Below are 57,671 nucleotides of genomic sequence, written 5' to 3' on the forward strand. Positions count from 1 at the left end.
GAAGGCGATGGTGAGGGAGAACTGCTGGTAGATCTTTCCCGTGGTGCCGGGGAAGAACGACACGGGGATGAACACCGCGACGAGGACCAGCGACGTGGCGATGACCGCCGAGGTCACCTCCTTCATACCGCGGGAGGCCGCCGCCATCCCTACGAGGCCATGCTCCTCGGTCACGCGCGTGATGTTCTCGACCACCACGATCGCGTCGTCGACCACGAGGCCCGTGGCCAAGGTGAGGCCGAACAAGGTGAGCGTGTTGATCGAAAAGCCGAACAACGCGACGAAGACGAAGGTGCCCACCAAGGATACGGGGATGGTGATCGCCGGGATCAAGGTGGCGCGCCACCCGTGCAAGAAGACGAAGATGGTCGCGATGACCAGGGCGATCGCCTCGAACAACGTGATGAGCACCTGGTGGATCGAGGCGCTCACCGGCGCCGTCGAGTCGTAGAAGAGCTCCTGCTCGAGCCCCGGCGGGAACGCCTCGGCGAGCCGCGCGACCTCCTCGTCGACGAGCTTCTTGACGTCGAGCGCATTGGCGCCGGGGAGCTGCGTAATTTCGACACCGACGGTCTTGTGCCCTCTCCAGCTCGTGAGGGTGCCGTAATCTTCGGCCCCGAGCTCTACCCGGCCGACGTCGCGCAGGCGCACCAAGGTGCCGTCGGGGAGCGACTTCACGATGACCTCTTCGAAATCGCGGGGGTCGACCAGGCGCCCGATGGCGCGCACCGAGAATTGATACGTGAGGTCGGCCGGCGCCGGCTGGCTGCCCACCGAGCCCGCCGCCACACGAACATTCTGCTCCCGGAGCGCGGCGACCACCTGGCTCGGGCCGATGGCGCGCGACGCGAGCCTCGAGGGGTCGAGCCACACGCGCATCGAGAAGCGGCGCTCGCCGAAGAGCTCCACGTCGGCCACGCCGGGGACGCGCTTGATGGCCGGCTTCACGTAGATGTCGGCGTAGTTGCTGAGAAACTGCTCGTCGTAGCGATCGTCTTTGCTGAAGAGCGCCACGCCCTCGACATAGGCGGTGCCGCCCTTTCGAATCGCCACGCCGAGGGTGCGCACGTCCGCCGGGAGCAGGCCGAGGGCCTCGTTCACGCGGTTCTGCACGTCGATCGCGGCCAGATCGATGTCGCGGTTCGGTGAAAAGGTAATACTGATTTCGCTGGTGCCGTCGTTGCCGGAGGTGGAGGTGATGTACTCGGCGCCCGGCACGCCATTGATCCGCTGTTCGAGCGGAATGGTGACCGAGGACTCGACCTCGGCCGCGCTCGCGCCGACATAGGTCGATAGGACCTGCACCTGCGGTAGCGCAATTTTGGGGTATTTCGCGATGGGCAGTCCCGGGATGACCACCGAGCCGGAGAGCACGATGAGCATCGCGCAGACCAAGGCCAGGACGACCCGCCGAATGAAGAAATCGACCATCGTGGAGCGCCGGTCACTCTAGGGCGGCGCTCACATTGATGCAATCAAATTGCAATAGATTCTGTGTAGCGAAAGTTGCGCGGCCGCATTACGCGCCATATGAAGCGGCTACGTAGGCGCGCGTGGCTCGTCGCTGGAGACGCTGGTCTCGTCGGCCCGTTTTTCTACGTTTGATTCGTCGCGCGTTCCTGCGCGAGGTGCGGCGCAATGTCGCAGGGAGCAGACGTATTCTGTTGTGGCACGTTCTATATCGATCGTGCCACTTCTTCGACTTCGTTACCCGATGATCACTTGATCTTGAGGATCTCGTGACCCCACCCGCGCGACTCGAAGCGCTTGACGATCGTGGCGTCGGGCAAGACTTCGTAGGTGGTGGTGGACGCGTAGCCCTTGCTGACGAGCAGCACGAAGGTGCGGCCATCGAGCTTGAAGGTGCCGTAGCCGCCGCCGAAATAGTCGATCTCATCGACGGGCGCCGCCGTCCTGTTCGTCAGATCGACCCTCCAGAAGCGCCAATTGTTGCTCTCCGCCGCGTCCTTCTGGCTCATGCCCGCCGGCACGCGCTCGTGATGGAACACCGTCATGAACCCCTTGCCCTTGCCGATGTAGCTGAACGCCGCCGCTTCGCGGCCACCGGTGAGGTCGGAGAAGCGGAGGGAGAAATCGGGATCGATCCGCTCTTCGCCCTTCTTGATGCGCACCGCGCAGTTCTTGGGCGCGTCCGCGTGGTAGTGCGGAGCGACCGCGCTGAAGATCCAGTTGGAGAAGTAGATGTTCCCCGCCTCGTCCTGGGTGGCGAAGTCGAGGCCCGGACACGGGGTCTCGAGGAGCGCGCGGGTGGCGTCGGTCTGGGCGTCGTAGACCGCGATCTGCGTGGTCTTCGAGAACGAGGTGTAATCGTCGTTGGGCCAAAACACTGGCCAGAATACGCGCTGGTCGCGGGTGACGATGCCGCGGGAAGAGGCGGAGTCGACCTTGAGGCCGTCGCGCACCAGGGGCAGCTGGGCATCGTGCGGCTGCTGCGAGACGATTTGCATCGTGCTCGGGTCCCACACCGCGCGGTCGACCGTGTTGTAGGCCATGTACGCGCGCGTCGGGCCGGCCATCGCGTTGGAGAAGAGGGGAGCGCGCGGGGCATAATTGGAGAAGCTCACGCGCCCCTCTTCCTTCCACGAGCCGCGGTTGCCCACCTCGAAGCGGGTCACCACCGGCGAGTCGCCGTCCGACACGAACAGCTTGCCACCCATGGTCGCGGCCCCTGCCACGCCGGAGAACTCGCGCGCCTGCGCGAAATCGACCGACGTGACGTCGAGCGAGTCGAGGAGGCTGACATATGTCGAGGTCCCCTGGTCGCCGAAGACGAAACTCATGAGGGCGTACGTCGGTTTGCTGGGGTCGTGGCCCGCTTGGTCATTCGAGCCATCGCTGCTGGAGCACGCCGCGCAAACGGCGCCCGCCGCGATCCATCCCATTGACAAACGGCCGGCATTCGTGAAATTGCAAATCATTCTCATTTGAAAGCGTTTCATCGCAGGTCTCCCACGCCCATGTCAATCCACCGCTCGTTGCGCCGCGTCTGGGGGATCGCGCTCGCGTGCAGCGCCTTCATCCACGTCGCCCGCGCATGGGCACAGGAGCTTCCCTCGAACCCTGTCCCGGCGGAGAAACTCGCCCCGGCGGAGACACCTGCCCCGGCAGAGAAGCTCGCCCCGGCGGAGAAGCCCGATTCGGCAGGGAAACCCGCCGCCGCCGAGACACCTGCCCCGATGGAGGTGACCGTCAAGGGCACGGCCGGCGAAGGGCGGCGGCGTCAGCAGTCCGCCGAAGCGGTCACCGTGGTGGAGATGCGCCGCGCAAAGCAACAGAGCTCCGATCTCGGTGAGGTCCTGGCGCGCACCCAAGGCGTTTCGGTGCGCAGGAGCGGCGGGCTGGGATCGAGCGCGCGCTTTTCGCTCAACGGCCTTTACGACGATCAGATCCGCTACTTTCTCGATGGTGTCCCGCTCGCCGCGGCCGGATACCCGTTCGGCATCGCCAACGTGCCGGTGAACCTGATCGAGCGGGTCGAGATTTACCGCGGCGTCGTGCCGTTACGCTTTGGCGCCGATGCATTGGGCGGCGCGGTCAACCTGGTCACCGACACGCGCTTCGACTCCCACGCGCGCGCCTCGTATCAGGTGGGCTCCTTTGGCACGCACCGCGTGAGCGTCGATGGCCGCTACCGCCACGAGCCGAGCGGGCTCGTGGCCGGCGGTTCGATCTTCTTCGATGACGCGAAGAACAATTATCGGATCGACGTGGAGGCCACCGACGATCGAGGGCGGTTGCATCCGGTGAACGTCCCGCGCTTCCACGACCGCTATGTGGCGCGGGGCGCCTCGGTGGAGGTCGGCGTGGTCGATCGACCCTGGGCGCGCCGCCTCCTGCTCCGCGCGTACGGCAGCAGCTACGACAAAGAGCTCCAGCACAATGTCGTCATGACGGTGCCCTACGGTGAGGTCGAATACGGCGAATCGGTCTACGGCGCCGTGGCGCGCTACGAGCAGCCCCTCACCTCGCGCCTGGAGCTCAAGGTGCTCGCGAGCTATTCACGCCGCACCATCGATTTCGTCGACAAGTCCGATTGGTCCTACGACTGGTACGGCCGAAAGGTCAGCGGGCCCGGGACCCCGCGGACGGGAACCCCGGGCGAGATCCAAGAAGACGCCGCCTACGATCAGACCCAGCGCGAAGGCGCCGGGCTCGCGCGCGCCGCGCTGGAGTGGACGGTCGCACCCTCGCACGTGCTGCGCATGGCCGTGGCGCCGACATGGACGGCCCGGACAGGCCAAGAGCGCATTCCATCGAACGGCAGCGCGCCCAACCCGGTGAACACGGATCGTGGCCTGTTCACCTTGGTGAGCGGGGTCGAATACGAGGCTAACCTGCTGGGCGAGCGATTGCAGAACATCGCGTTCGTCAAAGATTACGTATTTCGTGTTTCGTCGAGCGGGGCGGGGAGCGTCGCCGTTTCGCGCGACGCCCATAGCCTGGGCGCGGGCGACGCCGTGCGCTTTCGCGTCTCGAAGCCCCTCTACGTCAAGTTGTCCTACGAATACGCCACACGGCTGCCGAGCTCCGACGAGGTGTTCGGCAACGGGGTCCTCGCGCGTCCCAATCTGGCGCTCGAGCCGGAGACGAGCCACAACGCCAACGCGGGCCCGCGGCTCGAGCTGCGTCACACCCCGATCGGCGATATCACCGCGGACGTGAATGTCTTTTATCGCGACAGCGATCGCTTGATCCTTCCTTTGGCCGGTGAGACGTACGTTCAATATCAAAACGTGCATCGCGCTCGTTCCTTCGGCCTCGAGAACGCGCTCACGTGGGCCACCTTCGATCACCGCCTCACCCTCGACGGCACCTTGACCGTTCAAGATGCGCGCAACGCCTCCAGCGAGGGCACGTACGGGCACCTGGACGGCGATCGGCTCCCGAACCGGCCGTGGCTCTTTGCCAGCTGGGGCGCGCGCTTTCGAATTCCGGGTTTGCCTTCGCAGCGCGACGCGCTCGAGCCCTTTTACATGGGGCGCTTCGTCCACGAGTTCTATCGAGGCTGGCCGAGCTTGGGGGCTCGCGAATACAAGCCGCTCGTTCCTTCCCAGATCACGCACAACGTCGGAGTCTCCTATACCGCATACGGTGGTCCGGCCACGGTCACCTCGACGTTGGAAGTGCAAAACGTGACCGACGAACGCGTTTACGACTTCTTCGGCGTACAACGACCGGGCCGCGCCGTCTATTTGAAGGTCAGCGGAGAGATTTGAGCCGGTTCGTGCATCCGTCGGTGACGTGAAACGCTCGCTCCAGTTGCGTTTGGATGTTTGAATGCCATCGTTGGGGCGTAACTTCGCAGGGCAACGATGGAGTTAAAGGCGCCATCTACCAGGACAGGGGGGAGGCGCTCATGTTTGGGCGAGCGAAATACTACGCGGGCGTGTCGGCGCTGCTCGGGGTCGGCTTTGGACCAGGGGCGGCTGCGCGGCACGCGGACGACCTCGGCACCTTCGATGGCGACGTTTGCGGTGCGACCGGGATAAACGACCGCGGCGCTGTCGTCGGCTCGTGCCGGCTGGCCGATGGCGGCTTCGTCACGGCCTATTGGGCACCCGGTGCGGCGCCGGTGCGCTTGCCTCGGCTCGTCGAAGATCGCCCGTGCGCGGTGCTTGGCATCGACAATGGCGGCGCCGCTGTCGGGAATTGCGAGTTTGGAAATGTCGGCGAGGCGGCCGCCGTTCGCTGGAGAGCTACCCCCGAGGAGGCTCCAGAACGTCTCCAGCCGCGCGAACAAGACGTGCAATCGCGCGCTCGCCTGGTCAATCAACGCGGGGTCGTGGCCGGCTCGAGTCGCGACGCCGCAGGAGCACGCCACGCCGTGGTTTGGAAGTGGAGCACCACGGCGCCGACCGATTTACCCGAGTTGGACCAAACGTCGTGCTGGGTTTCCGATATGAGCAACGATGACGATCCCGTGATCGTCGGCACGTGCGAGCTGCGTCACGGCGGTTCGGTCGGTGTTCGCTGGACCCCGGACGGAGCTTCGTATGCCGTCGAACCATTGGCGCTTCCGCCGAGCACGACCCATTGTTGGCCGGCGGACGTCAATGGACAGCACGTCGTAGCGGGCACGTGCCAACTCTTGGACGGGAGCCTCGAGGCGGTACGCTGGCGGGCCAACGGGACGGAAGCCCTCGTCCTCTCTCGGGTCGACGCGCGAACCGTTCATCCGATGCTCACCGTGGTGGATATGAACGAGAGCGGTGTCATCGCCGGCAATTACATCACCAACGCGGGGCTCACGCGCGCCTTCACCTGGTCCCCCGTCGACGATCCCGCGGCGGATCAACGCGCCACCGATCTCGGCTCGCTCGGGGGCTTTTCGACATATGCCTTCGGCATTGCCGACGACGGAGAAATCGTAGGGACGGCCCAGAACGAGCGAGGCCACGACGAAGCGTTTGCGTGGAGTCCTCGAACGAGCGAAATGCAGGGGCTCGGCAACCTCGGTGGCTTCAACAGCATGGTCACGGCCAAGAGTGACGGTGGGCAGGTCGCGGGTGTCAGCGAGACGGACGCGGGCTACTCGCATGCATTTCGCGCGACCGAAGGCGCGCCTCCGCCTCCGCCCGCGGGGTGCAGCCGCGATCACGAAGCCCGTGAGGTCCATGCGGCCCAGTCGGCTCGAGCGATCCCGCACACCACGCGCAAGGCGGACTCGTACACGAGCAAGTACGACAACCTGGACATCGACGAGATCCTGCGCAACAAAAGGCTGCTTAGAAACTACACGAAATGCCTCATGGATAAGGGCGAATGTTCGCCGGAGGGGCCAGCGCTCAAAGACGATCCGGAGTAGCGTTGTTATCGCGCAGGCACGCGCACCCGAGTCGAAGGCCGGCCCCCAACACGGATCCCACCCATTCCCATGTACGAACTTACGGAGTGTGTTGGCTCTTGCCGTTTGTGACCGTTTCGATCGCTTTGTCGAGGAGCTCCAAGCCGAGGTCGATCTCGCCGTCGCTGACCGTCAAAGGCGGCGCGATCCGGAACACGCTCCCCATCGACGGGAGCTTCACGATGTTCATGCTCAACCCGAGCTCCATGCACGCGCGCGTGATGGCCTCGCCGAGCTCCAGGGCCGGCTCCCGGGTTTCACGGTTGGCGACGATCTCCACCCCGAGCAGCAAGCCACGGCCGCGCACATCACCGATGCACGCATGACGCGATTGAAGGCGCCGCAGCCCCTGCGCCAAGCGATCGCCCGCGGTGCGCGCGCGTTCGACGAGCCCATCCCGCTCCACGACCTCCAGGACCTTGAGCCCGACGGCGGCGGGGAGCGGATCGGAGACGTGGGTCGTATAAAAGAGGAAGCCGCGCGCATGGGCCTCGTCCTCGATCGCGGCCGTGGTCACCATCGCGGCGAGCGGCAGGCCCGCGCCCAAGGTCTTGGAGAGGGTCAGCATGTCGGGGGCGACGCCGTCGCGCTCGCACGCGAACAGGAGGCCCGTGCGGCCGACACCCGTCTGCGCCTCGTCGACGATCAGCAACATGCCGCGCTCGGTGCATTTGCGCTTGAGCGCCGCCATGTAACCCGGTGGCAGCTCGAGGATACCTCCGCTGCTGAGGATGGGCTCCGCGATGAATGCGGCGAGCGCGCCCGTCGATTGCCTATCGATCTGGTCGAATCCATCGTCGAGCTCGCGGCGCCAGTCCGCTTGGCCGTCGTGGGTCGTGAAGCGTGGTCGGTAGGCGTTGGGTGCGGGAATGGCCAATGAGCCGGCAGCGGCCGGGCCATAGCCCTTGCGACCGGCGCTGTAGGTGACCGCGGCCGCGTGGCCCGTCATTCCATGCCAGGATTGCGTGAAGGCCACCACCTCGTGCCGGCCCGTCACCAATTTGGCCATGCGAATCGCCGCTTCGTTCGACTCCGCGCCAGTGCTCAGCAAAAGGCAGCGCTCCAAGTCGCCCGGCGCGCGCCGCGCGATCTCCGTGGCCAGCGCCACCACCGGGCGCGAGAGCATGCCGCTGAAGAGATGATCGAGCGTGCGGACATGCTCCGAGACGACGGAGACGATGTCCGGGTGCGCATGCCCCAACAAGGCGCTCATCTGGCCCGACGTAAAGTCGAGAATCGCTCGGCCGTCGGCGTCGTAGACGTAGCTACCTTGGGCGCGCTCGATGATCAGCGGCTGGAAGCTGCCGCCGTAGCGCACCAGGTGACGGCGCGCCCGCGCCCAGAACTGGGGGTCGTCGTTCTTGCTCATGGTCCATCTTTCCCGATCCAAGATGGGTATTTCGTAGGCGGTGATCCGCGGAACGTGAAACGAATTGTTTTGAAACGAGCTATCAAGGATGATCATACCGTGAGCCAATCCCTGGAAATCGACCTGCTCCGCAGCTTCGTAGCCATCGCCGAAACCGGCGTGTTGGGCCAAGCCGCCGCGCGCATCGGGCGCACGCAGTCGGCCCTGAGCATGCAGATGCAGCGCCTCGAGGCCGTCGTCGAGCAGCCGCTGCTCCACCGAACCGGGCGAGGCGTGACCCTCACGGCCGCCGGCGAGCGGCTCCTCGTGCGGGCGCGTGAGCTCCTGCGCAAGCACGATGAAACCTTGGCCGAGCTGCGCGGAGAGCAACTGTCCGGCGTGCTGCGTTTCAGCTGCCCCGACGACTACGCCGTGGTGTTTCTTCCTTATTTGCTGCGTGGCTTCGCCAGCCTGCACCCTCGGGTGCAATTGGAGGTCATGTGCGCGCCGACCCCGCGGCTTCGCGAGCTTCTCACGCGGCATGCGATCGATCTGGCGCTCGTGTCGGTGCCGGGCGATGCGTCCGGCGCCGGCATCATTCGGCACGAGGCGCTCGTCTGGGTCGCCCAGCGCGGCGGCGCCGCCGCGTCGTTGGATCCCCTGCCGTTGGCGCTGGGCGCGCCGGATGCTTTGGACCACCAGCTGCCGAGGCGAGCGCTCGAGGCCGCGGGCCGCGCGTACCGGCTCGCCTATGCGAGCAGCAGCCTCTCGGGCTTGATTGGAATGGCGCGATCGGGGCAGGCGGTCATCGTCTTGACGCGAACCGCCGTTCCCGATGATTTGGAGATCCTCTCCTCGAGCCATGGGCTCCCCGACTTGCCAAATGTCGGGGTGACGCTCGCGTTCGATCGCGACGAGCCCACGGCCTTGACGTCCGCGTTCGCAGCGCACGTTCGGAAGTTCCTTCCCGCAGCTCGACCGAGCCGATGATTCACCGTTTCCATCCGGGCGTGGTCTTTGCGCCAGCTTGACGTGCCAGGTCGCATCGGGGCCCGGACGCGCGAGGCTATGGACGCGCGAGGCCACGGACGCGTGTCACGGGGCGGGCTCTGTACCACTGTCCCAGGCGACGGTACACATTTCTGGTACAGCGCTGGATTCTTAATTTCGTATTTGCCTAAATTTGGGCTCACGCGCGTAGTGTTAAATTTGGCATCGTAATTGATTAACGTTCGATTGCTTCCGCAAGGTCGCATTGGACGGTTTGATGGCGTGCGCGCATTTTGGGATGTTTCGTGTGTGGTCCAAGTCCAAGCGACATCGTGGAGGAATATATGACTTTTCATTAACCGTTGGTGGATGCGAGGTAGGTCATGAAAATAGCGACGAGCTTACTCGTGCTGATGGCGGCCGCTGCCCTCGGATGTGCGAGCGAGATAGAACACGCCCAAAACGAAACCAAAGATAGCGACGTCGTACGTCGTGCCCATGTCACTGCATCGGACGCCGTGCTCGACGGTTCGATCCTCGGACACCTGAGGGCTTTTCAGCAGATTGCCAATCGCCATGGCGGAGTTCGTGCAGCGGGTACAGCCGGCTACGACGAATCGGCCGACTATGTCGCGGGCAAACTCACGGCGGCGGGCTTCGACGTGACGAAGCAGGCATTCCCATTCAGCTTCTCGGGAACGCTCGCCGAGAAGCTGGCGGTCGATGGCGTTTCGGTGCCCATTCGTTCCATGAAGTTCAGCGTGTCGACGCCCGCGGGAGGCATCGACTCGACCCTGTTCGTGCTGACGACACCCGGTTGCACGATTGGCGACTACGCCGGTCAGCTCGTCGCGGGCAAAATCGTGCTCGTCAAACGAGGAGGACGCGAGGGGTGCTTCTTGCGCGATCAGGAGCGAGCCGCGGCCGAGGCCGGCGCGGCCGCCGTCGTCATCTACAATCACGTCCCGGGCAACTTTACGGGCACGCTCCCCGAGGGGTGGGGCAGGATTCCGGCGGGCGGAATCACCACGGCCGATGGGGAATCCCTGCGGCAAAAGCACGGCGCGCCGACGCATTTGGAGATTCGCGAGCTCATCGAGACGCGGACCACCTACAACGTCATCGCGGAGACCAAGACCGGTCGCAAGGACCGCGTCGTCATGGCCGGCGCGCATTTGGATAGCGTCCAACGCGGTCCGGGCATCAACGACAACGGCTCGGGCTCGGCCGTGCTGCTCGAGGACGCGCTGCGTCGGGGCGGATCGCCCGCCGTCACCAACGCTCTTCGGTTTGCGTGGTGGGGCGCGGAAGAATTGGGATTACTCGGCGCGCATGCGTACATCCAATCGCTGACGGCCGAACAGCGTGCGCGCATCGCGATGTACCTGAACTTCGATATGGTCGCTTCGCCGAACGCGGGCTACTTCGTGATGGATGGCGATGATTCGGAGCACACGGGACGCGGACCCGGCCCGGCAGGATCGGCGGAAATCGAAGCCGCATTCCTGACGGAGTTTGCCGCGCTCGGCGTGCCGACCGAGGCATCCGATCTGAACGATAGCTCCGATCAAGGTGAGTTCCTCGAGGTGGGCATTGCTTCGGGCGGATTCGACACGGGGAGCCGGGACGTCAAGACCGAGGCGCAAGCGGCCAAATGGGGCGGAACGGCGGGAATTGCCTTCGACCCTTGCTACCACGAGGCGTGCGACACCAGCGACAACATCAATCGGCACGCCTTGGTTCGCAACGCGCGGGTGATGGAACGCGTGATCACGAAATTTGGAAATGCGATCACGAGCCGCTAACTCGGCAGTCGTCGATCGGCCGCGCAGATTGGCTCGGCGGCGCCCCGAATCGCCGCGGCAAATCGGATAGGATCCCTCGATGTGTGGATCCTCGTCGGCGACGAGGCTCCGCGCGTCCGGGGATTGCGGTCGCGAAGAGGCTCGATGGGGCCGAGGAGAGGAGCGCGACGCCCACGAGCCATTTGCGGAGATGGTCGCGGCGCTCGGGATGCGCCGGGCGTCGCGCGCATCGCAAAGGGTGGCCTGCGCCTTCGCCTTCCAGGCCTTCGTCGGCATCGCCCATTCCGTTCGTATCGGCGGCCAGTATGCGACGGCTTCGTCGAGCGTGATCGCGCGTTGCGCCGAGGTATGGCGTTGAGCCCCTCGTTCTCCATGGGGCCCGCGCGCGCGCACCGATGGGGGAGCCCCGAGGCTGGCGTCGAATGGCGTCGTGGATGGCGCATTCGGTCGAGCGTCGGGGTGGTTGAGTGACTCGTCACGCGATCTCTTCCTCCCATGTACCGGAACCGCGCTGCAGGGTGTACCAATGTACCGGCGCAACCCGCCGATTTGGTACTGCGCTCCTGCTTCTTTTGGCCCGGCCCCGCTCATTTTACGGCAAATGCTGATTTTGTAACGTGGTACGCGGTTTGCTGTTTCGGACCGTCCTTCAGAAAGGGATGTTCATGAAACGAAATATGCCTAAATTGCGTTTGGCGCTCAGTGCGGTGTTGGCTGCGGGCGCGCTGATGGCGGGGTTTGCTGGAAATAAGGTCGCGAAGGCATCCGATACGAAAGAGCTGCTCACGACCGAGGATTTTCTGGCGGAAAACTGTATCCTGAGGCGTCACAAAGAGTACCTCGGGCGCCACATCAATACGTGGGAATGCGAACACGGATTTGGACACGGCCAGATCGCGAATGCCGCATGGGGTGATAGCGTGTGGTTTAGTCAAGATCCGGGGCACGGCGCGACGGTGAAGCGCGGATGGACCTTCGCGAACACCTATGACAAAATTGCAGGTGGATGGGAGCAGGTATGCGGCTTCGTTCCCGGCGCCGGTGACCCGGTGTGCAATTGAGCCCGAATCACCAACGAGAGAGACCTTCCCATGAAATCGAATGAAACGAAGTGGCGTATCGGACTTGGCTCCGTCGCGGCGCTCGCTTTGAGCGCCGTATTCCTCGCGCCAAGGTCTACGCAGGCCGCCGACGCGGAACCCTCCGAGCCCCCCGTCGCGGAACCCTCCGAGCCTCCCGTTGCCCCGATGGGGTGTAACCCGAGCCCGTCGCGTCACTACGTACTCCAGGGTCGAGCCCTCAACGTGTGGTTTTGTAACGGCATGTACCATGGGCAAATCGCGAGCGCACGAGCCGATGACTCGGTGTGGCTCAAGGAGGTGGGGGATGTCGCCTCTGTGCCTTACGGTGCGACGTATGCGAATACACCGGATGTACGGCTCTCGTACCTGCCGGGCATCTGCGGAAGGATCGCCGATACCGGCGTCTCGAAGTGCTGGCCGTAGCCCAATCGTAGCGCTCTCTTAGGTGTGCTCCTCGCGCGGGTCTTGTGTGGCCCCGCGCGAGGTGCTCGTATCGAATTTACATCTTGGATCCCATCATGAGATTTATCGTATCTGGCGCCCTCGCCATCCTGCTATCGAGCGGCGCGGCCACTGCCGCAGCCGCCCCCGCGCCACTTGCCCCGATCTGCCGCGATGGAGTCTGCGACGGCGCCGATGCGGCGGGTGCCGCCGAGCGCGCCGTGAATCCGCATGGCTGGGTGTGGTACCGAAAAATCACGCTTCGCGTGCGCACCGATGCGCGCATGGCCTGGGCGAGCATCGAGAACGGCGCCCCGAGCGACGAGGTGTGGATCGATCGAAGCTGGGACGCGGGGAGCACGTGGGAAGGCCGGCTCGGGGTCATCAAGATTCCGGCCAACGGCCGCGCCGCGCGCACCGGTATGTACCACTTCGACGACCCGGCGCCGGCCCGCACGGGAATGCTTCGCGCGTGCGGCAAGGCGGGCGATCGCCCCGAGATCGCCTGCACCCCGTGGGTGCGCTCGGCCGAATCGCCGCCCGCGCTGCACCGCGCCTCGGTCGATGTGCTGATGGGAGCCTACGACGGCTCCAAGGGGATGTGGGGCCCGGGGGAGCCGGAACAGGGCATTTGGCTCTCCGCGAACGCGCTGACGGCGCTCATCGACTACATGGCTCGCACCGGTGACCGGCGCTACTACGGGAAGATCGCCGAGATCGCCGCGCGACACCCCAGCGGGCTCCCGCGAACGACGATCGAAGACTACTACGACGATTTCGGCTGGTGGGCCCTCGCGTGGGTTCGCGCATACGATCTCACCGGCGAGCCTTCCTACCTCGACAAGGCCGAAAATATCGCGACCTTGATTAAGAATCAGTGGGACACGGTCTGCGGCGGGGGCATCCGCTGGAGACACTCCGACCATATCAAAAATGCCATCACCAATGCGCTCTACATCAAGCTCACGGCGAGCTTGCGCCGGCGCCAGCGCAACGCCAACTGGCTCGTCGAGGCGCAGCGAACGTGGAACTGGTTCCGCAATGGCACCGGGGGCCAAATGCTCGCCGGCACCTCGCCGGGGTTGGTGAAGGACGCCGTCTACGAGAACGGGAGCGGCCAATGCGTGTATTTTCCACCCATCGGCGCCAACACGTACACGTACCTGCAGGGAGCCCTCGCCGGCGGCCTCGCGGAATTGTACGGCGCCAGTGGGGATGTCGCGCTGCTCGATTGGGCGGCGGGCGTCGCGAACGCGGCCACGTCGCGCCTGGTGCTGGGCAGCGGGGTCCTTTACTACGACCCCGAGGAGCGCGACGAGGGGCTCAAGGACGAAGCGAACCGCTACCCCTCCGATGGAACGGCCTTCAAGGGCGTCACCGTTCGCAACCTGCGCGAGCTCTACGACACGAGCGTTCGCCTCGGGCGGCCCACCGGAAATTGGCGCGCGTTCCTTCTCCGGCAAAGCGAATCGTTGATCCAAGATGGACGCTCCGGCTGGACCGAGTTCGGGCTGCATTGGGCGGGACCGCTCCGGCTCGGCCGCTACATCACCTTCGGAACCCAGCAGAGCGCCGTGGATGCCTTCAATGCCGCATATGGGTTATGAGCGGGCGGTCCCCTCGAAGATAGGTCGCGCGCTTTCCGATGGAACCTCGTGAATCGGCGGCGTGGTATCGATGAGCCCTCTGGGGTGAAGACCGTATGAATGTGGGGCGGGCCTCGCGTGCTCGCCCGGCGCAGAGGCCCGACGTCTGCCGCGATCCCGCGGCCCACCGTGACGACATGGTCCACCGCGACGATGGGGCCCACCGCCACCACGTATCGTGCACGCACGCCATCCGACAATCGGACCGCCGGCCCCGAGGCCCCGCGTATTTTTTGCACGAGCCACGGACCTTACGAAACTTTACGAGGGCGGTTCCGCGGAAGGGCGGGTGACACCCGCGTCGATTCCGGCGAAGATACGCGGCCGATGAGGCGTCTCGCGGTTTCGAGCGTTATGGGCGACAAACCACGCCGTTCGTCAAGGTCCATGTCGCACACGACTCGGGATTGCCGGCGCTGGCCGTCGCCTGGCAATCGGCCGAGACGGACGCCGGGTTGGTGCAGCTGGTGCTGCAATAGGTGCGCAGATCATCGCAGCTTCGATCCGGCGGAGGTGTCGGATTGCCGCCGGCGTCGAATCCGGGACCTTCCGGTGGAGGTGCGGTGACCGTGCAGGCTCCCCCCAGCGCGAGCTGGTCTTTGTCGCCGCAGGTGACGGTGGTGCCGCCCACGCACGCCGTTTCGCCGCATGCGAGGGTGCGGCGCTGGCCAGCGTACTCGGCGGTGCACGTGCAATCCGTGTTCGACGATGTGCATGCACCGAGGGTGGCCGGCCCTGCGGACCACGAAATCCACGCGAGCAATGTGAGCCATGCGAATGGCGTCGCGGCGGAGCGCATGCTCGAAACATAATACGGAGAACGAATTCGTGATCTGGCAACGTGGTTTGTTGGCGCTCTTGCTGCTCTGGCCTACGGCGGCCGCGGCCGAAGTCCCCCTCCGGCTCGAGGATGCCGTGCGCCTCGCCCTTCAAAGCAACGAGCGCGCGCAGAAGGCACCGCTCCGCGTCGAGGTGGCCGAGGGACAGCTCGACCGCGCGCGGGATGCGTTTTTTCCCACCCTGACCGCGCAAGGGACGAGCGTGTACCGACCGGACGCGACGGGGCGCAATCCCACCAACAGCGGTACGGTGACATTGACGCAGCCGCTGCTCAATCCAAGTGCGTTTCCACAGTACGCGCAGCAAAAGCACAATCGTGAAGCGGAGAAGTGGGGGGCGGCGCAGGACAAACGGCAGCTGGCCTTCGACACCGCGAAGGCGTTCATTCAGGCGCTCACCACCGAGAATGTCCTCACCTCCGCGCGGCGCAAGCTCGAGAGCGCGCGCATCAACCTCGAAACGTCGCAGGCGCGCGCCGACGCGGGCCTGGCGAGCACCAATGACGTGACCAAAGCGCAACTTCAAGTCTCCACGTCGGAGGGTCAAGTTGCCAATGCGCAAGGCAATGTTCGGCGGGCCTACATTCAGCTTTCGTTTCTCGTGGGGCAAAAGGTCGAGGGGCCGCTGGTTCCGCCCGACAACACCACCAAGGCCGCCGAGCACTTCGAGCAAGCGCGCGCCAACCAAGTAAAAACCGCGCTCAACCGACGCGAGCACGCGGTGGCGGCGGCGCAGGATCGAAGGCCGGACGTGCAGTCGATCCACGAGCGAAACCAGGCGCTGGAGTCCTCGGCCAAGGAGCCGCTCTACCGGCTCATTCCCTCGCTCAGCGCGTCGGGGCAGCTTCGGTTCGTGCCCGATCCGCTCCCGAGCGAGAAGGGCGTGGACGAGCAGGTGGCGCTCAATCTGTCTTGGCAAATCTTCGACGCGGGCTTCCGCTATGCCGATCGAAGGCAGCGTCTGGCGCAGCTGGAGGGCGCGCGCCTCGATGAGAAGCTCTTGCGAAGGTCGGTGCAGAACGACATCGAGCTCGCGCTGAGCGCGCTCCAGGCGGCGCGGGAGAACTTCAACGCGGCCTCGGCTGCGGCCACGGCGGCGCAGAAAAACTCGGAGGAGACGGCCATTCTCTACAAGCAAGGTTTGGCGCGGGCCATCGAGGTCAACGACGCCAACGACAAGCAGTTCGAGACCGAAGTGACCCGCGAATCGGCCAAGCTCGCGATGGAGCAGGCTTACCTGGATCTCCGCAACGCCCTCGGCTTCGGGCCGCTCGACGCGGATCGAGGGATGGAACCATGAGCGCGCGGTCTCTCGTCCATGTGGCGTTGGTGTTCCTTCTCGCTTGTGCGGCGTGCAAGAAAGAGGAGCCCGCCGCGGTGAAGTCCGCCAGTGGAGGGCCCCCGCGTGGGGCGCGCGGCGCGGCGGCGTTCGCGGTGGACGTGATGCCCGTGGAGTCGAAGAAGGTCGACTACATCGTGCAGGCGCCCGGCACCTTGGAGGCCTTCGAGCGGGTCGAGGTGACCGCGCGCGTGGCCGGCACCGTCGACAAGGTGGCCTTCACCGATGGGCAGAACGTCAAGAAGGGCGACACCCTCGTGATCATCGACTCCGAGCGCTACCAGCTCGCGGTGAACAGCGCCAAGGCGGCCTTGGAGAAGGTGCAAGCGTCGCAGCGGGACATCGAGGCCATGGTCGCCCGCCGCCAAGGCGCGAGCGACGCGCACCCGGGGCTCATCCCCGGCGAGGAGCTGGAGACGTACAAAACGAAGACCTTGACCGCCAAGGCCGACACGGCCGTGGCGACGGAGGCGCTCAAGGTCGCGCAGCTCAATTTGCGCGATGCTTATGTGCGCGCGCCCATCGAAGGCACCATCCAAACGCGAACCGTGGAGACGGGCCAGTACGTCAACACCGGCTACCTGATGGCGACCTTGCTTCGTGCCGATCCCTTGCTCTTGCGCTTCTCGGTCGAGCCGGAGCACGCGCCGCGGCTCAAGTCCGGCATGGTGGTCAACTTCACCATCCGCGAGACGCAGAACGAGTACAAGGCGAAGATCTCGCTGGTGGCCGGCGCCGCCGATCCCACCACGCACACGGTGGCGGTCACGGCGCAGGTCGACGCGGACAGCAAGCGCTATTGGCTTCGCCCGGGCTCCTTCTGCGACGTGACCATCGACGTGGGGGCCCGCCGCGATGCCCCCGTGATCCCGCGCGCCGCCACGCGGGCGACCGATCATGGCTACGTGGTGTACGTCATCGAGGGCAACGCGGCGGTCGAGAAGGTGGTGACCCTCGGCATGAACACCAAGGACGGGTGGGTGGAGATCCGCAATGGCCTCGCGGCGGGCGAGCTCTTGGTGGTGCGCGGCGTCGAGTCCATGTCGAACGGGGCGCGCGTGACGGCGAACAAGGTGGACTCGCTCGATGCCTCGGCCAAGGAGGTCCCGCTCGATCTCGACGCCGGGGCGCGCGCGGGAGGCGGAAAAAGGCGGGCGGCGGGGGACGCATCGCCGTGAACATCACCGACGTCTCCATCAAGAACCCGGTGTTCGCGTGGATGCTCATGGCCGCCACGGTGCTCTTCGGCATCGTGGCGATGACCCGCATCGGGGTGAGCCAGTACCCGGACGTCGACAACCCGAACATCACGGTCTCGCTCTCATGGCCCGGCGCCTCGCCGCCGGCGGTGGAGCGCCAGATCGTGGAGCCCATCGAGCAGGCCATCTCGCAGGTGGAGGGGGTGCAGTCGCTCGCCGCGCAGGCGCGCTCGGGCAGCGCGCGCATCACGGCCACGTTCGACATGTCGCGCGACGTCGATCTCGCGCTGCAGGACATTCAGGCGCGGGTGGCGCAGACCCAGCGCTCGCTCCCCAAAGACGTGCAGGCGCCCACCGTCTCCAAGTCGAACCCCGACGACACGGCCATCCTGACCATCGGCGTCTCGGGCCCCTTTTCGCGGCAGATGCTGGCCGATGCGGCGCGCTACCAAGTGCAGGAGCGGCTGCAAACTGTGCCCGGCGTGGGGCAGATCACCTTGAATGGCGTGGTCGATCGCAATGTCCGCATTTGGCTCGACGCCAGCAAGCTCGCGGAGAAGGGCGTGGTGGCGAACGACATCATCAGCGCCATTTCTCGGGAGCACGTCGAGGTGCCGGGCGGGCAGCTCATGAGCGGCGGGCGTGCGCTCGACGTGCGCCTGCTCGGCGAGGCGCTCGATCTGGACACCTTCCGGCGGCTGGTGGTGAAGCGCTCCAAGCCCGCGCCGGTGTACTTGGAGGACGTCGCCAGCGTCGAAGATGGCTTCGCCGACGCCACCAGCGTCGCCCTGCTCGACGGCGTGCCCTTTCAGGCGCTGGGCGTGCTCAAACAGCGCGGCACCAACGCCATCGCCGTGGCCACCGGGGTGCGTCAGCGGGTGGCCGAGATTCAGAGCAGCCTCCCCGAGGGCATGAAGGTCGACATCCTGTTCGACTCGACGACCTTCATCGAGGAGTCGGTCCACGAGATCGAGCTGGAGCTGGTGATGGCGGTGGTGCTGACGGCCTTCGTATGCTGGCTCTTTCTCGGCTCGCTCTCCAGCACGATGAACGTGGTGCTCGCGATCCCCATGTCGCTCTTGGGCACCATCGCGGTGGTGTACTTCTTCGGCTTCACCTTGAACACCTTCACCCTGCTCGGCCTGTCCTTGGCCGTCGGCCTGGTGGTCGACGACGCGGTGATGGTCATGGAGAACATTTTTCGGCACGCCGAGATGGGCAAGGACAAGAAGCAAGCCTCGAGCGACGGCACCAAGGAGATCACCTTCGCGGCGCTGGCGGCGACCCTCGCGGTCATCGCCATCTTTTTGCCGGTGGTCTTCATGAAGGGCGTCATCGGTCGCTTCTTCTTCCAATTCGGCGTGACCCTCTCGGTGGCCGTGATGCTCTCGTACTTCGAGGCCATCACCTTGGCGCCGGCGCGCTGCTCGCAGATGCTCACCACCTCGCGCGAAGGCCGCAGCCGGGTGGGGCGCGCGGCCGACGCGGCGTTCTCGTGGCTGGAGCGCTTCTACGCCCGGATCATCGGGGCTGCGCTCCGGCGGCCGAACACCGTGCTGCTCGCCGCCATCGCCATTTTGGGGGCGTCGCTCGCGTTGGTGAAGCTCGTCCCCACGGAGTTCGTGCCGTCGCAAGACCAGAGCCGGCTCACGGTGCGGGTGCAGACGGAGGGCGGCTCGTCGATCGAAGCGGCGGCGCCGCTCCTGGCGAAGGTGGAGGAGCGCCTGGCGAAGCACCTCGAGATTGAGCACACCATGGTGACCCTGTCGGCTGCCAACGGGCAGTACACGTTGAACTTGGTGCCGCCGGACAAGCGCAAATCGAGCGCGCAACAGCTCATGGCGGTGCTCCGCAAGGAGCTCTCGGGCATCGCGGGGGTGCGCGCATCCATTCAGGATCCATCCCAGCAAAGCTTCGGCGCCGCCAAAGGCTCGCCGGTGGCGTTCACCGTGCGCGGCTCGGACTGGGACCAGCTCGTCGCCGCCTCCACGAAGCTGCAGGGCGATCTGGAGGCGAGCGGCGTCGCCGTGGATTTGAGCTCCGATTACCGGGTCGGCTCGCCGGAGCTCCAGATCATCCCCGACCGGGCGCGGGCCACGGAGCTGGGCATTTCGGTCTCCGAATTGGGGAGCACGGTGAGCGCGTTGGTGGGCGGCAACACGGTGGGCAAGTTCACGACGGGCGGGCGCCGCATCGATATCCGCATGCGGCTCCTCGCGTCGCAGCGCTCTCGGCCCGAGGATCTTTCGCTCATCCAGATGCGCACCGCCACGGGGCAGTTGGTCCCGATGTCCATGGTGGTGACGCAACGGGAGGAGCCGGTGCTGCAGACGATCAGCCACCTCGATCGCGAGCGGGCGATCAGCATCAACGGCAACGTGGGGCCGGGGCGCTCGCAGCAGGAGGCGATGGCCAAGGTGATGGAGCTCGCCAAGGAGCTGCCCATGGGCATTCACGTGGTGGCCACGGGGCAAGCTTCGCAGTTGGAGGAGACGACGAGCGGGCTTTGGTTTGCGCTCGGGATCGGGATCCTCGTGGCGTACATGGTGCTCGCGAGCCAATTCAACTCATTCCTTCACCCCGTCACCGTGCTCACCATTCTTCCGTTGGCGGTGGCCGGTGCGGTGATGGGGCTGGTCGTCTCGGGGAAGTCTCTCAATCTGTTCAGCATGATCGGGCTGCTCCTCTTGATGGGCATCGTCAAAAAGAACGCGATCCTGCTGGTCGAATATGCGAACCACGTGCGCGAGCACGAGCCGCACCTCGGCGCGACCGAGGCCATGAAAAAAGCCGGCCCGCTGCGCCTTCGCCCCATTTTGATGACCACCGTCGCGACGATGATGGCCGCGGTGCCCCCCATCCTCGGGCTCGGTCCGGGCACCGAAACGCGCAGCCCCATGGCGGCGGCCGTCCTCGGCGGGCTCACCGTGTCGACCATTCTGAGCTTGGTCGTCGTCCCCGCGTTCTACGTCGTCACCGACCGCCTGAAGACGCGGCTCGCGGCGCGGCTCTTCACGGCGCGGGCGCCATCGCCGTGATCCTCATCGCCGCCTCGGGCGCGCGCCTCGTGCCTCGAGCTGGCGGCGCGTCTTCTCGATCTCCTCGACGAGCCTTTGCTCCTTCGGAAGTGCCGTTTTGTATTCGGCGGCCAGAATTTTGTTCGTCAGGCCGTCGAGGGCGTACTTCGCCATGGCGTGGTCCTTTTCGGCGCAGAGGATCAGCCCCACGGGCGGGTTCTCGCCCCGCAAGGTCCAGTGCTCACGAGCGTAGTTCAGATACAGATGCATCTGGCCTGCGTCTGCGTGGGTGAACTTGCCGAGCTTGAGGTCGATGATGACGAGGCAGCGAAGGCGGCGGTGGAAGAAGAGCAGATCCACTCTGTACCAGGTGTCGCCGACGCGAAGTCGGCGCTGACGTCCCACGAACGAGAAATCGCCGCCGAGCTCCAGGAGGAACGTCTCGAGGTGCCGGATCAGGGCTTCCTCCGCCTCGGTCTCCGAGTACTCGTCCTTCAGGTCGAGGAACTCGAGCACGTACGGATCCTTGATTGCCTCTTCCGGCGAAACGATATCCTCAGGCTTCGCGATCTGGCCTTTCCGCATCATTGCGGCCTTTTTGCGCGAGAGCGCCGTTCGCTCATAGAACTTGGACCCGATTTGCCGATCGAGCTGGCGGACCGACCAACCGCCGCGGAGCGCTTCGGCCTCGTAGAACTTCCTCGCGAGTGGGTTTTGTACTTGGAGGAGCCGCGTGTAGTGGGACCAGGGCAGCGAGAACGACACCGACGATGGTCCAGATTCGGCAGACAGCGTCTGCCGAATTCTGGGAACCAACTTGGTCGGCCTAGCCGTTTCGGAATCGGCAGACAGTGTCTGCCGATTCGGCCACGCGGTGTAAAATGCACGCATCTGGCGCAGGTTGCGCACGGAGAAACCACGCCCGAAGTGTTCCGTCAGGTCCGCCGATAGACGCTCCAATAGCGCTTCGCCGTAGTCCGCGCGGGCCTTTCCCCTCTGCTCGAGCTCGACGATCCGCCAACCGACGAACCAATAGGTTGCCGTCATGAGGGCGTTGACCGATCGAACGGCGGCACGCCGCGCATCCTCGATGACGCGCGCAACATCGGCCAGCATCACATCGTAGCCGACCAAGGTAAGCTGCTTCGTCCCGCGGGGCATGGCCGATCGATGATATCTCAAGCACCGCGACGGGGCCTCGTCAAGTTTATCGCCCCGTTCTTCCGGTATCCGAAGTGTCATAAAACGATGGCGGAGCTGCTTCGTGCGGATCGGGCGATCCGTATCAGGGTACGTACCGGTGCGGGCTCGCATTCGAAAAATACGACTGGTCGCGCGCGACAATCGATTCGGGGCGGATGCGTACCATCAAATCGAGGTGGTCGATGACGAGGGAGCGGAACGATGGGTTCCAATCCGCCGGATCCGCGCCGAGGTAACGTTGGAGCAGCCGATAGAGCCTTTGATCGTCCAAAGGTTCGATGGATGCGATGCCGCGGATGCCGACGTGTCGGAGTGTGCCCTTTGCGAGATCGAAGTCGACGATGCCGACCGCGCAGCGGGGCTCGTTGCGCAGGCGCTTTGGAAAGGAGTCGCCGTGGTTTCCGATGAGCCACAAAGCGCCTTCTTCCCAGAGAAACCACACCGGGCTCTCGCGCGGCCCCGCCGATGATGCGGTAGCCAGGTGCGCGAACAGCGGCTTGGTGAGAAATTCGTCAATGTCGAAGTCGAGGTCGTCGTTCATGCTGCTTCTTCATGATTCGCATGGCGCAGGCTCAAAAGAGCGGATCGCCGGGCAGCTCCGATGCCTGTTGGATCCAATTGGCCAGGAGCTCCTCGTCGAGCGAATCGTCCTCGTGGATATGAAAGTAGCGCACGTTCGGATGCTTGGACGCCACCGGGGGTCGGGGAAGCAGCGACCGGCCGCGCAGAAAGGTCACTTTGACGTATTGCGCAAAGCAATGGAAGGTGAGGAACCAGCCCTGGCCCTCGATTCCATAGAAGGGCGAGTTCCACCTTACGGCCTTGCGCACGCGGGGCACCGTGCGCACGATGAGCGCGTCGAGGCGGCGCCCGAGGCCGCGCTTCCAGCCGGGCATGGCCGCGATGTAGGCCTGCACGGGCGCATCGCCCTCGTCCTTTGCGATTCGAGGATTGCCGCCCGAGAGGAGCACCGGCTTGGCGCCTGCCGGGGGAGCTTTGGTCTTGGCTCCCTTCTTGGCCGCCGGCGCGCGTGCGCCTTTGGTCACGGCGGGCTTCGCGTTGGCGGTGCGCGATGGGCGCTTGGCCGTTTTGGGCTTGGCTTTGCTGGGCATGCGCAGCTCCTCGGATGGTCACAGTCGCGGGACGGAGCCCGCCCGTCAAGTCGAGCTGCACATCCATTTGCGGCGATGGGATCCTCACGCCGCGTGAAGGTTGCGACAATGCAACACCACCCACCATGCCTTTGGCCCGCGCTGCCGCGACGGTGTCGTGCAGGCGGAGCTCGGGGAGCCGTGCGATGACGGGAACACCGCCGATGGCGATGGTCGTTCCAGCGATTGCAGCCGCAGCCCGTGACCCCGTCAGCCGAGGGGGCCTCGGTGGGAGCGGCCGGCGAGGTTGGCGACCACGAGGACCAGCTCGCCCGCGTCGATGGGCTTTGGAACGTGCATGTTGTAGCCGGCCATCAAGGCCATTTTGCGATCCTCGCTGCGGGCATAGGCCGTGACGGCCACCGCGGGGGTGGAGCCGCCTTGCTCGACGGGGAGGGCGCGCACCCTTCGGATGAGCGACAAGCCGTCTTCGCCGGGCATCCCGATGTCGGAGATGAGCACGTCGGGCTGCAAGGCGCGCAGAAGATCGATGGCTTCTTGGGCCGAAGAGGCCGACGTCACCTCGACCTTCCAGTGACGTAGGAGGGTCGTCATGAGGTCCCGCGCGATGGGATCGTCGTCGACGACGAGCACGTTGAGCCCCGCCAGGTGCGTCGGGTGGCTCGGGCGCTCGGACGGCAAGCGCGGCTTGGAGATCGAGCGACGTCCCGCCTGCTCCGATACCGGCAGGGAGACGATGAACTCCGTGCCCTGTCCCTCGCCTTTGCTGGTGACCGCGATCGTGCCGCCGTGCAGCTCGGTCAGGTGGCGAACGATGGTCAGTCCCAGACCGAGGCCGCCTTGCTTGCGCGCCAAGGTCCCCTCCGCCTGGCGGAATCGCTCGAAGACGTGAGGGAGGAAGCCCTCGTCGATCCCGATGCCCGTGTCCTTGACGCGGATCTTCACCCAGGACGCCTCGCCCCGCAGGGAGACCTCCACCCGCCCCTTGGGCGGCGTGAACTTCACCGCGTTCGTCAGGAGATTCCAGACCACCTGCTGCAGCCGGTCGGCATCGCCTTGGACGGGGCCCGCGTCGGGATCGAGCGACGTCGCGAGGACGATGTCCTTCTTTTCGGCGGCCGGCGCGACGGCGTCCTTGGCCATATCGATGACCGACACCAGGTTGACCGGTGAAAGCTGAAGGCGCAGGTTCCCGGAGACAATCCGGCTCACGTCGAGCAAGTCGTCGACCAGTTGCGTCTGCGCGCGCGTGTTTCGCTCGATGGTCTCGAGCGCGTGCTCCACCTCGGGGGTCGAGAGCTCCCCCGTGCGCAAAAGATGCACCCAGCCGGCGATGGCGTTCAACGGTGTGCGTAGCTCGTGGGAGACCGTGGCCAGGAATTGATCCTTGGTGAGGTTCGCCCGTTCCACCTCGCTGCGCGCTGCGAGCTCGCGATCGAAGAGGATGGCGCGCTCTTGCTCGGCGCGAACCCGGTCGAGACCGAGGGTCACGATGTCCGCCATGGAGGAGAGCGCCTCGAGGGAGTCGGCGTGGAGGTGGCTCGCGGTCAGCACGGCGAGCGCGCCCAAGACATGGTTGTCGATGAGCAGCGGGTAGCCCGCGAACGAGCCGCCGACAGCGAGCTCCGCGTCGGCCGCCTGCACGAGGAAAATGCGCTCTTTGGAGTCGACGATCTTTCGCGCGAGCCCGTCTCGGATGAGATCGATGGGGGCCGCGAAGGCGTCCTTCCCGGCGCGCGCGTACTCCTTGAGGCGATCGTCCTCGCACAAGAAAATCCAGGTGCTGGCGCCGTCGAGCTGGTTGGAGATGGCCTCGACGCATTGCGAGGCCGCGGCGCTCATGCTGCGCGCCCGGGTCAGGGCGACGCCGACTTCGGCGGCCATCGTCAATTGACGCGAGCGGCGCGCCTGCGCCTGATTCAGCCGGCTGGTGCGAACCAAGGTGCTGGTGCGCGCGATCAGCTCGCCCGGATCGTAGGGCTTGCTCAAATAGTCATTGGCGCCGGCGGCCAGCCCCTCGATGACGTCGCCCTTGCGACCGTAGGTCGTCATCAAGAGGATCGGCAGGACAATCTCGTCATAGGTCTCGCGAAGAAATTTGCACACGTCGAGCCCCGAGAGCCCGGGGAGCTGCCAATCGACGACCAAGACATCGGGCGGGCCCGCGTTGGCGATCCGCTCGAGGACGGTCGATCCATCGACGAACACGTCCACCGTGTGGGCCGTGGCGAGGGCGCGGCGGGCCATTTCCGCCTCGAGCGGACTGTCCTCCAGGATCCAGACGGATCCGCGTTCACCATAGAGCGATGAATCGTATGAACGTTCTCCCGTCATCGAGGTGCCGTGGGGACACGCACTCTAGCGACACCCGCGCGAGCGAGCTACTACTACGCGTCGATTCGAGCGGTGTCGCAGCCCAGCCGCTGCGCGCAGCCGCGGGAAGCGTTTGACGAAACGAAGGGGGCGGGCCTAGGTTTGACCGGAGGTTCTCGTGCCCAACGCGCTCATCGTCGATGACAGCAAGGTGATGAGGGACATGATCATCGCTTGCTTGCGGCCGCTCGCCGGCTTGTCGCCCACCGAGGCGACCAGCGGTCTCGATGCGATCGAGCAGCTCTCTTTGCAGCGGTTCGATTTGCTCGTGCTCGATTTGAACATGCCCGACATCGGTGGGCTGGAGGTCATCGAGTTCGTGCGCGCGCAAGACAAATTGCGCGAGCTACCTATTTTGGTGGTGACCACGCGCGACGATCAAAACTCCCGTACGCGGATTCTGTCGGCCGGGGCCTCGCAGTACCTCACGAAGCCGTTCACCCCCGCCGAAATTCTCTCCGCCGTGCAGGGCTTGCTGCCCGACGGCAAGGCGACCGGGTGAGCACCTCGATCGACCTCAAGGAGTTCCGGGGTGCATACCTGGCCGAGGTCGGCGAGCACCTCTCGCTCTCCAACGCGAAGATGCTCGAAATCGAGGATTCGCTCAAACGGGGCCAAGCGAGCTTCCGCGCCATTCGCGAGCTCTTTCGTCTCTTGCACACCATCAAGGGCCTGTCGGCGATGGTCGGCGTCGACACCATCGTTACCCTCGCGCACCGCATGGAGGCCATCCTCCGCCGCGCGGATCAACGAACGATGGAGTTGAGCCTGGACGCCGTCGAGCCTCTTTTCCACGGGCTTCGCGCGATTCAAGAGGTGGTCGTCGCGCTCTCCAAAGGGAGGCCCATCGACCCGCCATCCAATGTGCTGATCGCGCGCCTCGAGGCCGTGGAAGCTCACGGCAAGCCGGCCTCCGAGTCCCCGGGCGGCGAGCGAGTCCTCGATTTGGAGCCCGCCCTCGACGCCAAGCTCGCGCGGTTCGAGCGCGAGCAGCTGATCAACGCCGACCGCGAAGGACGGCGCGTGGTGCGCATCGACTTCGTTCCGTCGCCCAAAAAGGCCGAGCTCGGATTTACCATCAACTCCGTCCGCGAGCGGCTGGGTAGCATCGCGGAGATCGTCAAGGTCGTGCCGGTCGCCGTGCCGGCCACGGAAGATGCGCCGGGAGGGCTCTGCTTCGTCCTGATGCTCGTCACCTTGGCCGAGGACTCCGAGCTGGCGGCCGCGGTGGGCGGGCCCGAGGTCCAAGTCCGCCCGCTCGTCCATGCGCCGCCGCCGCCGGCGCCCGATCCGGCATTCTCGGAGATTCCGGGCGGGTCGGTCGACGATGACGACCTGCACGCGCGCAATGTTCTTCGCGTCGATGTTCAACGCGTGGACGAGGCCATGGAACGGCTCGCGGCGCTCATCGTGTCGCGTTCGCGGCTGACGCGCGTTCTGGACGATGTCGCCCAGGTGGATGGGGCGCTCGGGCGGGAGCTCAAGAGCATCGTGGAGGAGAGCGGGCGGCAGCTTCGCGATCTGCGCGCCTCTATTTTGCGCATTCGAACGGTTCGATTCGCCGAAATTCTGGCCCGCTTGCCGTTGGTGGTGCGCGGGCTTCGCCGCTCGAGCGGTAAAGACGTGACCTTGGCGACGGACGCAGGCGATGCGGAGCTCGACAAATCGGTGGCCGAGCGCCTCTTCCCGGCGCTCATTCATCTGGTGCGCAACGCGATCGATCATGGAATCGAGCTGCCGGATGAACGCGAGCGCAGCGGCAAGCCCCGTCAAGGAACCCTGACCGTGAGCGCTACCGTTTTGGCCAACCGCGAGATCTCCGTGCAGGTGTCCGACGATGGCGCCGGTGTCGATCGCGAGGCGGTCGCGCGCCAGCTCGGTGGCGTGGTCCCCGAGGCCGACGATGGGTTGCTGAACGCCTTGTGCCGGGCGGGACTGTCTACGCGCCGCGTTGCCACGACGGGGAGCGGGCGCGGGATGGGCATGGACATCGTCAAAAAAATCGTGGTCGATCAGCTGGGCGGCACCTTGTCGCTCGCGAACCACCCCGGGAAGGGGGCGATCTTCACGTTGCGCGTGCCGCTCACCGTGGCCATCGTCGACGCGTTCGTGGTCCGACTGAAGGAGGACAAGTTCGTGGTTCCCGTGGTCTCGGTGGAGGATATCGTCGAAGTCATCCCGGGCGCGGCGGTACGGGGTGCCACGCCCTATGGTCTGGTGGCTTTGATGGCATGGCGCGGCACCAGCGTGCCCTTGGTCGAGCTGGCAACGCTCTTCGGCATGACGCCCGTGGCGGATTCCACCGCCGTGCGCCACGGCGTCATCGTCCGTCGCGGCAGCGAGCGCGTGGGGTTCGTGTTGGATCGGGTGCTCTCGCAGCAGGAAGCGGTGATTCGCCCGTTGGTGGATCCGTTGGTCCAGGTCCCCGGTATTTCGGGCTCGACGGATCTCGGAGATGGAAAGTCGACGCTCGTCTTGGACCTGAGCGCGCTCGCACATGCGCTGCTCACGCACGGACGCTATGGGGAGCCGAACTAACATGCCGGACCTCGTGGTTCACCAGCAGGATAAAGAACGAGAAGAGCGGGCGGTCCTGCACGTGCTCTTCAAAGTCTTCGACGCCGAGTACGCGCTGCCGGTCGACACCGTGCTGCAGATGGAGTCCTTTCAAGGCGCTACCCCCGTGCCGGGCGCCCCCGAGTTCGTGACCGGCATCATTCAAATCCGCGGCCGCGTCATTCCGGTGGTCGATTTGCGAATCCGCTTCGGCTTTCCGCCCGCGCCGCTCACCCTCGACAGCCGGGTCGTCCTCGGCCGCCACGGGGAGCGCGCGGTGGCGCTTCTGGTGGACAGCGCGCGCGAGGTGCTGACCATCCCCGCGTCGGTGCTGAAGCCACCGCACAAGCTGCTCGAGGGCGATCGGGGCGGGTTCGTGAGCGCGGTCGCGCAGCTGGGATCGCGCCTCGTCATGGTCCTCGATTTTGCCAAGGTCATAGGAGAGGAGTCGCTCGATGTCGTCTAATGGGCATGGTCACGCGCGGGTCGAGTCGAGCCTCCGCGCGCTTCGCGCGTTGGTCAAAGCGTCGCAGTCCATCGAGGACTCGGTGCACCGCATCGCGCTGGCCGGAGAAGACGTGACCTCGGACGAGGTGGACACCGCCATGGCGTCGCTCGTCTCCGCGGTCGACGTGGTGGTGGAGCGCGCGCGGTCGCTGACGCGCGCTCGAAAGGGCGCGGGCCCGCCCCAGGTCGCGCTGGAGGAGATGGCGTCACGCCTCCACGCTGCGTCGCGCGCGCTGGAGGAGACGCAGAAGGAGACCGAGAACCTGGCGCGCCTGACGGACGCTTCGGCCAGCGCCGCCGACGACGTGGGTCGCGCGAGCAAGGCCACGGGCGCCGCCGCCGACACCCTCGCGGCCGCCGTGGAGCGGGTCCGCAACTCGACCGCTCCGAGCGCGCGCGCCCTCTCGGACATCAGCGCGCGCGGCGAGTCGAACGCGGCCGCGATCGAAGAGATTGGCACCACCATCGAGGAGATGTCCAAGGGCATCGCCCGCCTGGCCTCCGACGCGCAGGGCATCGGCGACCAGATTTCGAGCGTGGCCAGCTCCGTCGGCTCCGTGGAGAAGAACCTCGCCTCCGTGTCGGCGAACGCCGATGAGACCACGGTGGCCATGGATGAAGCCGCGGCCACGACGGAGGAGCTCGCGCGGTCCATTCGCGCGGTGGCGGATCAGGCCAAGAAGCTCGAAACGTCGATGACGGGGGCCCGCACCAATGTGGCGTCGGTGGCGGCCGCGGTGGAAGAGGTCGCCGCCACCGCCGAAAAGAACGCGGCCACCGTGGAGTCTGCGGCGGTTTCCATCGAACAAGTCGCGCGCTCGGCGCAGAGCGCGGCCAAGAACACCGAGGAGATCACCCGCTTGACGGCGGGCAGCGCGACCACGGCCGCGCAGCTGGAGTCGAGCGTGCGCGCCGTCGCGCAGCTGACGGAGGACGCGAAGGCGACCGGTGATGCCGTGTCGGCGGCCGCGCGCGAGGGCGGGATGACGGTGGCCAAGTCGATCGCCGGCCTGGCGAAGATTCGCCAGTCCATCGTCGACTCCGCGGGCGTCATGAAGGCCATGGGCCAGCGCGCCGAGGAGATCGGCGACATCGTGGCCACCATCAATTTGATCGCCGACCGGACGAACCTCCTGTCGTTGAACGCGAGCATCGAGGCGGCGCGGGCCGGGGAGCACGGGCGCGGGTTCGCGGTGGTCGCCGAGGAGATTCGCTCGCTGGCCGATCGCGCTGCGACGGCCAGCGGGGAGATCGCCAAAATCGTCCGCGGGCTCCAGTCCACCGCGCGCGACGCCATCGCCGTGTCCAACGACGCCTCCAAGGTCGCCGAAGACGGCGCCGTTCTCGCCGGGGCGGCGGAGGGCGCGCTGGGCACCATCCTGCAAGGCGTCGAGCAGCTCACCGGCACCGTGCGGACGGTGGCGCGCGCGACGCAGGAGCAGGTGCTCGCCGGCCAAGCGATGAGCCAGGGCATGTCCAAGGTCACGGAGCAGATTCGGGACGTCACCAACGCCACCATCGAGCAGGCGCAGGCCTCGCGGACCCTCGCCCTCGGCGCCTCGCAGATGCGCGAAATGGCCAAGCAGACGACCCAAGCCGCCGCGGAGCAGGCGCGCGCGATGCGCGAAATCGTACGAACCAACGCCGAGATCTCGAGCAACGCCGAGCGCATCGCGCAGGGCGCGCAAGAGCAGGCGGGGGCCGCCTCCCAGCTCGCGAAGACCGTCCTCCAGGTGCGAAAGGTCACGCAGAGCACGACGGCGGCGCTGAGCGAGCAAGCGCGGGAGACCGCCGCGATCGGGCAAAACGCGCGCGCGGTGGCGACATCGACGCAGCGCACCCTCACGGCGCTCTCCGAGCAGGCCAAGGCCGCGGGCGAGGCCGCGCGAACCTTGGACGACATCCGCCGGCAGAGCATCCTCTCGGTGCGGGCGTGGAGCGAGCACGCGAAGGGGACGTCGGAGCTCGACAAAGCGCTGGCCGACGTCGCAGGCTCGCTCGCGTCGCTCGCCCAGTCCGTGAAGGAGCAGCGCGAGACGTCGGACAAGGTGGTGCAGCACGGCGAGCAAGCGCGTCGCGCGGCGTCGTCGCTGCCGCAGCGCCTCGGCGCGCACGCCAAGGCCGCGAGCGAGATCGCGGCGCGTCTCGCGACGAGCGTGTCATCCGCGGAGGGCGGCAACGGCGATGTGGCGGCCGAAGAGCTGGCGAACGCGGTGCAGGAGGTTCGCATGCATGTTCGGGAAATCGACGGCGCGGCGGCGCGGCGCAACCGGCGGCTGCAGACGGTGGTGTCGAGCGTCCGCGAGCTCGCGGGGCAGGCGGCCGAAATGCGCCGCGCCAGCTCCGACGCCGCGGCGGACGTGAGCGCGCTGGACGAGGCGAAGGCGGAGAGCGGTACGCCCGAAGCAGGGGGCGTCGTATGAATGCCTCGTCGCGCAATGGACTGACGCTCTCGCCGGAAGACCGGGTGCGGGTCGAGCGCGTGGAGAGCCTCGTGCGCAAGGGCGCCGAGGCCATTCCGTCGCTCCTCGAGATGCTCGCCGACCCGAGCTGGGTCGTGCGCCGCGCGGTGACCGCCGCGCTGGCGAGGGCAGGGGATCCGGCCATCCCGGGCTTGGTCCGTATTCTTCGCGCACGCGACGCGAACGAAGCGCTGCTCGCGGCCGCGGTGGACGCGCTCGCGTCGTCGGTCGGAAATGTCACCGAGCCGCTCTTGGCCCTCACGGACGAGACGGAGAAGCCCGCGACGATCTGCGACGTGCTCCAAGTCTTGGGCCGGCGAAAGGCCACCGGCGCGACCGCGCGCATCGCCGCCCTCACCACCCACGCCAACGACAACGTCGGCATCTCCGCCATCGAAGCGCTGGGCCGGATCGGAGGCGCCGAGACGGTCGAGCCGCTGGTCGCCGCCGTCGGGCGAAACTCCTTCTTCCGGACCTTCCCCGCGATCGACGCCCTCGGTCGAACGGGCGATCCGCGCGCCATCGCGCCCTTGGTGGCGCTCTTGGGGGATCCTCTTTACGCGGTGGAGGCCATCCGCGCGCTGGGCCGCACGGGCCAGTCGGCGGCGGTCACCCGCTTGGGCGAGCTCGTTCCCCGCAGCAGCGACGCCGTCCTTCGCGCCATCGCCGTCGCGCTGATCGATCTGGTCGAGCTCCACGAGACGCGCTTCGGGATCACCGACGATCTGATGGAGCGCTTGCGCGAGCTGGTATCGGTGGGCGCCAGCGTCAAGATCCGCGGCGCCCTCGTGGGGGCGCTCGCCTCGGAGCGAAATGCCATGGCCCGCGTGCTGGGATGGCTCGGCGACGAAACCGCCATATTGGGCCTCCTGGAGCTGCTCGACGACGACTCGACGCGGGCGACCGCGTCCACGGCGCTGCGGGGGCTCGGATCGAGCGCCACGCCGTATCTCCTCCAGGCGATCCGCGACGGCGACAGCGTGACGCGCGAGCGGCTCCTCCCGCTGGTCGGGCACGGGCGCGTGGGCACCGAGGAGTTCGCGTCGTGCTTGACCGACCGCGAGCCCGAGGTTCGCGCGCTCGCCTGCGAGGCCTTGGCGCGGCTGGGCAATACGTCCGTGGTCCCGCTGATCTTCCGGCTCATCGCGGACTCGAACCCGCGCGTCTCGCAGGCGGCGTCCGCGGCCATTCACTCGCTGGGCAGTCAGGAGACGAAGTCGCTCGCCCTCGATGAAGCGCGCTCGCCGGACGTCCGCGTTCGCCGCGCGGCCCTGCGCATCTTGGGTTACTTCGGATATCCGGAGGGGCTGCCGATCCTCATCGCGGCCATGAACGACGAGGACGAGCGCATTCGCGAGAGCGCCACCTCCGGGCTCCCCTTGATCGACGATCCGCGGGCCCTCGAGGCGCTCATCGCAGGGACGAGCCACCCCACGGCCAAGACGCGCGCCGCCGCCACCCGGGCGCTGGGACAGACCTCCGCCAAGCCCGAGGTCACCGCGTCCTTGACCCAGCGCCTCGAGGACGAGGACGCGTGGGTCCGCTATTACGCGTGCCAGGCCTTGGCGCGGCTCAAGGTCAACGCCGTCACGGAGCGCATCGTTTCGCTCTTGGACGACGAAGCCGGCCAAGTTCGCGTCGCCGCCGTGGAGGCGCTCGCGCAGCTCGGCAACGATCGCGCGATCGCCGCCCTCTCGGAGGCGGCGACGTCGAACGATCCCGACATCCGTCGCGCCGCGCTCACGGGCCTCGGCATCGCGCGCCACCCGCAGGCGCTGCCCCTCATCCGCAGCGCGCTGACCTCGTCCGACTCCGCCACCCGGCTCGTGGCCGTCGCCGCGCTCGCGGAGTTCGACGTGCCCGACGTCGTTCCGCTCCTGGCGAGTGCCGCCATGGATCCCGACGAGCAAGTTCGGAGCTCGGCCATCGGCTTTCTCTCGACCCGCCCCGGGCCCGGCGCCACCCATGCGCTCATCGAGCGGCTCGCCGACGTGGGCACGCGCGAGCGGGTCATCGCCGCCTTGGCCGTCGCGCCCGATCAGCGGACCGAAGGCATCCTCGCCGCGCTGGAGACGGCGGATGAAGAGACATGCCCCCTGCTCGTGAGCGCCCTCGTCCGCATGCGCCGCGCCATCGGCATCGCCGCCGTGGCCGACGTGCTCAACTCGCAAAACGTTCTGGCGCGCCGCGCGGCCGCCGCGGCCATCGCCAGCATCCACACCAAGGAGATGGCACACACGTTGAAACGGGCGTTGTCGGATCCCGATCACGAGGTGCGGCGCATTGCTTTCATGGCCAAACGATAACCGTCCATTCTTGCCGATGAGCCCTCAACTCTTCGCCATCCTGAGCCGGCTCGTCGAGGAGCGCACCGGTATTCACTACGACACGGGCGACCGCGAAATCTTCGTGAGCAAGGCGACGGGGCGCGCCCTCACGGCCGGATTCGAGTCGCTGCTCGATTACTACTATTTCCTTCGCTACGACGCGGGCAGCACCGCGGAGCTGGACGCGCTGATCGATGCGCTGGTCGTCCCCGAGACGTATTTCTTCCGCGAGGCGCACGCCCTGCGCGTGGCGATCGAGACGTGGATTCGGCCGGCCGTACGGCGCGGTCGCGGGGCGCGCATCTGGAGCGCGGCCTGCTCGACCGGCGAAGAGCCCCTGACGCTCGCGATGCTCCTCGACGAGTCCGGTCTTCTGCCGTCGGTCGAGATCGTGGCGTCGGATCTCTCGACGCGCGCGCTGGCCGTCGCCCGCGCGGGAGGGCCCTACGGCGATCGCTCCCTGCGCGCGCTCCCGCCGAACGTGCTCGGGCGATGGCTCGAGCTCGACGGCAGCGGGGCGGTGCATGCGCGGCCCGAGCTGCTGCGCGCCATCGCTTGGCGGAGGATCAACCTCTGCGAGCCGCCGGCCATCGCCAACCTGGGGTCGTTCGACCTCCTGGTGTGCCGGAACGTGCTCATTTATTTCGCGGACGAGAACATCGCGCGCATCGCCGTGTCCCTGAGCTCCGCGCTCCGGCCCGAGGGGCGCCTGCTCCTCGGCGCATCGGAGTCGCTGATGCGCTTCGGCACGTTGCTCGAGTGCGAAGAGCAGCAGGGCGCCTTCTTCTACCGGAGCCGTAAGACATGAGCACCGCGATCTCCGTTCTCATCGTCGAGGACTCGGCCTTCGCGCGAAAAGTGCTTCGCGACGTCTTGAGCGCCGCCGAGGGGATCCGCGTCGTGGGTGTGGCGCACGACGGCCTCGACGCGCTGGAGAAAATCTCGGAGCTGCAGCCCGACGTCGTGACCTTGGATCTGCTCATGCCGGGGCTGGACGGGGTGGGGGTCCTGCTCGCGCTGGCGGAGCGCAACGACGCGCCGCGCGTGGTGGTGGTGACGACGCTCGACGAGCACAGCGAGCTCGGGGTCGCGGCCTTGCAGGCCGGCGCGGTCGACGTGGTCCAAAAGCCGACGGCCATCGCCACCAATCGCCTCTACGGTCTCGCGGACGAATTGGTCGAGAAGGTGCGCGTCGCGGCCGCCGCGAAGGGGACGCGGTGCCCGGTCGCCACATCCCCGTTGGATGCTGCCCCGGCCATCACGGCGGCGGCGACGGACGTGCTGGTCATCGGTGCATCGACCGGCGGGCCGCGCGCCGTGGGGCTCTTGCTCAGCGCGCTGCCAAAACGCTTCCCCGTTCCAATTGCAATTGCTTTGCATATGCCCCAGGGATACACCGAGGCCATGGCCGCGCGGTTCGACGCCGACTCGGCGATCGAGGTGCGCGAGGCGCACAACGGTGTCGAGGTTCGCCCTGGCCAGGCGGTCATCGCGCCGGGCGGCATCCATTTGCGATTGCGGCGCGTGGGCCAATCCTGCGTCACCGAGCTGTCGCCCGAGCCCGTGGTCAGCCTTCACCACCCGTCGGTGGACGTTCTGTTCGAGAGCGCGTCCGCCGGCTGGGGCGCGCGCGCGCTCGGGGTCGTCCTCACCGGGATGGGGGACGACGGCCTCGCGGGCTCGCGGGCCATTCACGGCGCGGGCGGGCGCATCCTCACCGAGGCGGAGTCGTCGTGCGTGGTCTACGGGATGCCGCGCGCGGTGTTCGAGGCGAATCTCGCCCTCGTTTCGGCGCCCATCGAGCGGATGGTGTCGACGATCCTTGCGCGCCTCTAGCGCCGCCGCGCGCGCGCCTTCGGTGCCGCAGCACGATGAGGTACCCCGCCAGGCCGTTGACGAGCATGAGCGCGTTGGTGGCCACGAAGACCCAGTTCCGCACCAACAGGCTGTACACCGTAAACCCGACCGAGGCCGCCATCTGGCCCAGGAAGAGCCATTTCGAAACCCCTTCGCTCGAGCCTTCGTGCCATTGTTTGTAGACCTGCTTGCCAATGGTCAGCACGAGAATGAAGGAGCTCAACCAACCCACCATCTCCGTCAGCATGGCTCGCTCGCTCGCATTTCGGCGCACGCATCGCATGAACCGCGCCACGCGGGCTACGACCTAGCGGGCGCCCAACGAGGTCGGCCCCGGGGGACGAAACGTCGTTGAACGCGGAGCGTCGAAGGCCGGGCGCGAGATCGCTGTGTGCGGGCGGCGAGGCAGAATGCAACGGAGGTGCGCTCCTGAGCGCGCGGATACCGCCTGCCCGCGCCGTCGAGGGGGCCGATACGAAATGCGCGATCCTTCGGATGAAGGAAAAGGACCCGTCGCGTGAATACGTGCACGACCCGCCAGCGCCGCGCGTCTTCGCGGGCGCCTGGCTCCATCCTTCCGGAGATCTCCGTTGCTACGTATTGGAGCCCCACACCTTTTGGGGGTGCTTCTCGCGGTCCTTTTGGCTTGGACGACCTCGGCGCTCGCCCAAGGCGCGCCCCCATTGACGCCTCCCCGTGCGCGGGGCAGCACCGACGTGTCGTATCCGCCCAAGTCCGGCGGCGCCCAAGGCGCGCCTCGCGCGGAGGGCGATGCGTCCGTGGAGCTGGAGCTGATCGTCGAACGAGATGGAACCGTGTCGCACGCCGAGGTGATCGAGGGGCGCGAGCCCTTTGCCGAGCACGCACGGCGGGCGGCGCTCACCTGGACGTTTTTCCCCGCCCGCCGAGGCGACACCGCGGTTCGCGCACGCACCCGCGCGCGCGTCGCGTTTCGTCAGGAGCTCGAGGAGACGTCTTCGCCTCCGGCGGCCTCGTCGCCTCCTCCAGCAGGCGGCCCCGCGACGTCTTCGGCGGGGGGCCCGGCGGCGACCGGGGCGGGGCCCGTGACCTCGAGCGAGCACGTGGAACAAGTGACCGTGCGCGGCATCCGGCGCGAGATCGGGCAGACCACGCTCTCGGCCAAAGACGTGCGGGAGATGCCCGGCGCCTTCGGCGATCCCTTCCGCGCCATCGAAGCGCTGCCGGGCGTGACCCCGGTGATAAGCGGGGCCCCGTACTTCTTCATTCGCGGCGCCCCGCCGAACAACAATGGCTATTTCCTCGATGGCGTTCGGGTGCCGGTGCTCTTTCACGTGGGGCTCGGGCCGGGCGTCATCCACCCCGCGCTCCTCGACCGCGTCGAAATGTACCCGGGGGCAGCGCCCGCGAGCTACGGAGGCTTTGCGGGCGCGATCGTCGCCGGGCGGACCCGGGATCCGGCGACGAGCTTTCATGGAGAGGCCAACGTGCGCTTGGTCGACGCGGGGGCGCTCCTCGAGGCGCCCTTTGCCGGTGGCCGGGGCACGGCGCTGGTGGCGGGGCGCTATGGATACCCCGGTCCGATGGTCGGTGCTTTCTCGGATACGACCCTCGGCTATTGGGATTATCAAACCCGCGTCACCTGGCGCATCGGCGAGCGCGGTACGCTCGGCCTCTTTGCGTTCGGGGCCCATGATTACCTGGCGCACGTCGAGCGATCGGGGAAAACCGAGGAGGACTTCGTATCCGACTTCCACCGCGTCGATCTCCGGTACGATCATGCGCTCACCGATGGCCGCCTGCGCATCGCGGCGACCGTGGGCTACGATTCGCAGGGCGCGTCGCCGAGCTATCTGACCGATACCTCGGGCGCGGTGCGCCTCGAGGTCGAGAAGAAGCTATCGTCCGCGGTGCGCGTTCGCGGCGGCGCCGACCTACGGCTCGACGTGTACCGATTCCGGCAGGGCGAGCCGGCGGGTCCGTACGATACGGTGGTCCCTTCCAATGTGGACCCACCGCCCACCAATGTCTCCGGGGCCGCGTACGCCGACATGATCTGGCGCGTCGCCCCACGGGTCGAGATGGTTCCGGGCGTGCGGGTCGGGATCTTCGCGTCCTCGAGGGACAACGCGGTTGGCGCGACCGACGGCGCGTCCCGGGTGAGCACCACCGAGGCGGCGGTCGACCCGCGTCTTTCGGTGCGCGTGACCCTCGCACCCGCGGTGGCGTGGCTCTCCACCTTCGGCCTCGCGCATCAATATCCGGCGCTGCGGGTCGGGAGCGTCCCCGCGCCCGTGGTCACGGGGGCCGGCTTTCCATTCGGCCAACGGCGCTTGCAGACCGCCGCGCACGCAAGCCAAGGGCTCGAGATCGGTCTGCCGGCGGACCTGGTCTTGACGGCCACGGGCTTTCTCTCGGGTTGGTCCGGGCTCACCGATTTGACTGCAAACTGCATCGAAATGGAGCCTGGTGTGGTGCCTCCGAATCCGTCGGGCGCGCCGCGTCCTCCGCTGCCGGTCAAGTGCCCGAACAACGAGCCCGTCAATGGACGCGCCTATGGAGTCGAGCTGCTTTTGCGCCGTCCGCTGTCGAAACGTTTGAGCGGCTGGCTCTCCTACACGCTGTCGCGTTCTACGCGCGCGGCGCGGTTCGTGACCTTCCAAGGCGAGGATGCCATCGCCACCGTGCCCAGCGAGTTCGATCGCACCCACGTGCTCAACGCCGTTCTCTCCTACGATGTGGGACGCCGATGGCGCTTTGGGACGAGGTTCATGTTCTACTCGGGTGCGCCCTATTCGCCATTGGACGGAAGCGTGCCGGTGCCGCCGTACCATAGCCAACGCGATCCGCCCTTCGTTCGGTTGGATGTGCGGCTCGAAAAACGCTGGCCGCTCGGAAAGACCGGATCCATCGCGTTCGTGTTCGAGGGGCAGAACCTTACCCTGAGCAAAGAGCGGACCGGGTTGGGGACGGACTGCAACGGCGTCTCCGGACCCGAGGGCGGGACGACGGAGTGCACCCGCTCGGAGGTGGGACCCATCACCATCCCGAGCATGGGCGTCGAAGCATTCTTTTGAAAACGACGGATGAAGGGATCGGGGCTCTCGCGCGAAGATGGATGATCGCTCCGCCCATGAACGCGCCGTACCCGTTGCAATTTTTCATCGTGATGGGAGTCTTTGGCGCTCTTGGGGCGCGCCCGGCGGCCGCTCGGGATCGGGTATGCCCGTCGATGGCCATCGAGGCCGACGGTGGCGTGGTTGGTCGCTGGCCCGAGCTGCCCGAGCAGGTTCGCGCGGCCTTCGATGCGCGCGACGACATCGACCGATGTGCCCGCGTGGTGCTCTCATGGCGGGACGGTACGATCGCGGTGGCGGTCGTATTGCCCGATGGGCGGCGCGCGTCGCGATCCGTTTTGCAGCGGGAGGACGTGGTGCCCATGCTGGAGGCGTTGCTTCTCGTGCCGCCATCGTCGCCGCCGGTCGATGGACATGCGCTGCCGGTCGAGCGCTCGTCGCCGCCGGCCGATGGATATGCGCCGCCCGTGGTTGGCCCTTCTCCGCCCGCCCATTCGAGCTCGACGAGCTCCGCCCGCAGCGCGGCGCCCACGCCACCCGTCGAGCAAGCTTCGCCGCGCGCCGCGCGCGTTGAGTCGTCCAGCCGCGTTCGAATCGAGCTCTCCGTCGCCACCGGTGCGCGCGCCGGGGATGGCTACACCAGCGCGGGGTTTGGCGTGCTCTCGTTCCTCGACATCGCGGGGTGGCTCGGAGGCTTTGCGGGCCGGTTGGACGGCTACGGCGTCGCGGGCGGCCCCGACGGCGCCGCGATGGAGCTCGCGCTCTTGCTGGGCCGCCGCTTTCGGTTCGACACCCTCGCGCTCGACGTGATCGGCGGACCCGCCATCGTCCCGCAGACGAACATCGTCGTGAAGCAAGATCGCGATCGGATCCGGGAGGAAGTCCGTTCGGGCCCGGTGCCGCGCTGGCTCGTCGGCACCCGATTGCACTTCGGCGCGCGCTCGGTGATGCGCACCTTCGTCGGCATCGACGGAGAAGTCGGCGGGGCCGGCCTGGTGGGCGCCGACCCCGACGAACGGGGTCAATTGCCGGTTTGGACCGTGGGTTTCGCGTTCGGTGCGACCGTGGGGTCCTTGTGATGCGCCCCCGCGCCAAGTCGCTGGCGTGCGACATCGCGCCGGCCTCCGATCCCGAGCTCCTCGCCCGGATCGCAAAAGGCGAGATGGACGCCCTCGGTGAGCTCTACGATCGGTACCACGAGCCCGTCCGGCGATTCATCGCCCGGGCCACGGGGGACGCGGAGGACGTCGACGATCTGCTGCACGCGACCTTCCTCGCCGCCGCCACGAGCGCCCCACGCTACGACGGTCGCCCCTCGTGCCGCCCGTGGCTCATTGGAATCGCCGTCCAGTTCCTTCGGCGAAGGCGCCAGAGCCTCGGTCGCTTGTTCAAGGTGCTCCTGTCCCTGCGCGGCGCGCGGGCGACCCTGGTGGATCCGCGCTCGACCCTGCAGGCGCGCGGCGATGTCGAGCGGGCGCTCCTTCGGATCAGCGAGGCCAAGCGGATCACCTTTCTCCTGGCCGAGGTCGAAGGTCTGAGCTGCCCCGAGATCGCCGCCGCCCTGGACGTGCCCATCGGCACCGTGTGGACCCGGTTGCACGCGGCCCGTCGCGAGCTGCGCGAGGTGCTCGAAGGGTCATGAAGTCCGCGTCCTGCCCGCGCCAGTTCGAGGTGGAGGCCGTGCGCGATGGTCGCCTCATGGGGCCGGAGCGGGCGAGCTTCGAGGCGCATCGGAGGGGGTGCCCGGTGTGCTCGCGCGAGGCGCAGGCGCTCGACGACTTGGCCGGCGCGTTCCGCGCGAGCAGCCCGAACGCGGGCGCCGACGAGCTTCGTGTGCGGCGGGAGCGAACGCGCTTGCTCGCCGCGTTCGATGGCGCGCTGGTGGCGCCGGAGCCCACGTGGAGGGCGCGGCCTCGTCGACTCGGGCTGGCCGCTGCGTTGGTGCTGGTCGCCGGTCTCCTCGTCTTCTGGCGCATGCGGCATCCGTCGGAGCTCCGACAGGCCGTGCCCGCGCCCGCGCCGGACACCGTGATCCACGCCGACAGCACCGCGCTCTATTCGAAGCGCACGGAGGGCGGCCGCGATGAAATCGTCCTCGAGCGCGGCGCCCTCTGGATTCATGTCTCGCACGCGTCGCCCGAGCGCGCGCTGCGGGTCCTGCTCCCCGACGGCGAATTGGAGGACACGGGTACCATCTTTACCGTATCGGTCGCGGACGGCCACACGACGCGCGTCGCCGTCGAGGAAGGAAGCGTGGTGCTGCGGCTCCGAGGCGCGCCGCCCGCCGTCCTCGGCGCAGGTGGCATCTGGGTGGCGGCGGACGCTCGAGCCACGCCGCCGCCAAGCGCGCCCGCGCCGGTGCCGCCAAGCGCGCCCGCGCCCGCGCCGTCAAGTGCGGGCTCCACCGCGCTCGCCACCTCCGCGTCGGCCGCCCCGCTGGCCCCCCAGGTGCCACGCGGTCCGCGGGTATCGCCGGCTCCCCATGTGCCGAGCGCGCCGCCCTCCGCATCGGCGCCCCGCCCCGATCCATCGGACGATTTTCGCACCGCGATGGCCGCATTCGGTGCCGGAAAGAATCGGGAAGCCGCCTCGCGATTCGCGGCCTTCCTCGAGAAGCATCCGCGCGATCCGCGCGCCGAAGACGCCGCCTACCTGCGCATCTTCGCGCTCCAGCGGACCGGCGATGCGAGCGCGATGAAGGACGCCGCGCGCGCGTACCTGCATCGCTACCCCGCGGGGTTCCGGCGCGCGGAGGTGGAAGAGCTCCTACGCTGACATTCCGGATGAACCGTCTCGCCCGTGGGCGCCCGCCGGCGCGCGCAGGTCGCGAGAGCGCGGCGCAGCTTGCGGCAACCGTGGCGACGGTCTGCCGGAGCCTGGTCGAACCGGTAGAATCAATGGGGGAAGGGAGCGTCCAACGGTCCATGCGCAGCCGCGCCTCATCGATCGCCCTGGCCGTCGTGCTCCTTGGCTGTGCGCACCCCCGAGCCGTGGCACGCCCAGAGGAGGTGCCGCTACGACCCTCGGAGAGCCCGCCGGTTCCAGCGCCCGCCGCGCCACCCATCGCTCCGGCGCCCGCCGCGCCACCCATCGCCAAGGAAACTCCGGCGACGCCGCCGGCATGGCCGTTGGCGATCACACCGTTCTCCCCCACGCGTCTCCGAGCCCGGTGGGCCGTCACCCGTCCGGCCTTGGATGGGGATGCGGATGGCGACGGCGAGCTTCACGTCCGCGCCGCGCCCGGCAGCACCTATATCGTTGCATGCCGTAAGTCCGCGGTGCTCGTCAAACGCATCGACGCGCGCGGCAGGCTCGCCTGGTCGAAACGAATTTCGGGGCCATGTGCAACGATATCCGATGGAAATGTCCGACCGATCGCCGCCACCCCCGACGGGGTCGTGGTGGCACTTCCCGCCATCGGGGATGGTCCCGGCGTGCGCGTCCTCCGTCTCGACACCGAAGGGAAGATCGCATGGGAGCGCTCGATCCGGGGCGCGATGCGCGATCTCGAGACCGCCGCCACCCGCGGACGAATCACGATCTGCTTCGACGACAAATCGTCGATATCGTTCGAGGGCCAAACGATTCCGGCCTCACACGGCAACCGGATCGCGCTCGAATTGGATGACCATGGCACCCACGTGGGAACGTATGTCGCACCGGCCAGCCGGTGCACCTACGATGAGGAGCACCATTTGTGGATGAGCGACTGGGCCTCGGCCGATCGCGTGACGGGGGAGCCCCGGCATATCGTACTTCCGCAAACGAATGTCGACGGCTGGACCCCCTTCGAAGCGGGTTGGGTCGTGCGGAAAAAAGGCAGCTTCGTGTTCATCGACCACGATGGTACGAGCGTATGGCGCGTCGAGTGGCCGACGGACGATCGGGACTGCTTGCTCACCCCCACCCCCATCGCCGCCACGGCGCAGCGTTTGCTCGCGGGCCTCTATCTCTCCTGCCGCCCGGGCGCAAAGACCCACTTCGGCGACGTGGCCATTCGCTCTCCGCGCAGCGACGACATCATCCGCCGCATGATCGTGTTCGATATGGACGCCACCGTCATGCGAACGCGCGCCCAATTCGAGTTGGAACATCCCCCCGAGCAAATGAACCACTCCATGCAATTCGTCCCCAGCGCCGATGGCGTCCTTGCGTATGGCCGTTTTTCCGGACCCCTCGGCCTCGGCTCGACGATCGTGTCGGGTCCGCCGGTCGATGAAGACTACGACCGCCTGCCGAGTTGTGCTGGCGGTCCTGGCTCCAGGAAGACGTATCCACCATGGCCGGTGGTCGTATCGTTTCCCGTCCGATGAGGCATCGGTCCTTCACGGCTCGGGGGTCGAGTGCTCGAGCGCACGTTTTCGCGCTCCGGCACCGCGATGGCGGGACGGGTCCGCGGCCACGGGGATCAAGGCCAAGTGGATCACCTCGTACTTGTGCGCCTTCAGCGAGGGGATGGTGCCCTCGGCGCGCATGCGCTTGATGCTCTGTTCCACCATCCTCAAGGCCATGGTGCGCGTGGGGGCCTTGCATTCGCAGCCCGCCAGCAACGGGCAATGCGCGTGGACGGTACCGTCCTCCTGGTACTCGAGAACGATGGGAAGATTCCGAAGCGAATTCATGGCGTGACCTCCGGGTGCACGTCGGATGTCGCCGCGCTGCTCCTTCGTGTCGACGAAGCGATGCTGCTCTTCATGGGTACGTCCTCCGCGTGAGAAACGGACCCCCCCTGCTCGAACGACCCACCCCGCGGCGCGGTCGCTCGCACCCACGTTGTCGCATGATTCAAGCCAGGAAGACCTACTACATAGAAGGCGCTTCCGCGATTTCAACTTCGGTGCGAAACCTCCACCAAAAGCAGAGCATCGAAGGTCACGCGCATTTTCGTGGCCCCCGAAGGCGCCGAGGCAGAATGCACCGAGAGGTGCGCTTCTGAGCACGCCGAAAGGCCCACCCGCTTCATCCAGGTGAGAGGGTGCGCGGCACGAAACGACGAGGATGTCAGCTGGGGCCGAAGAGGGAGGTCCGAATGGCGCGAGCCAAGACGATGAACGTTCAAGAGCACCTTTCCCGTATGCACTCCCTTCGTCATGACGTGCGCGCGCTGCTCCATCGCGCCGGCGAAAAGGAGCTCATGGAGTGGCAGGATCTCGAGCCCGAAACCCTGGAGCTCGACCTCGGCATGGGCCGCGATCCTCACACCGCCCTCTGCGAGAGCCTCGAACGGCTCATCGAGCGGCTGGCGAAGCTGCACACCGCCATTTCCTAGCGAGCGGCGAGCAGCGAGCAACGAGGTCGGGTGCCCGCGAGCAGGCTCCGCTCGTTTGGGCAACGAACGTTTGCCGATGGCGAGTCGGCGGTCCACGAAGGCCGAGTGTATGTGCGCGCCCACAGCGTAGGTGGGTAGCACGTCGGCCTTCGTGGGCTGGTACGAAGCGTAGCGTCGTGCGCGGGGCGCAGCGTAGGTCAGCGGGCGATCAGGGGAGGCAGCCGGCAAACGGCAAGACGCTGATGCTGCCGCCGCCCGCCACGGCCAGGTCGAGCCGGCCGTCACCGGTGAGGTCGGCCGCGAGGACCGATTCGGGCGAGTAGCCCGCCGCGTAGTGGGCCGGTGCCGCAAAGGTGCCATTTCCCTGGTTGAGCAAGAGGGTCAGGCGACTGCGGGCGTAGCCTTGTTTGTGCCCCACGACGATGAGGTCCCTCGGGCCATCGCCCGACACATCCTCGGCCACGAGCGAGTAGCCGTCGTCGCCACCGGCCTCGTAATCGACCTTGGGAGCAAAGGTGCCGTCGCCCTGGTTGACGAGCACGCTCACCTTCCCCGTGGAGCTCACGGTCGCGATATCCGCTTTGCCGTCGCCGGTGAGATCGGCCGCCACCATGTCGTACGCCGAGAGCGTCACGGGGTAGTCCACCTTGGCCGAGAACGAGCCGTCGCCCCGATTGAGCATCACGCTGACCGAGGAAAAGGTGGCGGCGACGAAATCGAGCTTGCCGTCGCCGTTCACGTCGGCGACCGCGATTTCCTTCTGGTCGTAGTTCCGGGTGATGGCGTCGTCGCGGAGGGGCTGGAAGGTGCCGCCGTCACGGTTGACGAGCACGCTCACCGCACCATCGTAGGGGCCATCGCCGGTTCCTCGCCCGATGACGATGTCGACCTTGCCGTCCTCCGTCACGTCGGCCGCGATCATGTCGTCGACGCCGCGCACGGGATAGTCGTACGGGCCGGCGAAGGTGCTGTTGCCCGTGTTGATCAACACGCTCACATTGCCGGCGGCGGCGAAGGCGAGATCGGACTTGCCGTCGCCCGAAAAGTCGGCCGCGATGAGGACATGGGCGCCGGCCGGCACCTCGTAGAAGGTGGGGGGCCCGAACGTACCGTTGCCTTGGTTCGTCAGCACCCGCAAGGCGCCGTAGCCATAAGGGCCGTCGATGCCGACGAGATCGAGCTTGCCATCGCCGGAGATATCGGCCGCGACGGGAGACCAGGTGCTCCCCTCGATCGGGTACGGGATCGGCGCCACGAATGTGCCGCTGCCCTGGTTGACGAGCAGCGCCACGCCCTCGGTGCCATACTGTCCGACGGCGAGATCGGCCTTGCCATCGCCGGTGAAGTCCGCGCCGGTGATCGACTCGGGGCTGGCTCCCACCTGGTATTGGACATTGGGGGCGAATGTGCCGCTGCCCTGATTGACCAGCACGTTGACATAGCCGTTGGTGGCGACGAGATCGAGCTTACCGTCGCCGGTCACGTCCACCGCCGCGAGGGCGCGAAGGTAGTGGCTCTTGCCCACCAGATAGTTCACACCCGATTCGAAACGGCTGCGACCTTTGTTGACGAATACGCTCACGGTGCCGCTCCCGCCATGGGCCACGGCGAGATCGAGCTTGCCATCGCCGGTCAGGTCGGCGGCCACGAGCGAGCCGGCTTCGCGCTCGCTGTCGTTGTCGATGCGGAAGGTGCCGCGGAGCGAGTCGAACTTGCCAAACCCCTGATTGACGATCACATAGATGGAGTTCTGGACACCGGGGTCCACGGGGTCCGCGACATACGCGATGTCGGGCCAGCTGTCCCCCGTCAACTCCGCCACGACGATCGACGAGGGGGCGCCCACATAGAGGTTCACCGGCGCGGCGAAGGCGCCTTGTCCCTTGTTCATCAGGACGCTCACGGTGCCGCTCTCCCAGTTCGAAACCACCAGATCGGGCTTGCCGTCGCGGTTCAAATCCCCCGCCGCGACGCCGTGAGGTTGATTGCCCGTGGCATAGTCGACCTTCGGCGCGAAGGTGCCGTTGCCCTGGTTGAGCAGCACGCTCGCGTTCTTGCTATTGAGGTTCGCGGTGGCGATATCGAGTTTTCGGTCGCCATTGAAATCCGCCACGGCAATCGCGACCGGGCTCGTGCCCGCCGGGTAGTCGACCGCGGGGGCGAAGTTGCCGCCGCCGAGGCCGAGCCTCACGCTCACGGAGCCATTGGTGCCGAGGAGATCGGGTTTGCCGTCGCCGTTCACATCGGCCGTGGTCACGGCGGTCGCGCTTCCCGCAATCATGGGTACGCCGGGGAAGCCGAGCTTTCCCGCGCATGCGGCGGCGTCGGTGGCGGCAAGAGGGGCGAGAGTGCCACGGGTGCCAAGGGCGGAGGCGGCCTCTCGCGTCGCCTCGCCGCCTTCGCTGGAGCATCCGAGCGAGAGCGCGAAGACCCCGAAGAGCGCGCAGGCCATTCGGAGTGCATTCAAAGGGTGGACTGTCATTCCACTTGGACCGCGGGTCTCCCGCCGTTGTTCACTCCATTTTCGCGTGGGTTGCTTCGGCGTGCGGATTGGCGCGATTGACAACTTCGGCCATTGGGCTATGTCGTCACCGAGGGCACATTGTGAGGCTCTCAGTTGCGCGCCGGCCGACGCGCTGGCGAGCCTCGCTCCGAGTGGGATCATAGGGTTCGAGGGTCGTCCAGGATCGCGTCGATGGGGCTCGGAAACAGCGCGTCCACGAGGGCGGGTGTGCATCCGGCGCTGTATTCGAACGTTTGGGAAGGTTGGTCCGAGTGCTCGATGCGCTCGATTGCGCTGGCGAGCCTCGCTCCGAGTGGGATCATAGGGTTCGAGGGTCGTCCAGGATCGCGTCGATGGGGCTCGGAAACAGCGCGTCCACGAGGGTGGGGGTGCATCCGGCGCTGTATTCGAACGTTTGGGAAGGTTGGTCCGAGTGCTCGATGCGCTCGATTGCGCTGGCGAGCCTCGCTCCGAGTGGGATCATAGGGTTCGAGGGTCGTCCAGGATCGCGTCGATGGGGCTCGGAAACAGCGCGTCCACGAGGGCGGGTGTGCATCCGGCGCTGTATTCGAACGTTTGGGAAGGTTGGTCCGAGTGCTCGATGCGCTCGATGTACCCGTGAGAGTCGTAGTGGTACTGGATCGTTCGAGGGCCGGTTATCCAGCGGACGACCCGCCGGTTCGCGTCGTACTCGAGTCGTTGCGATGGCTTTGGCTGCCCCTCGAGGATCTTGTTCGTGAGCAAGCCGGATCCATCGTATTCGTAAAGATACCGCTCCACCGAGACCCCGAGCACCTCCTCGCCGATGCGCCGGCCCGCGCGGTCATACGTATATCGATGGCCGCCCACCCGCATACCGTCCATCGTTTCGCGCCGGCTCTCCATCCGTCGCTCGCCATCGTAGAAGAAGCGCCACACGATATCCCCCTCGGTGCTATCCCGAACCTCGAGGGCAATCCGACGCCCGGCGGTGTCGTAGCGATGGAGCTCGCTTCTCCGCGAGGTGCGGTCGCCCCACGCGCCGTGGGTCTCCGATGTGCTCTCGGCGCGGACTTTTCGACCCTGCGCATCGTACGCATAGGCGATCGTTTTCGTGAGCTTCGTTCCCTCGGCAACGAGCTCCCCGTGAGGTTGCCGAACCTCGTCTTGTTCGAGCGCCCAGTCATGCCGGAGCAGGTGACCTCGTTCGTCGTAGGAGAACCATTCGTGGCCTCGCGTATGGGCTCCTCCGTAGAAGACCTGGAGGATTCGGCCATCGCTCGCGAGAATGTCGTCTCGATGCGCGCCGAGCGGGCCAAATGTTTCGTGCACCCGGCACGGGAACACGGAACGCTGCGCGGCCGGTGTTGCCCCTGCGGATACCTGCGGTGGTCTCGTTGCGCCGCAGCCCGCGAGGATGACGAGGGCCATGCAGCTGGCGCGTCCGCCGAGTGACATGGCCCGCATGGTTCGGGGAAAATGGGCGCTCGTCAATGATTCGTTGTCGAAGGACGCGCCATGGGCGTGGCGTGAATGACGGCGAGCCGGGTAGCGGGCGAGGTCGCCCAGGATGGTCGCTCGAGCCGGCTTTAGAGACGTCCGCCGTCTGGATATCGGATGGCCCACTTTTCGATGAGGTAGGCGTTTACGGTGTCGCGTTCCTCGGGAGAGAGCTCGCGATCGAAGACGACCAGCTCTGCGATGGTCCCATTGAATGCGTACGATGGCGGTACGTTGCCCGCGCTGAAGGTGTTGCCGAGGATCACGCGATCGTTCATGAACGCGACAGTGACCGTGTCTCCGCGTATTTCGTAGACCTGCACCGTGTTCAGCCGCATGATCCATGCCTTCGGGCGCGTCGTGATCTGGTAAAGATGCAGGGTCGTTATTTGCCGCGGATCGGGGGGCGAAGCCACCCAATAGCGCGAAGATCCGAACGTCTCTTGGAGGATCAGCCCCCCACCGTCCGAAGCGATGAAGGGATGGCGCGTAGGAGAAGGACTAAATCCCCAGAGACCATAGGTCTCGTCCGCATCATTGCCGGTGACCCGCGTCGTCTCGGCCACGATGAACGCGTCGGCCGCCGTCAGTTGATAGTGCAGTCCAGGTCCCTCCAGGTACTCGTTATTGGCTCTGGTAAACCCGATTGCCGTTTTACCATTGTTCGTCGCGCTGTTCACGAATCGAGGAGGTGCGCCGCCATCGGGGGTCCTGAAATGCCAATTGTTCGTCGATTTGTCCTTCCACCTTGCCACGCGCCGATCGTTGGGGGCCACGAGCTCCACGGTGGCTGGATCCGCACCGTCGAGCCAAAGCGCGAGCCCTCGGATGGACGATGGCAGACCGGCATCGGCTGTAGAAGGGGCGCCGCCGCCATCGTCGTGCGATATCGCGGGGAGCGGACTGGGTTCGTTGCCGATGCACGCGGCGGCGAGCATGCCGCCCACGCTCGAAGCGAACAAGATGATTTGAACGAATCGCTTCATCGGTTGCTGGGCTCCTGGTGTGTCGACCCGTGGCCATCGTCGGATTCGATGGGGCGCCGAGCGTAGTCATTCCATGAAGCGGGTACGAGGTGATTCGAACGAGCAGAGCCTGATCTTCCCGACTGCCGCTGCGCAAAATCGACATCGATGGCCGCACGCATGGCGCTCGTACTGCTTTGCGTCGTTCGCCGAAAGCCATTCGAGCCGAAGCCGTTCGAGCCGAAGCCGTTCGAGCCGAAAGCCGTTCGCGCCGAAGGCGTTCGAGCCGAAGAGGCGGTGGTGAGCGATCTACGGTACGATGGCGTCATGGTGTGCCGCTGGGCGCTGGTCGCCGCTCTCGTGCTCGGGTCGAATGTTGCGCATGCCGAGGGGACGCGCGTGCTCGTTCGTGTCGATCCGCAGATTGCGAGGTCCGATGCCGACCGACTCGTCTCGGCCATGCGCGCACAGCTGCTCGGGACCGCGAGCATCGAGCTCGAATCCGGGGCGGTGCCCCCCGCGTGTGTCGTCGAGGTGGACCGTACGAGGTCCGGCCTCGTTCTTCGCTTCACCGACGGCATGGGCCGTCATGCGGGGGCGCCGCGTACCATCGTACGGGGTGGGGAAATCGGCGCAAGCGAAGCGGCGGCAATCGTGCGCGCGTTCGTCGCCGCCGCGATGGAGCAGGGGAGCGAAGCGGAGAAAGGTGACGCGGAGAACTCCATGGCCGCCGACGCAAACCGCCTCCCATCCGAAACCCCGGACCCGCCGCCCGCGCCATCCTTCGCTCCGGCGGCGCCGACCTTGGCGCCTGATTTCAAGGATCGACCGCCGCCGCTCGCAGAGCACCGCCTCGCACCTTCGCGATCGCGCTACGCATGGCGCGCGCGGATCGCGGCTCTCTACACGGGGGCGACGTATGCATCCGAGCTCCCCTGGCAAAGTGGAGCGCGCATCGAGGGCGCATATTCGTTTATACCCGGTTGGTATGGCGGGGTAACGTATGCCTTTTACCCCACCGCCGATATGGTGACCGAGTCCGCGTCGGTGCGGCTCGCGCGAAGCTCGGGTGCGGCCGTCGTCGGGGTCGAGAGCACCGGGCCCGTGTGGGCGTTCGGCGCCGACGCTGCGGCCGGGATCGAGCGCGCGGTGCGCGAGTCGGCCGCGCTCCGGAGCGGGGGTGGGGCGCGGATCGTCCCGCTGTTTGCGATGCGGCTGCATGGCCGGTGGCGCATTCCGCACGGAGGCGCCGCCGCGATCGACGTCGCACCCACGATCGAGCTCGCGCTGGGGCAAGAGGCTCTCGCCCTCGAAAGCAACGGGATGGCAACGCGGAGCTTGCCTGCGGTGGCCCGCTTTCGCATGGACGTGGGGGCCACATTCGATTTCTTTTGAGGCGCGTGCTTTTTTTCCACCCGAATCGCGCCTCCGGATCCACGTACCCCCCATGGCGATATCCATCCGGGGACGATAGATGGATCGAGCCATGGCCGACGAGGAGGCAGACGCGCGGCTTGCTCGCCAGGCCGCGACCGATGCGACCGCGCGTGACGCGATCGCGCGCCGGCTTGGCGCGCGCGTTCGCAGGCTTTGCAGGGCGCTCATCCCTCATGCGGATGATTCCGACGATGCCGCGCAGCTGGCCTTGCTGGACATCGTGCAATCTGCGCCAGGATTTCGCGGAGAGTCCAGCCTCGAGGCCTGGGCCGACCGGATCGCGGTCCGTACTGCGATTCGCGTGGCTCGCCAAAGGCGGCTCGCCTCCGTGCGCACCCAAGGCGATATCGCGCCCGACGATCTTGCCGCGCCGGGACCCTCGCCCAAGGCCGCCGATGGCATCCCACGATCGATCGCCGCGTACCTCGACGAGCTGCCCGAGGCGCGCCGCACCGTGCTCGTGCTGCATCATGTGATGGGCTGCTCCGTGCCCGAGATCGCCGAGGTCACGGGCGTCTCCATGAACACCGTGAAGGATCGGTTGCTCGCCGCACGCGAACAGGTGCGGCGCATGGTGCGTCGCGATCTCGCGACGTGCCGGAGGGGACCATGAACGCCATCCGTGACGCCTGCGCACGCTGGATCGCGCTCTCCGACCGCGAGGCCATGGGCGAGGTGCTGACCGCCGCAGAAAAGGCATTCGCGCGGGCTCATCTCGCGTCGTGCACCGCGTGCCGCGCGGAGGCCGACGTCTGGGGCGAGATGCGGTCGCTCCTCGACGTGCCACGTGAGGGCCATCGCGTCCACGACGGGAAGCCGGCGGCCACCCTCGTCGCGGGCCGCCGCGCATGGGAAAATGTCCCCCGACGGGATGGGCCGTGGCTCACGGGAGCTCGCGCGCTCGGATTGTGCTTGGCGGTGGCAGCCATGGCGGCCGCCATCGCGCGCCACCGCGCCCCCCACGACCGCGTCCCCAACGACCGCGCCCCCCGCGACCCGCAAGCCGTACCCGACCTCGCAACAGCGCCATCGAGCCTCGCCGCAGCACCATCGAGCCTCGCCGCGGCGCCCAAGGACGCCACCGCGATCCTCACGGTTGCGGGCGGCGGCCCGGTCGACGTCGATGGCCGGCCCGGCACCGTCGGACAAACGCTCGAGCGCGGTGCCGTCGTGTCCTCCCGCGAAGGCTCCGCGTGCTTGGCCGTCCTGCCCGCGGCGCGCGCCTGCATCGCCCGGGGCACCATGCTCCGCCTGGCCGATCCGGGACCGAATGCCCGCCTCGAGCTGCTTGGAGGCAAGGTGGCCATCGAGCTCGATCCATTGCCGCCGGGCAGCAGCTTCGCCATTTCCACGCGGGGAGGCTCGGCCATCGCCGTGGGGACCGCGTTCTCCGTCGAGGTGCCGCCGGACGATGCACCGGTCGTCACGCGCGTGCTCCACGGCGTGGTCCTGGTCCGCGCATCGAACGGTACCGAGCAGCGCGTGGCCGCGCACGAGACGACCTCGATGCGCGACGCCAAACCTACGCCGCTTTCCCCCGTCGACGAGGAACGCGAGCGCGCCCTCCTGATCGCGCCCCCCTACGACGGCGCGACGGTGCGCGCCGTCATCGACAGCGATTTACCCGGCGCCACCGTCCGCATCGACGAGCGCACCGTCGGCATCGCGCCCATCGAGCTGCTTCTCACCCGAGGCGATCACGCGGTCGCCATCGCGGCACCTTCCCGCGGCACGGCGCACGAGACATTGCACGTGGGCATCGAGCCGCTCGTTCGGCGCTTCACGCTCCCGGCCGCTCCGGCGCCGCCGTCGTCCGGTGCCATCGCGTCCACCGAGCGCACGCCAAGCGCCAAGCGCGCCGCCGAGCTACTTGCCGCGGCGAGGGTGCGAAGGGCCGATGGCGATCTCTCCGCGGCGATCGGCGCCTATCGCGAGCTCTTCGAACGCCATGGCGCGAGCGCCGAAGCCCACGCGGCGCTCGTTCCATGGGGTGAGCTGCAGCTCGCGCCGCTCTCCGATCCGCGAGGGGCGCTCGCCGCCTTCGATCGCTACATGATGCGGGGCGGACCGCTCGAGCAAGAGGCGAGCTTCGGACGCATCCGCGCCCTGCGAGCGCTCGGGCGAACGGACGACGAGCGCGCGGCCATCGAATCGTTCGTTCAGCGCTTCCCCGACGGCTCCCTCACATCGTCGCTTCGCGAACGGCTTCGATCCATGGACGATCGTTGACGCTGCCGCGGCGGTCGACGCGATCGAGGCTGCCGCAAATGAATTGAATTTAATTCCGCCCGATCCTCCGCCCTGGCTCCCCATGCGGGCTACACGGCTACACGAAGGAAGCGATCGGATGCGCGCCTTTCTCATCTTGCTTATCGGAATATGCCTCGCCCTCGGTTGCTCATCCTCGTCGAGCAACCCGCTCCCTCCGCCCGACGCGGGCGCTCGAGACGGATCGGCGGACGCCCTGCGGGAGGAGCTCGATGGCCGCATGAACGCGGCGGTTGCGAAGGGGTTCTCGGGTACGGTGTTGGTCACCGCCTCTGGGAACCGGCTCCTTGCGAAGGGTTATGGCCTGGCCGACCGAGCGAAAAATGTCCCCAATACCATCGATACGGCGTTCGACTTCGGCTCGGTGTTGAAGGAGCTGACGGCGGCCGCCATCTTCAAGCTCGCCGGGGAAGGCAAGCTCGCGCTCGACGACGCACTCGGAACCTTCTTCAAAGCCGTACCGGCCGATAAAGCAAAGATCACCGTGCTCCAGCTGGTGCTGCACCGCGCGGGCCTCGAGGCGTACCACGACACCGAGGGTGACTTCGAGCCCATGACCCGGCTCGAAGCCCGCCGGCGCATTCTGGCGCAGCCATTGAAGTTCGAGCCGGGGACCCAAGAGTCGTACTCCAACTCGGGTTACACCCTGCTCGCCGACATCGTCGAAATCGTATCGACCCGCGCCTATACCGATTACCTGCGCGAGCAGCTATTTGTCCCGGCGAAGATGCAGCAGAGCGGCTTTTACGGCGATCCCATCTGGCAATCCGTCGACACCGCGATTGGATATGGCGCGGACACGTTCGGGCGCAACGATCCCGCGGAATGGCCGTACAGCTGGGCGCTCGTCGGCAACGGTGGCCTCGTCACGACCGTCACCGATCTCGAGCGCTGGCTCACGGCCGTTTGGGCCGGAAGCGTCCTCCCTCCGCCCGCGCGCGACGCCTACCGGACGCAGTTCCTCGCGACCACCGCCTACGACTTCAACGGCAAGAAGGTCTACGGCGCCGCCGGCGGCGGCGACTTTGGCCTCGGCGGCATCGCGCTCGACTGCCCCGAAGCCAACACCCGCGTCATCCTAGCCACGAACACCCTCGACCCCGAGCGCTTTCACGTCGAGAGGTTCGCGCGCGAGCTCACCGATTTGGTTCTCTCTTGGAAATAGCGGCAGCACCCGCCAAAACACCTACGCGGTGAACCCTTCGACGCGCGCGGCACGACGAGGCGCGCCATCGAGCGATCGCGGAGGCGAGGGGCCAACGGTCATTCTTTCGCGCTCGCGTCCTGTTTCCGGAACGCCGCCTCCCCAGCGTCCGACACCTCGACCCACTTCTTGTCGGGCGCAGCATCCGCGACATAGCTATCGTGCCAATTCCACCACTTGTAGGTCGGGGTCTGAGGGTATCCTTCGGGCGAGTCCTCCCAGATCTCCTGCCGGCCGAGTGGTGTGATGTCGAGGTAGTTCCAGGTGCCCCCCATCTGCTCATCGCCGCGGTTGTTGATGAAGTAGGTCCGGAACACGCGGTCGCCGTCGCGGTAGAACACATTCGTGCCGTGCCACTCGGCCACGCCGAAGTCGGCATCGAACCCATCGGTCACGGTGACCCAAGGTATTTTCCAATCCATCCGCCCCTTCACCCGCGCAATATCCGCCTGAGGCGCGCGCGAGGCGAAGACGAGGGTGGTGTCTCGCGCATTCAAATGGGCCACGTGGGCGACTTGGTCGGCCACCATGGAGCAGCCCCGGCACGCATGCTCGGGCCACCCGAAAACCCCCGGCTCGAAAAACGCTCGATAAACGATCAGCTGACGCCGCCCCTCGAACAAATCGAGCAGGTCGACTTTGCCTGCGGGCCCCTCGAACACATACCTCTTCTCCACCTCCATCCACGGCATCCTCCGCCGCTCGGCGGCCAGCGCATCTCGGGCGCGGGTCAGCGCCTTCTCCTTGACGAGCAGCTGCTCACGCGCCGCCTCCCATGCTTGCGCCGACACAATCGGTGGTGTTTTCATCGCAGGCTGTTCGCCTTTCCGTCGATTCTCATCTGACGTCGTCATGGCTGGAAGATCTCCTCAGGGTGCGGATTCCGGCGGCTCGAGGCGGGTCGCGACCTTCGTTCACGGCTCGCTCGTTGCGCTGGGAGATAGTTTGGCACCGGAAGTCGAACGGTGGGAGTAACACTCGTGGCGGGATCTGCGCTCGAGCCAGCGCTCGCCGCCCGCGTCGGGCGACGTGCGGCCCGGCGACTCAGCCTGCCGCGAGCGGATACCCTATTTCATCGAGATCGTCGCGGAGCTCCGCGAGCGAGCGCTCGCTCCCGAGGCGCAACAGGAGCGCATGGTCGAGCGGCCGCAGCGCCAGAACATGCGCGGCATCGGCGACGGAGATCGATACTTCGAAATACTCCGACGCCCACGCCACGTAATCCTCTGGCCTGCCCGCGAGCGGCGACAGGAGCTCTTCGGACCCATCGGCATCCCGGTAGCCGCTCGAGCCGTAATACGCATCGAGCTGCTCGGCCGACGGCCACGCCATATCACCGATCCGCCACGCCGAGTCCCCTGTCCGTCGCCAGACGACAAAGGATGCGTCGGACAGGACGAACGCGGGCTCTGCGAGGAACGGCCGGAGTCGGTCGGGAAAATTCGCGAGCATCCCCGGGTAGAGCAACCACCCATGTTGCTCGACGGGCGTGAACAGGTCGTTTCCGTGCGGGCTCATGAAGGACTCGTGTGCGAACCCTTTGATGGCTGCGCCAGCGGGCGAGAAAAGGATGAAGAACTCGTCCCCGCAGCCGTCGCGCATGGACGCCATCATCTCGGCGGGATCGGACGGATTCCATCTCCGATTGAACGAATAATAACGATATTGCCGCTCCGCGCAGAGAATCGCGTCGAGCGTGGCAAGGCCCTTGGTGATTCGAATCAAATCCGGAATGTCCGGCAGGGCTTCGAGTCGCCTGGTCGAGATCATGCCGGCCTACATGGGTGGGACGAAAGGGGCGCGCTCGCCGCAAGCCCTTTGGCGCTGCGACGAACAGCCACGAAAACACCGTCGTCCGCCGAGGTCGCGCGCGGCACCGCGCGAGACATCGCCTCGCTTCCCACCCCGCATCTCGAGCTCCTCACGAATGCGGCGCCCGCTCCCGCGAAGCTCGACGATCCGGGGCACGTCCACGCAGGAATCCACGGAATCTTCGTGACCTCGCCCGCAAATGGGGCCAGCTTGTAGGTGGGCTCGGGCATGCGAACACGGTCGCTCGTCCGATCCGACGCGTCAAGTAGGCACGAGCTGAGCGAGATGCCGCCCGAGGTCACGCCTCCATGACGAGCTTCCGGCCGGTGCCCGCGCGAAGGTGCATGGAAAGGATGGAACTCCCTTCTACGTTGCATCCATGAGCCGCCAGGACACCCTCCCGCGGAAAAAGTGCCTGGCGGTTTCCGTCCTCGATTGGGCGATTGTACGATCCGACGCGTCAAGTAGGCACGAGATGGACGAGATCCCGCCCACGTCACGCCTGCACGGCGAGCTTCCGGCCGGTGCCCGCGCGAAGGTGCACGGAAAAGGATGGAACTCCCTTCCACGTCGTATCCATGAGGCGCCAGACACCCTCCGCGGGAAAGGCGCCTGGCGGTTCCGTCCTCGATTGAGCAATTGTACGATTCGACGCGTCAAGTAGGCGCGAGATGGACGAGACGCCGACCGAGGTCACGCCTGCACGGCGAGCTTCCGGCCGGTGCCCGCGCGAAGGTGCACGGAAAAGGATGGAACTCCCTTCCACGTCGTATCCATGAGACGCCAGACACCCTCCGCGGGGAAGTGCCTGGCGGTTCCGTCCTCCGCATCCGACGCGTCAAGTAGGCGCGAGATGGACGAGACGCCGACTACCCTCCGCGGGAAAGGCGCCTGGCGGTTCCGTCCTCGATTGGGCGATTGTACGATCCGACGCGTCAAGTAGGCGCGAGCTGGACGAGACGCCGACCACCCTCCCGCGGGAAAGGCGCCTGGCGGTTCCGTCCTCGATTGGCAATTGTCATGAAGGATCGAGAAGGGCTCCCGATCCACGATGGCTCATCGTTCGACGACTGTTACCTTGGGGGTCGTCGTCAAGGTGCCCGATACCGTGCACCCACCGGAGAGCGTGGCGTTGGTAAATGTGATGGTACCGTTTGCGTTGTCGTAGGTGGCTGGGACATTGCTGGGGCCGCACGGGCCGAGCGATGTATTGACGGTCACATTGTCGAAGGTGCCGTTCGTGAGCGATGTGGGCGTAACGGCCCAGGGAAAACCCGTGGCCGTGAGATTGCCACACAAGAGACCACCGCTGAAGGTCGCCTCGCTCACCGAGCCATTGCCATTGGCGTCGGTGGACCCCGTGAAGGTGGCCGTACAGTCGGCCGTAACGAGGCCCTTGGTGAGCTTCATGGCGCCCGTCGCGGTGAAGTTCGTGGAAGGTGGGTCCAAACGAAATGACAGATTCGAATCGCTGCTGAATGCACTCAACGCAAGCGCGGTAGTTGCAATGAACGCGGTGGTTGTATACATGGCAGTACCTCCGTCATGGGCATGTCGGTGACACCGGGGTGATGCCGTTTCCAATTGGAGTGCGTATCTTATCAGAAGACGTACTTTCGTTAGCTTATTTTTATTTTCGTACCATCGCTTGCACGTCGCACGGACGGTACAGGTCAAACCCGTTTTCCGATCCGCGTGGCCCTCACACCGGGACGACGCGGGACGAATTGTCGGAGCAGTCCTCGAGGTTCGTGTCCCGCGCCGGCCGCTTTGGGTGGTGTCCCATGGTACCCTGCGCCTTTCGTCCGGTCCGCCCACACCCAAGCCCCGTCCACGTCGTCCCTTCGAGAACCCCATTGCCCCGCCATTTCGAATCGATCCGCGAACGCCTCCTCAACCCGCAGCGCGTCGCGCTCCAAGAGGCCATGGCCGCGGTCCGAGGGCTGCGCGATCCCGCCGCGGTATGGGCCGCCCTCGCGTCCCACGGCGTGATCCCCGCGAGCTGGCTCGACGATCCGCGCCGCCACTTTCGGCTCGCCCGGCGCTCGCGCGTGAAGGCGCGATGTACGCGGCGATTGAACGAGCACAGCACGTGTACGCCGTCTTCCGTCGGAACGTATCCCGACTGCGCCGAGGACGCGGTCGCCATCGCCAGCGATGCGCAAGGCGTCGAGGCCGCGGAAGCGCTCGCCCGCGAGGCGATGATCCGGCTCGAGCCGTGGAGCCGTGATCCTCAGCCTCGCGGGAGCGACGTCGTATGGCAGCTCGTCACGGCCAGCGCGGACGCGTCCGTCCCGGGAGACGCCATGTTCCTCGCCTTCGACGTCTATGCGACGATCGTCGCGCACGCCGAGCGCCATGGCTTTGCGCCAAGCGCGGCGCCCAGAGGCATCCTGACGGCGCGCGGACGTTCATGGGTCGCCTGGTACGCCGCGCAAGGGTGCGCCGCGTGGCAAGCTTTGGTCGACCAGCGGGCACGCATCGGTGATTTCGACAGAGCGCCATTCCGTGCGTCGGCGCGGCGGTATTCCTATCCCCTGCAACCCGTGGCGCTTGGAGAGCGCCTCTCGGGACAACGCTTCGCCGACCGCGACAACCCGTTCGAGCCGCTCTTCGACGTGCACGCTCTCGGCTACGCGATGGCCGCCATGAGCCACGACGCCATCGCGCTCCGAGCACCGCGCGCCGACCGAAGGGGCCATTCGTCCTG

At 66.8% G+C, this 57,671-nt stretch carries 46 protein-coding genes (2 of these 46 running past the window's edge); 29 read left to right on the forward strand and 17 right to left on the reverse strand.

Going from position 1 to position 57,671, the window contains the following annotated elements; genetic code table 11:
* Positions 1–1,431 carry the 5' end (the start) of an efflux RND transporter permease subunit gene (locus LZC94_14485; GenBank protein ID WXB18437.1) on the reverse strand. The gene continues 1,689 nt to the left of window position 1, outside the view, so the window shows 1,431 of its 3,120 coding nt (coding positions 1–1,431); its start codon is at positions 1,429–1,431; its stop codon lies off the left edge, out of view.
* Positions 1,432–1,718: 287 nt separating this feature from the next.
* Positions 1,719–2,801: an MxcI gene (locus tag LZC94_14490; GenBank protein WXB18438.1), complete on the reverse strand. Its 1,083-nt coding sequence runs from the start codon at positions 2,799–2,801 to the stop codon at positions 1,719–1,721.
* Positions 2,802–2,978: 177 nt separating this feature from the next.
* On the opposite strand from LZC94_14490, the gene mxcH reads away from it, so the two are divergent.
* Positions 2,979–5,237, forward strand: coding sequence for a TonB-dependent siderophore myxochelin receptor MxcH (mxcH, locus tag LZC94_14495; GenBank protein WXB18439.1), 2,259 nt, complete (start codon positions 2,979–2,981; stop codon positions 5,235–5,237).
* A 140-nt stretch (positions 5,238–5,377) separates the two neighbouring features.
* A complete protein-coding gene (locus LZC94_14500) occupies positions 5,378–6,826 on the forward strand; it encodes a hypothetical protein (GenBank protein WXB18440.1) in 1,449 nt (482 codons plus the stop codon).
* Between the two features lie 79 nt (positions 6,827–6,905).
* On the opposite strand, the gene LZC94_14505 is transcribed toward LZC94_14500, so the two are convergent.
* Complete coding sequence (locus tag LZC94_14505; GenBank protein WXB18441.1) at positions 6,906–8,234, reverse strand: aspartate aminotransferase family protein; 1,329 nt, start codon at positions 8,232–8,234, stop codon at positions 6,906–6,908.
* 99 nt (positions 8,235–8,333) lie between these two features.
* Between LZC94_14505 and LZC94_14510 the strand changes: the two genes are divergently transcribed.
* From LZC94_14510 to LZC94_14530, 5 genes are all read left to right on the forward strand, one after another.
* The gene (locus LZC94_14510) at positions 8,334–9,203 is read left to right on the forward strand and encodes a LysR family transcriptional regulator (GenBank protein ID WXB18442.1); all 870 of its coding nucleotides are present in this window, start codon (positions 8,334–8,336) and stop codon (positions 9,201–9,203) included.
* A 383-nt stretch (positions 9,204–9,586) separates the two neighbouring features.
* The gene (locus LZC94_14515; protein ID WXB18443.1) at positions 9,587–11,008 is read left to right on the forward strand and encodes a M28 family peptidase; all 1,422 of its coding nucleotides are present in this window, start codon (positions 9,587–9,589) and stop codon (positions 11,006–11,008) included.
* Between the two features lie 190 nt (positions 11,009–11,198).
* Positions 11,199–11,366, forward strand: a complete 168-nt coding sequence (locus LZC94_14520; protein ID WXB18444.1) for a hypothetical protein — start codon at positions 11,199–11,201, stop codon at positions 11,364–11,366.
* A 307-nt stretch (positions 11,367–11,673) separates the two neighbouring features.
* Positions 11,674–12,069 carry a hypothetical protein gene (locus LZC94_14525; GenBank protein ID WXB18445.1) on the forward strand — a complete coding sequence of 132 codons (396 nt, stop codon included), beginning with the start codon at positions 11,674–11,676 and terminating at the stop codon, positions 12,067–12,069.
* A gap of 539 nt (positions 12,070–12,608) precedes the next feature.
* On the forward strand, positions 12,609–14,138 hold the full coding sequence (locus LZC94_14530; protein ID WXB18446.1) for a glycoside hydrolase family 76 protein: 1,530 nt from the start codon (positions 12,609–12,611) through the stop codon (positions 14,136–14,138).
* 391 nt (positions 14,139–14,529) lie between these two features.
* Here LZC94_14530 and LZC94_14535 read toward each other — a convergent pair whose 3' ends face one another.
* Complete coding sequence (locus LZC94_14535) at positions 14,530–14,976, reverse strand: hypothetical protein (GenBank protein WXB18447.1); 447 nt, start codon at positions 14,974–14,976, stop codon at positions 14,530–14,532.
* Between the two features lie 29 nt (positions 14,977–15,005).
* On the opposite strand from LZC94_14535, the gene LZC94_14540 reads away from it, so the two are divergent.
* Genes LZC94_14540 through LZC94_14550 form a run of 3 tightly spaced genes read left to right on the forward strand, consistent with a single transcriptional unit; the run spans position 15,006 to position 20,592 of the window.
* Complete coding sequence (locus LZC94_14540) at positions 15,006–16,316, forward strand: TolC family protein (GenBank protein ID WXB18448.1); 1,311 nt, start codon at positions 15,006–15,008, stop codon at positions 16,314–16,316.
* Positions 16,313–17,533: an efflux RND transporter periplasmic adaptor subunit gene (locus LZC94_14545; GenBank protein WXB18449.1), complete on the forward strand. Its 1,221-nt coding sequence runs from the start codon at positions 16,313–16,315 to the stop codon at positions 17,531–17,533. The genes LZC94_14540 and LZC94_14545 overlap by 4 nt, the downstream gene beginning before the upstream one ends.
* Positions 17,530–20,592, forward strand: a complete 3,063-nt coding sequence (locus LZC94_14550) for an efflux RND transporter permease subunit (GenBank protein WXB18450.1) — start codon at positions 17,530–17,532, stop codon at positions 20,590–20,592. The genes LZC94_14545 and LZC94_14550 overlap by 4 nt, the downstream gene beginning before the upstream one ends.
* Positions 20,593–20,595: 3 nt before the next feature.
* On the opposite strand, the gene LZC94_14555 is transcribed toward LZC94_14550, so the two are convergent.
* The 3 genes from LZC94_14555 to LZC94_14565 form a co-directional block, all read right to left on the reverse strand.
* A complete protein-coding gene (locus tag LZC94_14555) occupies positions 20,596–21,732 on the reverse strand; it encodes a PDDEXK nuclease domain-containing protein (protein WXB18451.1) in 1,137 nt (378 codons plus the stop codon).
* A 124-nt stretch (positions 21,733–21,856) separates the two neighbouring features.
* A complete protein-coding gene (locus LZC94_14560) occupies positions 21,857–22,315 on the reverse strand; it encodes a pyridoxamine 5'-phosphate oxidase family protein (protein WXB18452.1) in 459 nt (152 codons plus the stop codon).
* A gap of 31 nt (positions 22,316–22,346) precedes the next feature.
* The gene (locus LZC94_14565) at positions 22,347–22,886 is read right to left on the reverse strand and encodes a DUF1801 domain-containing protein (GenBank protein WXB18453.1); all 540 of its coding nucleotides are present in this window, start codon (positions 22,884–22,886) and stop codon (positions 22,347–22,349) included.
* 157 nt (positions 22,887–23,043) lie between these two features.
* Here LZC94_14565 and LZC94_14570 point away from each other — a divergent pair, with 157 nt between their 5' ends.
* Positions 23,044–23,130 (forward strand): hypothetical protein, encoded by an 87-nt coding sequence (locus tag LZC94_14570; protein ID WXB20191.1) that lies wholly within the window; start codon positions 23,044–23,046, stop codon positions 23,128–23,130.
* Between the two features lie 5 nt (positions 23,131–23,135).
* On the opposite strand, the gene LZC94_14575 is transcribed toward LZC94_14570, so the two are convergent.
* Entirely contained in the window at positions 23,136–25,220 is a 2,085-nt protein-coding gene (locus LZC94_14575) for a response regulator (protein ID WXB18454.1), read from the reverse strand.
* Positions 25,221–25,377: 157 nt separating this feature from the next.
* On the opposite strand from LZC94_14575, the gene LZC94_14580 reads away from it, so the two are divergent.
* The 12 genes from LZC94_14580 (at position 25,378) to LZC94_14635 (ending at position 42,337) form a co-directional block, all read left to right on the forward strand.
* Complete coding sequence (locus LZC94_14580; protein WXB18455.1) at positions 25,378–25,761, forward strand: response regulator; 384 nt, start codon at positions 25,378–25,380, stop codon at positions 25,759–25,761.
* Positions 25,758–27,797, forward strand: coding sequence for a chemotaxis protein CheW (locus LZC94_14585; protein WXB18456.1), 2,040 nt, complete (start codon positions 25,758–25,760; stop codon positions 27,795–27,797). Before LZC94_14580 ends, LZC94_14585 begins: the two co-directional genes overlap by 4 nt.
* A 1-nt stretch (position 27,798) precedes the next feature.
* On the forward strand, positions 27,799–28,281 hold the full coding sequence (locus tag LZC94_14590) for a chemotaxis protein CheW (GenBank protein WXB18457.1): 483 nt from the start codon (positions 27,799–27,801) through the stop codon (positions 28,279–28,281).
* Positions 28,271–30,745, forward strand: coding sequence for a methyl-accepting chemotaxis protein (locus tag LZC94_14595; GenBank protein ID WXB18458.1), 2,475 nt, complete (start codon positions 28,271–28,273; stop codon positions 30,743–30,745). The genes LZC94_14590 and LZC94_14595 overlap by 11 nt, the downstream gene beginning before the upstream one ends.
* Positions 30,742–33,090 (forward strand): HEAT repeat domain-containing protein, encoded by a 2,349-nt coding sequence (locus tag LZC94_14600; protein ID WXB18459.1) that lies wholly within the window; start codon positions 30,742–30,744, stop codon positions 33,088–33,090. Before LZC94_14595 ends, LZC94_14600 begins: the two co-directional genes overlap by 4 nt.
* Before the next feature lie 16 nt (positions 33,091–33,106).
* Positions 33,107–33,919 carry a protein-glutamate O-methyltransferase CheR gene (locus tag LZC94_14605; protein ID WXB18460.1) on the forward strand — a complete coding sequence of 271 codons (813 nt, stop codon included), beginning with the start codon at positions 33,107–33,109 and terminating at the stop codon, positions 33,917–33,919.
* Positions 33,916–34,947: a chemotaxis-specific protein-glutamate methyltransferase CheB gene (cheB, locus tag LZC94_14610; protein WXB18461.1), complete on the forward strand. Its 1,032-nt coding sequence runs from the start codon at positions 33,916–33,918 to the stop codon at positions 34,945–34,947. Before LZC94_14605 ends, cheB begins: the two co-directional genes overlap by 4 nt.
* A gap of 611 nt (positions 34,948–35,558) precedes the next feature.
* Complete coding sequence (locus LZC94_14615) at positions 35,559–38,024, forward strand: TonB-dependent receptor plug domain-containing protein (GenBank protein WXB18462.1); 2,466 nt, start codon at positions 35,559–35,561, stop codon at positions 38,022–38,024.
* A 56-nt stretch (positions 38,025–38,080) separates the two neighbouring features.
* On the forward strand, positions 38,081–39,103 hold the full coding sequence (locus LZC94_14620) for a hypothetical protein (GenBank protein ID WXB18463.1): 1,023 nt from the start codon (positions 38,081–38,083) through the stop codon (positions 39,101–39,103).
* Positions 39,103–39,666 carry an RNA polymerase sigma factor gene (locus LZC94_14625; protein WXB20192.1) on the forward strand — a complete coding sequence of 188 codons (564 nt, stop codon included), beginning with the start codon at positions 39,103–39,105 and terminating at the stop codon, positions 39,664–39,666. Before LZC94_14620 ends, LZC94_14625 begins: the two co-directional genes overlap by 1 nt.
* The gene (locus LZC94_14630; GenBank protein WXB18464.1) at positions 39,663–40,799 is read left to right on the forward strand and encodes a FecR domain-containing protein; all 1,137 of its coding nucleotides are present in this window, start codon (positions 39,663–39,665) and stop codon (positions 40,797–40,799) included. Before LZC94_14625 ends, LZC94_14630 begins: the two co-directional genes overlap by 4 nt.
* 215 nt (positions 40,800–41,014) lie before the next feature.
* Complete coding sequence (locus tag LZC94_14635) at positions 41,015–42,337, forward strand: hypothetical protein (GenBank protein WXB18465.1); 1,323 nt, start codon at positions 41,015–41,017, stop codon at positions 42,335–42,337.
* A gap of 12 nt (positions 42,338–42,349) precedes the next feature.
* Here LZC94_14635 and LZC94_14640 read toward each other — a convergent pair whose 3' ends face one another.
* Positions 42,350–42,646: a hypothetical protein gene (locus tag LZC94_14640; GenBank protein ID WXB18466.1), complete on the reverse strand. Its 297-nt coding sequence runs from the start codon at positions 42,644–42,646 to the stop codon at positions 42,350–42,352.
* A 407-nt stretch (positions 42,647–43,053) separates the two neighbouring features.
* Between LZC94_14640 and LZC94_14645 the strand changes: the two genes are divergently transcribed.
* The gene (locus LZC94_14645; protein WXB18467.1) at positions 43,054–43,293 is read left to right on the forward strand and encodes a hypothetical protein; all 240 of its coding nucleotides are present in this window, start codon (positions 43,054–43,056) and stop codon (positions 43,291–43,293) included.
* 208 nt (positions 43,294–43,501) lie between these two features.
* Here the strand turns inward: LZC94_14645 and LZC94_14650 are convergent, their stop codons facing one another.
* From LZC94_14650 to LZC94_14670, 5 genes are all read right to left on the reverse strand, one after another.
* A complete protein-coding gene (locus LZC94_14650; protein ID WXB18468.1) occupies positions 43,502–45,574 on the reverse strand; it encodes a VCBS repeat-containing protein in 2,073 nt (690 codons plus the stop codon).
* A 380-nt stretch (positions 45,575–45,954) separates the two neighbouring features.
* Positions 45,955–46,119, reverse strand: coding sequence for a hypothetical protein (locus tag LZC94_14655; protein ID WXB18469.1), 165 nt, complete (start codon positions 46,117–46,119; stop codon positions 45,955–45,957).
* A complete protein-coding gene (locus LZC94_14660) occupies positions 46,116–46,280 on the reverse strand; it encodes a hypothetical protein (GenBank protein WXB18470.1) in 165 nt (54 codons plus the stop codon). The genes LZC94_14655 and LZC94_14660 overlap by 4 nt, the downstream gene beginning before the upstream one ends.
* On the reverse strand, positions 46,277–47,233 hold the full coding sequence (locus LZC94_14665; GenBank protein WXB18471.1) for a hypothetical protein: 957 nt from the start codon (positions 47,231–47,233) through the stop codon (positions 46,277–46,279). Before LZC94_14665 ends, LZC94_14660 begins: the two co-directional genes overlap by 4 nt.
* A gap of 131 nt (positions 47,234–47,364) precedes the next feature.
* The gene (locus LZC94_14670; protein WXB18472.1) at positions 47,365–48,261 is read right to left on the reverse strand and encodes a hypothetical protein; all 897 of its coding nucleotides are present in this window, start codon (positions 48,259–48,261) and stop codon (positions 47,365–47,367) included.
* 147 nt (positions 48,262–48,408) lie between these two features.
* Here LZC94_14670 and LZC94_14675 point away from each other — a divergent pair, with 147 nt between their 5' ends.
* The 4 genes from LZC94_14675 (at position 48,409) to LZC94_14690 (ending at position 53,110) form a co-directional block, all read left to right on the forward strand.
* Positions 48,409–49,635, forward strand: a complete 1,227-nt coding sequence (locus LZC94_14675; GenBank protein ID WXB18473.1) for a hypothetical protein — start codon at positions 48,409–48,411, stop codon at positions 49,633–49,635.
* Positions 49,636–49,726: 91 nt separating this feature from the next.
* Positions 49,727–50,290 carry a sigma-70 family RNA polymerase sigma factor gene (locus tag LZC94_14680; GenBank protein WXB18474.1) on the forward strand — a complete coding sequence of 188 codons (564 nt, stop codon included), beginning with the start codon at positions 49,727–49,729 and terminating at the stop codon, positions 50,288–50,290.
* Positions 50,287–51,906: a PEGA domain-containing protein gene (locus LZC94_14685; protein WXB18475.1), complete on the forward strand. Its 1,620-nt coding sequence runs from the start codon at positions 50,287–50,289 to the stop codon at positions 51,904–51,906. The genes LZC94_14680 and LZC94_14685 overlap by 4 nt, the downstream gene beginning before the upstream one ends.
* 118 nt (positions 51,907–52,024) lie before the next feature.
* A complete protein-coding gene (locus tag LZC94_14690) occupies positions 52,025–53,110 on the forward strand; it encodes a beta-lactamase family protein (GenBank protein WXB18476.1) in 1,086 nt (361 codons plus the stop codon).
* 98 nt (positions 53,111–53,208) lie between these two features.
* Here LZC94_14690 and LZC94_14695 read toward each other — a convergent pair whose 3' ends face one another.
* The 3 genes from LZC94_14695 to LZC94_14705 form a co-directional block, all read right to left on the reverse strand.
* Positions 53,209–53,958, reverse strand: a complete 750-nt coding sequence (locus LZC94_14695) for a thioredoxin family protein (GenBank protein WXB18477.1) — start codon at positions 53,956–53,958, stop codon at positions 53,209–53,211.
* Positions 53,959–54,193: 235 nt separating this feature from the next.
* The gene (locus LZC94_14700; GenBank protein WXB18478.1) at positions 54,194–54,919 is read right to left on the reverse strand and encodes a hypothetical protein; all 726 of its coding nucleotides are present in this window, start codon (positions 54,917–54,919) and stop codon (positions 54,194–54,196) included.
* Positions 54,920–56,017: 1,098 nt separating this feature from the next.
* Positions 56,018–56,491 (reverse strand): hypothetical protein, encoded by a 474-nt coding sequence (locus LZC94_14705; GenBank protein ID WXB18479.1) that lies wholly within the window; start codon positions 56,489–56,491, stop codon positions 56,018–56,020.
* A gap of 326 nt (positions 56,492–56,817) precedes the next feature.
* On the opposite strand from LZC94_14705, the gene LZC94_14710 reads away from it, so the two are divergent.
* A protein-coding gene (locus tag LZC94_14710) for a hypothetical protein (protein WXB18480.1) crosses the window boundary here: on the forward strand, positions 56,818–57,671 show its 5' portion. It continues 1 nt past the right edge of the window; only the first 854 of its 855 coding nucleotides appear in the window; the start codon lies at positions 56,818–56,820; only part of the stop codon is in view: it crosses the right edge, with 2 bases visible at positions 57,670–57,671.

It is taken from the genome of Sorangiineae bacterium MSr11954 (assembly GCA_037157815.1).
Lineage (GTDB): Bacteria > Myxococcota_A > Polyangia > Polyangiales > Polyangiaceae > Pendulispora > Pendulispora albinea.

Bases quoted from the DNA above. Each gene is read 5' to 3' on its own strand.
- LZC94_14500 (WXB18440.1), top strand. From the start codon at position 5,378: ATGTTTGGGCGAGCGAAATACTACGCGGGCGTGTCGGCGCTGCTCGGG.
- mxcH (WXB18439.1), top strand. From the start codon at position 2,979: ATGTCAATCCACCGCTCGTTGCGCCGCGTCTGGGGGATCGCGCTCGCG.
- LZC94_14620 (WXB18463.1), top strand. From the start codon at position 38,081: ATGAACGCGCCGTACCCGTTGCAATTTTTCATCGTGATGGGAGTCTTT.
- LZC94_14560 (WXB18452.1), bottom strand. From the start codon at position 22,315: ATGAACGACGACCTCGACTTCGACATTGACGAATTTCTCACCAAGCCG.
- LZC94_14535 (WXB18447.1), bottom strand. From the start codon at position 14,976: ATGCGCTCCGCCGCGACGCCATTCGCATGGCTCACATTGCTCGCGTGG.
- LZC94_14515 (WXB18443.1), top strand. From the start codon at position 9,587: ATGAAAATAGCGACGAGCTTACTCGTGCTGATGGCGGCCGCTGCCCTC.
- LZC94_14555 (WXB18451.1), bottom strand. From the start codon at position 21,732: ATGCCCCGCGGGACGAAGCAGCTTACCTTGGTCGGCTACGATGTGATG.
- LZC94_14680 (WXB18474.1), top strand. From the start codon at position 49,727: ATGGCCGACGAGGAGGCAGACGCGCGGCTTGCTCGCCAGGCCGCGACC.
- LZC94_14525 (WXB18445.1), top strand. From the start codon at position 11,674: ATGAAACGAAATATGCCTAAATTGCGTTTGGCGCTCAGTGCGGTGTTG.
- LZC94_14660 (WXB18470.1), bottom strand. From the start codon at position 46,280: ATGATCCCACTCGGAGCGAGGCTCGCCAGCGCAATCGAGCGCATCGAG.
- LZC94_14645 (WXB18467.1), top strand. From the start codon at position 43,054: ATGGCGCGAGCCAAGACGATGAACGTTCAAGAGCACCTTTCCCGTATG.
- LZC94_14695 (WXB18477.1), bottom strand. From the start codon at position 53,958: ATGAAAACACCACCGATTGTGTCGGCGCAAGCATGGGAGGCGGCGCGT.
- LZC94_14505 (WXB18441.1), bottom strand. From the start codon at position 8,234: ATGAGCAAGAACGACGACCCCCAGTTCTGGGCGCGGGCGCGCCGTCAC.
- LZC94_14530 (WXB18446.1), top strand. From the start codon at position 12,609: ATGAGATTTATCGTATCTGGCGCCCTCGCCATCCTGCTATCGAGCGGC.
- LZC94_14605 (WXB18460.1), top strand. From the start codon at position 33,107: ATGAGCCCTCAACTCTTCGCCATCCTGAGCCGGCTCGTCGAGGAGCGC.
- LZC94_14705 (WXB18479.1), bottom strand. From the start codon at position 56,491: ATGTATACAACCACCGCGTTCATTGCAACTACCGCGCTTGCGTTGAGT.
- LZC94_14675 (WXB18473.1), top strand. From the start codon at position 48,409: ATGGCCGCACGCATGGCGCTCGTACTGCTTTGCGTCGTTCGCCGAAAG.
- LZC94_14590 (WXB18457.1), top strand. From the start codon at position 27,799: ATGCCGGACCTCGTGGTTCACCAGCAGGATAAAGAACGAGAAGAGCGG.
- LZC94_14650 (WXB18468.1), bottom strand. From the start codon at position 45,574: ATGATTGCGGGAAGCGCGACCGCCGTGACCACGGCCGATGTGAACGGC.
- LZC94_14625 (WXB20192.1), top strand. From the start codon at position 39,103: ATGCGCCCCCGCGCCAAGTCGCTGGCGTGCGACATCGCGCCGGCCTCC.
- LZC94_14665 (WXB18471.1), bottom strand. From the start codon at position 47,233: ATGTCACTCGGCGGACGCGCCAGCTGCATGGCCCTCGTCATCCTCGCG.
- LZC94_14565 (WXB18453.1), bottom strand. From the start codon at position 22,886: ATGCCCAGCAAAGCCAAGCCCAAAACGGCCAAGCGCCCATCGCGCACC.
- LZC94_14595 (WXB18458.1), top strand. From the start codon at position 28,271: ATGTCGTCTAATGGGCATGGTCACGCGCGGGTCGAGTCGAGCCTCCGC.
- cheB (WXB18461.1), top strand. From the start codon at position 33,916: ATGAGCACCGCGATCTCCGTTCTCATCGTCGAGGACTCGGCCTTCGCG.
- LZC94_14520 (WXB18444.1), top strand. From the start codon at position 11,199: ATGGTCGCGGCGCTCGGGATGCGCCGGGCGTCGCGCGCATCGCAAAGG.
- LZC94_14640 (WXB18466.1), bottom strand. From the start codon at position 42,646: ATGAATTCGCTTCGGAATCTTCCCATCGTTCTCGAGTACCAGGAGGAC.
- LZC94_14690 (WXB18476.1), top strand. From the start codon at position 52,025: ATGCGCGCCTTTCTCATCTTGCTTATCGGAATATGCCTCGCCCTCGGT.
- LZC94_14630 (WXB18464.1), top strand. From the start codon at position 39,663: ATGAAGTCCGCGTCCTGCCCGCGCCAGTTCGAGGTGGAGGCCGTGCGC.
- LZC94_14490 (WXB18438.1), bottom strand. From the start codon at position 2,801: ATGAGTTTCGTCTTCGGCGACCAGGGGACCTCGACATATGTCAGCCTC.
- LZC94_14655 (WXB18469.1), bottom strand. From the start codon at position 46,119: ATGATCCCACTCGGAGCGAGGCTCGCCAGCGCAATCGAGCGCATCGAG.
- LZC94_14600 (WXB18459.1), top strand. From the start codon at position 30,742: ATGAATGCCTCGTCGCGCAATGGACTGACGCTCTCGCCGGAAGACCGG.
- LZC94_14685 (WXB18475.1), top strand. From the start codon at position 50,287: ATGAACGCCATCCGTGACGCCTGCGCACGCTGGATCGCGCTCTCCGAC.
- LZC94_14700 (WXB18478.1), bottom strand. From the start codon at position 54,919: ATGATCTCGACCAGGCGACTCGAAGCCCTGCCGGACATTCCGGATTTG.
- LZC94_14545 (WXB18449.1), top strand. From the start codon at position 16,313: ATGAGCGCGCGGTCTCTCGTCCATGTGGCGTTGGTGTTCCTTCTCGCT.
- LZC94_14670 (WXB18472.1), bottom strand. From the start codon at position 48,261: ATGAAGCGATTCGTTCAAATCATCTTGTTCGCTTCGAGCGTGGGCGGC.
- LZC94_14575 (WXB18454.1), bottom strand. From the start codon at position 25,220: ATGACGGGAGAACGTTCATACGATTCATCGCTCTATGGTGAACGCGGA.